Below are 57,671 nucleotides of genomic sequence, written 5' to 3' on the forward strand. Positions count from 1 at the left end.
AGCACCTGCTTGCGGCCGTCGGTGAACACGACCTCCACCCGGTCGACCGTGCCGTACTGGAAGCGGGTCACCAGGCGGGTGCACTCGCCCACGTCCGTCGGCGCGACCCGGCGGCCGATCAGCGCGTTGACCAGCGTCGACTTGCCCGACTTGATGCGGCCCGCCACCGCGACCTGCAGCGGCGCGGACAGCCGGCGCAGCACCTCGCCGAAGCCGGCGGCCGTCGCCGGGGACACCTGCGGGCGCAACCCGGCGCACAGGTCCGCCACGGCCGCCGAGAGCGGGCCGGCGAGCTGCTGGGCCTGGGTCGTCACGCCCGAATCGTGCCACGCGGGGGTGACGTCCCGTTTGTGAACGGCGGTTCGCGGGTATTTCCGCCCTCGACGAGGGAGGTCACGTCATGGAACAGGGCTATGCGGTGTTCCTGCTGCTCGGCGTGGTGCTGGTGCTGATCGACGGCCAGCTCATCTACCGCAGCGGCAAGGGCTACATGAACCGCGCTTACGGCGACCCGGAGGCGGCCAGGTCCATGACCCGCCTCGCCACCGTGCTCTTCCACCTCGTCGTGCTGGGCCTGCTCGCCCTGGTGTCGATCATCAACGTGGACACCGGCGACCCGGTCAAGGACGTCGTGGTGAAGCTCGGTGTCATGCTGCTGGTGCTCGCCTCGGTGCACGCGATCACGATGATGATCCTGGGCCGCATCCGGGACCGGCAGCTCCAGCAGCAGCTGGCCGACGAGATGGCCGAGGAGCACCGGCAGTTCGAGCAGCAGCAGCACCACCGCGTGCCGGTGCAGAACCGCGCCGAGCCGCTGGCGCACCCGACGACCACGTCGCCCGCCGCCACCGCGGCCACCGCGACGCCCACCGCGCCCACCGCGGCGCACCGGCCGCGGGTCGAGCCGGCCGCGCCGACGGCCGCCGAGCAGGTGGACCCGACGCAGGTCAAGACGATCAGGTAGGGGTCGTCGGTCCATCACCCTGGAGGACTAGACCGGGTCAGCCCGTGGCGCGACGCGCCGCGGGCTGTTCCGTACCTAACCTGGTGCCGTGCGGCGGCTGAGCCTGTGGATGCGAGCGCACCCGGTGTTCGGGGACTCCCTGATCGCCGGGCTGCTGTTCGTGATGGACCTGGGCACGATGGTCGCCTCGACGCAGTACGTGCCGCTGGGCGCGATGCTCGTGGTCAGCGTGCTCATGGTCGTGCCGGTGGTGTTCCGGCGCAGGCACGCGCTGTGGTCGAGCTACATCATCCTGTTCGGCGGCGTGGTCCAGCTCTTCACCCACGGCGACGCGGTCGGCGGGGTGCCGGTCCGGGCCTCGGACTTCGCGCTGGCCGTCGCGCTCTACACGGTCGTGGCCTACGCGGGGCGGCGGCAGGGCCTGCTGTACGCGCTGTGGCTCGCCCTCGGCTCGCTCGTCTGGGCGTTCTGGCGGATCGGGCCGGGCCTGGACACCGTGTTCGTGCTGTTCGTCATCGCGGTGATCTTCGGGTTCAGCTGGGCGCTGGGCGAGTTCGTCGGCGCCCGCCGGGCCTACCACTGGGAGCTGGAGCAGCGGCTGCGGCTGCTGGAGACCGAGCGCGACCAGCAGGCGCGGATCGCCGTCGGCGAGGAGCGGTCGCGCATCGCGCGCGAGCTGCACGACGTGGTGGCGCACGCGGTGAGCGTGATGGTGGTGCAGGCCGACGGCGCCGGGTACGCGATCCGCAGCGACCCCGACCTGGCCGAGGCGGCGGTGCGGACCATCGCCGACACCGGCAGGCAGGCGCTGACCGAGCTGCGGCGGCTGCTCGGCGTGCTGCGCTCGGAGGACCGGTCGACGGCCCAGTGGGTGCCGCAGCCGGGCGCGGACGACCTGCGGGAGCTGGCCGAGAACTGCCGGGCCGCCGGGCTGCCGGTGCGCCTGGAGACCTCGGGCGACCTGGCGTCGCTGCCCGCGGGCCTCGGGCTGGGCGTCTACCGGATCGTGCAGGAGGCGCTGACCAACACGCTCAAGCACGCCGGGTCGGGCGCGTCGGCGACGGTGCGCGTGGCCCGGACCGGCGAGCAGGTCAGCGTCGAGGTGGCCGACGACGGGTTCGGCACGCCCCACGACCTGGTGGCCGTGTCCGGCGGGAACGGGCTGATCGGGATGCGCGAGCGGGCCGGCGTGCTGGGCGGCACGCTGGAGGCGGGCCCCAACCCCGGCGGCGGGTGGCGGGTTCGCGCCGTGCTCCCCCTGGTGCCGTCATAGGGTGGGACGGGTGATCCGGGTACTGCTCGTCGACGACCAGGAGCTCATGCGGATGGGCTTCCGGATGGTGCTCGGCGCCCAAGAGGACATCGACGTGGTCGGCGAGGCCGGCGACGGGCTCGACGCCGTGCACCTGGCGGCGTCGCTGAAGCCGGACGTGGTGCTGATGGACGTCCGGATGCCCGTGCTCGACGGGGTCGAGGCGACCAAGCGGATCGCCGAGGCGGGCACCGCGAAGGTGCTCGTGATGACCACGTTCGACCTGGACGAGTACGCGCTGTCGGCGCTGCGCAACGGCGCGTCCGGGTTCCTGCTCAAGGACACCCCGCCGGGCGACCTGGTGTCCGCGCTGCGCGCGGTGGCCAGCGGCGACGCGGTGGTCTCCCCGTCGGTGACCAAGCGGCTGCTGAGCCGGTTCCTCGGCGACGGCGGCGGCGAGCTGCGCGACGCGTCGGTGCTGGAGGTGCTGACCGAGCGCGAGCGCGAGGTGCTGGTGCTGATCGCCAAGGGGCTGTCCAACACCGAGATCGCGCGCAAGCTGTTCCTGTCCGAGGCGACGGTGAAGACGCACGTGGGGCGCATCCTGGCGAAGCTGGACCTGCGCGACCGCGTGCAGGCCGTGGTGCTGGCCTACGAGACGGGGCTGGTCCGACCCGGCGACGTGTGAGCCGGACCGCCCCGCGCGCTCAGCGGTACTTCGCGGCGTCGGCCGCGGTCGGGTCGACGCCCGCCTTGAAGACCTCCTCGTACCAGCGGCCCCAGTCCGGCCGCGAGCCGTCCAGGTCGGTGAAGCCGTACTCGCGCATGAGGGTCCACGACGCGAGCGCCCGGCCGCTGAAGCGGTGCCGGTCCGGGTCGGCCGCCAGCGCCGCGATGCCGCGGCCGAGGTAGTGCGGCGTCTCGGACATGGCGTAGTGCGGCTCCTTGGCGATCGCGTCGCGCCAGGTCGCCTCGGTCACGCCGAAGTGCTCCAGCATCTGCTCCGACCGCAGGAACCCGGGCGTGACCGCGACCGACGTCGCGCCGTGCGGCTCCAGCTCGCGCGCCATCACCGTGCCGAAGCGGCGGATCGCGACCTTGACCGAGTCGTAGGCCAGCGACTCGGCGTAGTGCTCGTCGCTGTCGCCGTCGGTGACCTCGACGAGCAGGCCGCCCGGCTCGCGGATCAGCAGCGGCAGCAGGCGGTGCAGGGTGACCAGGTGCGCCTGCACGCTGTTGCGCCACAGCCGCAGCTGCTTGTCCAGGTCCTGCTCCCAGAACACGCCGAACTGGGTGTCCTGCTCACCGCCCCACACGTCGTCGACCAGGACGTGCAGGCCCCGCCCCTCGGCCTCCACGCGCGCCCGGAACGCGTCCACGTCGGCGGGCTCGGTGAAGTCGCACCGCACCGCGATGCCGCGGCCACCCGCGGCCGTGACCAGCTCCGCGGTCTCCTCGATCGTCTCGTCGCGCCCGATCGGCGACCTGTGCTCGCGCGTCGTGCGGCCGCCGACGAACACCGTCGCGCCCGCCGCGCCCAGCTCGACCGCGATCGCCCGGCCCGCGCCGCGCGTCGCCCCCGTGACCGCGGCGACCTTCCCCTTCAACGGCTGTTCGGCCATCATCTCCCCTTCCACGCGGCCAGCACCGCGTCCACGTCCTCCAGCAGCCGGTCGGCCAGCGCGCCGTCCGGCCGGACCGACCAGTCCATCGCCACCCCGTAGAGCAGGCCGGTGAGCACCCTGGCCGCGCGCTCCGGCGACGGGGCGCGCGGCAGGTCGACCCGGCGGGTCAGCTCCAGCACGGTCCGCCCGGTCGTCTCGTACAGGTCGGCCAGCAGCGCCCGCAGCTCCGGGTCGAGCAGGTCGACGCCGAGCTGCGCCAGGTGGTTCTGCGCCTCGTCCGGGTCGGTCATGCCCTCGAACCACGACAGCAGCGCGGCGCGCAGGCCCGCCACCGGGTCCGCCACGTCGGCCGCCCGCCGCATCCGCTCGGCCTGCTCGGCCGCGGTCTGCCTGGTCAGCGCCCGGAGCAGGCCGCCCTTGGAGCCGAAGCGCTGCCCCACCGTGCCCACCGACACCCCGGCCGCCGCGGCGACCTCGGCGAGCGTGAAGCCCGGCCCCCGACGGCCGATGACCTGCGCCGTCGCGGCGAGCAGGCGCTCGTCGGTGATCGTCCTGGGGCGGGGCACGGGGTTATTGAACCACGGTTCATTAACTGGTGGGGCGGATGGGCCGCGTCACGCCGGGTACGGGCTGCTCGCGCGGGCCGTGCGGAGGGCGCCCGCCCACCAGGCGAGCTGGTCGAGCAGGGTCTTGGCGTAGCCGGGGGCCGCCGGGTCGAGCGGGCGGCCGTCCCGCCAGGCGGTGAAGTAGTTCGGGAAGGCCAGGCCGTCGCGGACGGTCACCGCGTGCAGCTCGGTGAGCACGTTCTCCAGGTGCAGCACCGCGTGCCGGCCGCCCGCCGCGCCGCCGTAGCTGACGAAGGCGACCGGCTTGGCCGCCCACTGGGTGAAGTGCCAGTCGACGGCCGCCTTCAGCGACGCGGGGTAGCTGTGGTTGTACTCGGGCGTGACCAGCACGACCGCGTCCGCGCCCTCCAGCGCCGAGGTCAGCGGCGCCATCCCGGCCGGGCGGGGGTAGTCGTCGCCGGCGTACTTCGGCGACGCCGCGGGCAGGGCCAGCGGGAGGTCCACGTCGGCGAGGTCGACGACCTCGACGTCGAACCCGCCGTGGGCGGCGGCCTGGTCGGCGAACCACGAGGCGACGACCGGGCCGAACCGCCCGTCGCGGACGCTGCCGATGACGATCACGAGCTTGTTGTCCATGACCACCACGTTCGCGCCGTGCCGCGGTCGTGGGGAGGCCGTGCCCAGGATGGCCCCCGCAGGGCCACCCTCACCGGCGGCGGCGCTCCTATGCTCGGGTCGTGGGCACACCGCTGGGGGACTTCATCCGGGCCAGGCGCGACGGCACCCGGCCCGAGGCGCTGGGGCTGCCGGAGCACGGCCGCCGCCGCGCGCCGGGACTGCGGCGCTCGGACCTCGCCGCGCGGGCCGGCATCAGCGTCGAGTACCTGACCCGCATCGAGCAGGGCCGCGACCGCAACCCCTCGCCGGCGGTGCTCAACGCCCTCGCCGACGCGCTGCTCCTCGACCCCGCCGAGCGCGGCCACCTGCGCTACCTCGCGAAGATCACCGGCGGCGAGTGCGCCAACCGCCCGCGGCCCGCGCCGCCCGCGCGGCGGGTGCGGCCGGCCGTCCTGGAGACCCTGCGCCTGCTCGAACCGGGCGTCGCCGCGGTGACCAACCGGCTGGGCGACGTCCTCGCCCGCACCGCGGCCTACGAGTCGGTGCTGGCCGGCACCGGGCTGCTCGACGGCGACGCGCCGAACCTCACCCGCTACGTCTTCACCGACCCGCGCGCCCGGGAGCTGTTCGCCGACTGGGAGGACGTGGCGGACGAGCAGGCGTTCGACCTGTGGCTCGGGCCCGCCGCGGAGAACCACGAGTGGTTCGTGGCGGAGCTGGCGCCCGCCGCGGGCCCCGACCTCACCCGGCGCCTGCACCGGCACGCCGTCCCGCGCCGCGGCGAGCTGCGGCTGCACCACCCCTCCGGGGCCGAGCTGCGGTTCGCGCGCGAAACCCTCGAACTGGCCTCGGACGCGCAGCAGCTCGTCGTGTTCCTGCCCGCGGACGGGGCGACCGCCGAGGCGGTCGACCGGCTCCGCGGCCCGTCCCGCGGCAGGCTCCGGGTCATCTCGTAGCGCGATTTAGCCTGTTCGTGTGACGTGGACACCCCGAATGGTCGCCCTGGACATCGACGGCACGATCACCCCGGTGGGGCGCGAGGACGTGGCGCCCGCGGTGCGCGCGGCGATCCGCCGGGCCGTCGACCGCGGCGCGCACGTGGTGCTCTCCACCGGGCGCAGCCTGATCGGCACCCTGCCCGTGGCCGGGCACCTGGGGCTGACCGGCACGGCGCTGTGCTCCAACGGCGCGGTGTGGTGGGACGCGGCGGCGGGCGAGGTGGTGCGCCGGGTGGTGTTCGACCCCGGGCCCGCGGTGGCGCGGCTGCTCGACCTGCTGCCGGGCGCGGTGTTCGCGACCGAGGTGACCGGGGTGGGGAACCTGTCGCTCGGGCGGTTCCCCGACGGCGACCTGTGGGGCGAGGTGCGGCACGTGACCCGCGGCGAGCTGGTGGCCGCGCCGACGTCGCGGCTGGTCGTGAGGTGGGTCGGGCGGACGCCGGAGGAGCTGCGGCTGCGGCTGCTGGACGTGGCGCTGCCGGGGGTGGCGTGGTCGGTGGACCACACCGAGCCGTGGCTGACGCTGTCGCCGCCCGGGGTGACCAAGGGCGCGGCCCTGGAGGAGCTGCGGCGGGAGCTGGGGGTCTCGCCCCGGGACACCCTGGCCGTCGGGGACGGCGACAACGACGTGGAGATGCTGCGGTGGGCCGCGCACGGCGTGGCCATGGGGCAGGCGCCGGTGACCGTGCGCGAGGCGGCCGACGCGGTGACGTCGACCGTGCTGGAGGACGGGGCGGCGGCGGTGCTGGACCGGTACTTCGCGGCTTAGGCCCGGATGTGGAACTCAGGGGGGCCGGGGGTTCGACTCGGGGGGTCCTGGGGTTCGACACGCGGGGGCTGAAGGGTCGACACGCGGGGGTCGGGGGTTCGACACGCGGGGGTCGGGGCGGCCGGCCACTCAGGGTGGTCGTGGATTACTGCGACCGAGGTAGGGAAGCGGGTAAGACCGAAGTCGGACCCACGAGTCAACTACAGACCGATGCGCGGGCGGCCCCCGGACCGCCAGGGTGTACTGGACAACGGGGGATGCGTCGTCCAGGGGAGAGACCATGATCGAGGCTGTCGGCCTCACCAAGCGCTACGGGAAGACGGTGGCGGTGGACGACTTGTCGTTCACCGTGGCGCCGGGCCGGGTCACCGGGTTCCTCGGGCCCAACGGCGCGGGCAAGTCCACCACCATGCGCATGATCCTCGGCCTCGACCGGCCGAGCGCGGGCCGGGTGCTCATCGACGGCAAGCCCTACGCCAAGCTCGACCGCCCGCTGCGGACCGTCGGCGCCCTGCTGGACGCCAAGTGGGTGCACCCGAACCGGTCCGCCCGCGCCCACCTCCAGTGGCTGGCCAAGTCCAACGGCCTGCCCGACCGCCGGGTGGACGAGGTGCTGGACCTGGTGGGCCTGACCAAGGTCGCCAAGCGCCGCGCGGGCGGGTTCTCGCTGGGCATGTCGCAGCGCCTGGGCATCGCCGCCGCCCTGCTGGGCGACCCGAAGGTGCTGCTGTTCGACGAGCCGGTCAACGGCCTCGACCCCGAGGGCATCCTCTGGATCCGCCAGTTCATGCAGGGCCTGGCCGCCGAGGGCCGCACCGTGCTGGTGTCGAGCCACCTGCTCTCGGAGATGGCGCTGACCGCCCAGGACCTGGTGGTCATCGGGCGCGGCAGGCTCATCTCGCAGAGCAGCACCACCGACTTCGTCGAGCGCGCCACCGAGAACACCGTGCGGGTGCGCAGCCCGCACGCCGACAAGCTGGGCGCGATGCTGCTCGACAAGGGCTTCACCGTGCGCGACGACGCCGACGGCGCGCTCGTCGTGTCCGGCGCCACCAGCGACCAGGTGGGCGACGTGGCGGCGGCGGGCGGCGTGGTGCTGCACGAGCTGAGCCCGCAGCGCGGTTCGCTCGAACAGGCATTCATGCAGCTCACGGGCGACTCCGTCGAGTACCACACCGACCTCGCCGCGACCGGGAAGTGACACCGCGATGACCCTGCTCGCCGTTGAACGGATCAAGCTCTTCTCCACCCGCTCGCCCTGGTGGTGCATGCTCCTGGCCCTCGTGCTGACCACGGGCATCACCGCGATCATCGCGATCAACTGGGACGGCACGCCGATGCCGCTGGTCGCCACGGTGCTGTCCCACACGTTCGGGCTCTACGTGGTCATGGTGATGGCCGCGCTGGCGGTCACCACCGAGTACCGCTTCGGCACGATCAAGTCGACGTTCCAGGCCGTGCCGGACCGCGTCTCGCCGATGGTCGCCAAGGCCGTGGTCGTGGTGCTGCTGTCCACCCTGCTCGGCGAGGCCGTCGCGTTCGGGTCGTGGGGGCTGAGCCGGCTGCTCGCCGAGGACACCTCGCAGCTCGCGCTGAACTCCGCCGACGCGTGGCGGCACGTCGCGGGCGTCGGCCTGGTGTACGGGGCGGGCGCGCTGCTGGCGCTGGGCGTCGGCGCGCTGGTGCGGCAGACCGCGGGCGCGGTGTCGATCATCCTGGTGTTCGCGCTGGTGGTGGAGAGCGTGGTCGGGTTCATCCCGAACATCGGCGACGACATCCAGGAGTGGATGCCGTTCACGGTGGCCTCCAAGTTCATCCTCGGCGGGTCGGAGGGGTCCGGGCCCGACCCGTCGGAGCTGGGCGCGACCGTGGTCGGCGAGCTGAGCCCGTGGGGGTCGTTCGCGTACTTCGCCGGGATCGCGCTGGTCGTCTACGTCCTCTCGCTCGTGGTGGTGAAGCGCCGCGACGCGTGAGGTGGGACGCCGCGCGGCCGCGCTTCGGGGGCCGGACCGCGCGGGGCAGGAGGGGAAGGGGGAGCCCGGGTCGCCTCGCGGGGGAGGCGGCCCGGGCCCGTTCCCGTTCCGGTCGGGGGGTGATCGGGGCAGGATCGGCACGAGGTGGAACGGCCGGGGGATTGGGGGCGGGCCGGCCGCGGTCCCCGGCCGGCCGAGGTGGAGCGGCCTGGGGGACCGGAGGCGGGCCGGCCGCGGTAACCCGATCGGCCGAGGCGGAACGGCCGGGGGATTGAGGGCGGGTCGGCCGCGGTAACCCGGTCGGCCGAGGCGGAGCGGCCGGGGTGGTCGCGGACGGGCCGGCCGCGGTACCCCGGGGTCGGAGGAGCTGGAGATCGGACGGGAGAAGCCGTGATCGAAGCGACCGGGCTCACCAAGCACTACGGCCGGACCGTGGCCGTGGACGACCTGTCGTTCACCGTGGCACCGGGCCGGGTCACCGGCTTCCTCGGGCCCAACGGCGCGGGCAAGTCCACCACCATGCGCATGGTCCTCGGCCTCGACCGGCCCACCAGGGGCCGCGTGACCGTGAAGGGGCAGGACTACCGGTCGCTGCGCCACCCGCTGCGCGTGGTCGGCGCCCTGCTCGACGCCAAGTGGGTGCACCCGAACCGCTCGGCCCGCGCCCACCTGCGCTGGCTGGCCCGGTCGAACGGCATCCCGGCCGCCCGCGTCGACGAGGTGCTGGGCGCGGTCGGGCTCGGCGAGGTCGCCGACCGGCGCGCGGGCACGTTCTCGCTGGGCATGTCGCAGCGCCTGGGCATCGCGGGCGCGCTGCTCGGCGACCCCGAGGTGCTGATGTTCGACGAGCCGGTCAACGGCCTCGACCCCGAGGGCATCCTCTGGATCCGCCAGTTCATGCACCGGCTCGCCGCCGAGGGCCGGACCGTGTTCGTGTCGAGCCACCTGCTGTCGGAGATGTCCCAGACGGCCCAGGACCTCGTCGTGATCGGGCGCGGCAGGCTCATCGCGCAGACGAGCACCGAGCGGTTCATCCGGGAGGCGGCCGAGGACACCGTCCGGGTCCGCTCGCCGCAGGCGGACCGGCTGCGGGCCCTGCTCGACGGCCGGGCCCGGGCCGTGGACGACGCGGCCGACGGCGCGCTCGTCGTGCACGGCGTGGAGGCCGCGGCCATCGGCGAGCTGGCCGCGTCGAACGACATCACCCTCCACGAACTGAGCCCGCAGCTCGGTTCACTCGAACAGGCGTTCATGCAGTTGACGAAGGAATCGGTGGAATACCACGCGGCCGAATAGCGAGCGCGTCTCACGCGGTCGGGTTATTCACCGGCGGTCGACGTGCCAGAAGTCGTCGTCGGGCGGCGGGATTTCGGTCACCACCGGGACGGGCGACCGACGGATTCCGTTCCGCCGGGCCCGCGCGAAGGCGGTCGCGGCGACCAGCAGGACCACCGCGCCGAGCCCGCCCGCGATCGCGACCAGCGGCAGCCGGTCGGGCGGTTCGGAAACGGCGGGCGGTTCCTGCGCGGCCGGCACGGGCGCCGCGGGGGACGTGGGCGGCGGTGGCGGCGGGAGCAGCGGGTTGCGGTCCACCCGCGGCACGTCGGCGGTCAGCGCGGCCACCGGGTCGACCAGGCCGTAGCCCGTCGCGCCGTCCCGGCCGGGTGCCTCCAGGTCGGTGGCCGTGGCGATCAGGCGGTTGACCACGTTGCCCGCGTCGAGGTCCGGGTACCGGGCGCGGACCAGCGCGGCCGCGCCGGAGACCAGCGCCGTCGCCGCGCTGGTGCCGTCGACCTCGGCGTACCCGCTGGCCGAGGCGCTGAGCGGGATGGCGGTGACGATGTCCTCCGCGGGCGCGGCGAGCACGGTCTCCGGCCCGGTGTTGGAGTGCGGCCACGGCGCGTTGCCCCGGACGGTGCCGGAGACGGCGATGACGCCCTTGATGTTGGCGGGCGCGCCCACGTGCTCCACGCCGTCGTTGCCCGTGCCGGCGACCACCACGACGTCGTGGTCGAGGGCGTGGTTGACCGCGCGCAGCAGGTCCGGGGTGAGGGTGGCGACCGAGGTCAGGGACAGGTTGACCACGTCGGCACCCTGGTCGACGGCCCAGGTCACGCCGTCGGCCACGGACGTGGTGGTGAACCGCTCGCCGTCCGCGCCGACCGAGACCGGCAGGACGCGCGCGGCCGGGGCGACGCCCAGCGCGCCGCCGCCGACGCCCCGGCCGCCGATCAGCGCGGCCATCGCGGTGCCGTGGCCGTCGTTGTCCCGCGTGCCGTCGCCGCCGCTCGCCGAGCCGAACCCGGCGCCCGGCAGCAGGGCGCCGGCGAGGTCGGGCCGCGTGGCGTCCACGCCCGAGTCGACGACCGCGACCACCACCCCCTCGCCGCGCGTGATGGCGTGCGCGGCGGGCACCCCGAGCGCGTCGAGGTGCCACTGCTGCTCCCGGATCGTCTGCGCGCGTCCGGTGCCCGTGGTGGCGGCCGAGAACGCCACCAACGCGATCACGACCGGAACGGCTCTTCGCAACACGCAATTCCCCCTGTGGCCGAGGTCACAAATATTCCATGTCACTCATGTTTCACACTTGCACATTCCGGCAACCGGAGTAAGACGTTCGTTAAGACGTCGTGAACTCCGGCACAGGGCCATGACAAATCGTTCTGCACCCGGTCAGATGGAAAGCAACGAATCGTGAGGTGGGTGTCCGGCCCGCACGCGAATTCGTGCCCCCCGTCAAGGAACCCCCCGGAGGTGAACCCGTGACGGTGCTTGATCCGGACCTGAACGCCGACTCCACGGCTGCTGGGTCGAAGGAACTGCCACGGCAACGCGACCACGCCCTCCGCGTCGAACCGATGCTGGCGCTGGAATGGTCGCACGCGATCGAACCCGCGGGAGGCGTCGGCGTCGCCGACTCACCCGCCCAGAGCCGTCGAGCCTGGATCCACCGGGCCGACGAGCAGCAGGTGCTCGCGCTGTTCCGCGCGGTCGGACCCGATGCCCCGGCACCCTGGTGGTTGCGGGCCCTCGACCGCGGCAAGATCGCCTCGCGCGCGGCGGCGTTCGCCGTCGAGGACGAGGTGACCCGACTGCTGGCCAACCGGCCGGGCTGGGTGTTCGTGCCCTGGGCCACCGAGGGCGAGGTCGGGTACTGGGAGTTCGTGCCGTCCGAGAGCGGCGTGTACGGGCCCGCCGAGCCGACCACCGTGCAGTTCACCGACCGGCACCCCGGTTTCGTGGACCTGCTCCCGGCGCACCGCGGCCCCGGCCGGCGCCAACCGATCGAGTTCACCCCGGGCGAGCTGCGCGAGCAGATCGAGGACCTGGAGAACATCGCTTAACGCCCCACCATAGGCTGTACGCCCGTGACGTCCAGCCACCAGCGACCGCCCCACCACCGAACCGTCGTGAGCTACGTGCAGCGCGGGGAGCGGATGACGGTGGGGCAGCAGCGCGCATGGGACCGCCACTGGGAGCGTTGGGGCCGCGAGGTCAAAGCGCTCCCGGCCGGTCCCGTGCACTTCGCCGACTGGTTCGGCCGCGAGGCGCCGGTGGTGCTGGAGATCGGTTCCGGGATGGGCGAGACCACCTCCCAGCTGGTGGCCGCCGCGCCCGAGGTCAACTACGTGGCCGTCGAGGTCTACAAGCCCGGCCTGGCCCAGCTCATGATGCGCGCCGAAGCCCTCGGGGCGGAGAACCTGCGGGTGCTGCGCGGCGACGCCGTCGACCTGCTCACCGACCACGTCGAGCCCGGCGCGCTGGACGCGGTGCGGATCTTCTTCCCCGACCCGTGGCCCAAGAAGAAGCACCACAAGCGGCGGCTGGTGCAGCCGGGGTTCGTGCGCCTGCTCGCCACCCGCCTGCGGCCCGGCGGCACGCTGCACCTGGCCACCGACTGGGAGCAGTACGCGGAGCAGATGCTGGAGGTCTGCTCGGCCGAGCCGCTGCTGCGCAACCGGTTCGACGGGTGGGCGCCGCGCCCGGACTGGCGGCCGGTCACCAAGTTCGAGCAGCGGGCCGTCGAGGAGGACCGGGTCAGTCACGACCTGATGTTCGAGCGCGTGGAACTCACCTGACCGTGTACTAAAGGTGCCGGATCGGGGAGACGACGAGTCGACTCCGCGTGGTTTCGTCACTCGTTGGTGCGATCTTTGTTGATCACCCGACGTGCCCCGTCCGGCAGTGACGGGTGACGTCCCCCCGCAACTACGGTTGCCGCCCGTGACCTCAACGGACGACGAAACCACGACGTTCGACCTGGACGGCGCGGAGTCCTTCCTCCGCATGTTCCACATCGCCCACCCCGAGGCGGGCCCGGTCGGGCCGCGCCTGGCGCAGGTCCGCGACGAGGTCGCCGCGACCGGCACCTACCGCCACACCGCCGACGAGCTGTCCTACGGCGCGCGGATCGCGCTGCGCGACAGCGGCTGGTGCACCAGCGGCGTGCCGTGGCGGCGGCTCAAGGTCCGCGACCTGCGCGGGCTGCGCAACGCCGCCGCCGTGGCCGGCGAGTGCGCCGAGCACCTGCGGCTGGCCTGCCACGACGGCGGCATCCGCCCCCTGGTCACGGTGTTCGCCCCGGACACCCCGACCGCGCCCGGCCCGTGCGTCTGGAACGAGCAGCTGGTCCGGTACGCGGGCTACGCCGACGGCCTCGGCGACCGCCGCTACACCGCGTTCACCGAGGCCGTGCGGGGCATGGGCTGGCGGCCACCGGCCGAACCCGGCCGCTTCGACGTGCTGCCGCTGGTCGTGGAGACCGCGCACGAGGGCGCGCAGCTGTTCACCGTGCCGCCGGAGGTGGTGCGCGAGGTGCGCCTGGAGCACCCCGACCTGCCCTGGTTCGGCGACCTCGGCCTGCGGTGGCACGCCGTGCCGGTGATCAGCAACATGCGGCTGTGCGTCGGCGGTGTCACCTACCCCGCCGCGCCGTTCAACTCCTGGTTCGTCGGCTCCGAGATCGGCACCCGCAGCCTGGCCGACGAGCACGCCTGCGGCGCGGCCCGCGAGGTCGCCGAGGCGCTGGGCCTGGACACGACCACCGAGCGCTCGCTGTGGCGCGACCGGGCCGCGGTGGAGCTGAACCGGGCCGTGCTGCACTCGTTCGACCTGGCGCGGGTGACCATCACCGACCACCACTCCGAGTCGCGGCACCGGCTGTCGTGGCTGCGCTCGCGCCAGCGACCCGCCGGCAACCGACCGGCGTTCCGGCTCGACCCGGCGGCGGCCCGCCGGGCCCGCGCGGGCGGACCCGCGCGCTTCACCCCCCACCCCGCGGAGACGACCCGACCGCAGTCCCCCGGGCGCCTGGCCGAACTGCTCCGCCGGCGCGCGGAGGGCTGAGCGACCCCCTGCTACCGCTGCGAGTCGATCAACACGCCCGACAGCGCCATCAGCACCAGCACCAGCAGGCCCACCACGGCACCCGCCCAGGTGGCGACCACTCCGAACATGACGTCCTCCGTTCCCCGACTGCTCCTCCAGGGTCACCCCGGGTTTCGTCATCCGACATCGGCCACTGGTGTGTTTCCGCAGGCGTTCGGATCAGCCCGACGGCCGATGGGGCGCCCGACCGGGGGTGGACGCGGGATACGACCGGAGGACCTACCGTGACGGGTCGTGGAGAGCACTCACCTCGGGTGGCGCGCACTGGCCCGCCGCCAGTGGCCCCTGACCTGCGCCCTGCTCTTCTTCCTCGGCGGCGAGCTGTTCAGCGAGCGGGGCGGCTGGTGGCAGCTGTTCGGCGCCGCGGTGGTGTGCGCGCTGGCCGTGCTCTCGCCCCGGCGGCCCTTCGACGCGGCGCTGGCGGCCGCGACCGCGCTGGTGGTGACCTCGGTGCTGCTGCGGCTCACCGACGCCGACCCGGCCGTCCCCGCGGTCGCCGGGCTGGTGATCTCCGAGGCCGCCGCCGTGATGGCGATCATCGCGGTCGTGGTGCGGCAGGCGGCCCCCTGGCGGGCCGCGGTCGGGGTGGTGGTGCTGCTGGCGGCGTCCGCGTCGACGCACGCGCTGCGGCCGGACTACTGGCTGCGCGAGTGGGCGCAGTACGCGCCCGAGGTGTGGCAGCAGCTGGTCGGCGGCGGGGTGCTGCTGGCGCTGTCGCTGGGCACCGGCCTGTACTTCCGGGCCCGCGACCGCGAGCGGGCGACCGCGGTGCGGGCCGAGGTCGCGGCGGCGCAGCACGCCGAGCGGATGGCGCTGGCGCGCGAGCTGCACGACGTGGTGGCGCACTACGTGACCGGGATCGTGGTGCACGCGCAGGCGGCGCAGGCCGTGCCCGCCGCCGCGCAGGAGGTGCTGCCGATCATCGTGCACAGCGGCAACGAGGCGCTGACCGCGATGCGCAGGCTGGTCGGGACGCTGCGCGGCACCGAGGCCGATGCCCCGGCCGCGACCAGCGACCTGGCCGACGACGTGCGCGGGGTGGTGGCGGGGTCCGACCAGCCGGTGCGGCTGCACCTGGACCTGCCGGTGTCCGTGCCGCCGTCGCTGGGCCGCTCGGTGCTGCGGCTGGTGCAGGAGTCGCTGACCAACAGCCGCAAGCACGCCGAGGGCGTGTCCCGGGTGGACGTGTCGGTGACCGTGTCCGACGGGCAGGTGCGCGTGGTGGTGGCCGACGACGGGCGGGAGCGCCGGTCGGCGCCCGTCGGCGGGTCCGGCGGCTACGGCCTGGTGGGCATGCGGGAGCGGGTCGAGCTGCTGGGCGGCCGGTTCGCGGCGGGCCCGCGTGCCGGCGGTGGCTGGGAGGTGCGGGCCGAGCTGCCGGTCGGCGGGTGAGCCGGGTTCAGCCCCGCGTCTCCGGCAGCTCCGCGGGCAGCGGGTAGGTGAACGCCTTCGACGCGTCCTCCAGGGCCAGGTGGCGGCTGGTGACGGCGGGGCGGCGCTGGGCCGGGATGCCCGGGCGGTAGTCGCCGAGCCAGGAGGTGACGTCGCCGGTGAGGCGGGCGTTCTCCGCGCGCAGGGCCGCGACCTCGGCTTCCAGCTCTGCCGTGCGCGCCAGGTGGCGCTCCTCGGCCTCCCGGTGCACCCGGACGACGGACCAGAGCAGTTCGTAGGCGCTCTGCTCGTGCTTGGGCCGGCTCGGCTGCTTCGGCGCGTCCGGGGTGGTCACCCGCAGCTCGACCACCCGGGGCTGGGGGGCGGCCGGGTCGGGGTGGGGCTCGGACCGGGCCTCGGCCGGTTCGGGCCGGGGTCGGGCCGGTCGGGCCGGAGCCGGTTGGGGCGCGGGTGTGCCGGCCGCGGGTGTCGCGGCGGCGGGTGTCGCGGCGGCGGGTGTGCCGGCCGCGCGTGCCCCGGCCGCAGTCGTCCCGGCCGCAAGTGCCCCAGCCGTGGGTGTCCCGGCTGCGGCGGTCCCGGCCGCAGGTTTCCCGGCCGCGAGTGCCCCGGCCGCAGACACCCCAGCCACAGACACCCCAGCCACAGGCACCCCGGCTGCGGCGGTCCCGGCCGGGACCGCTTCGAGCTGGATCGGGTCCGGCTTGGCCAGCCGGTGCCGCCGCGCCCACTCCGGGCCGCCGATCAGCGCGGTCGTCACCTCGGCCGCCCCGGACCCGATCCAGTCCGGGCACCGCAGCCGCACGCCGTCGGGCACGGGCTCCCCGGTGGCGCGGCAGTGCAGGTAGCGGGCGGTCGCCAGCACCTCGGGCACGTCCCGCGGGTCCACCGCGGCCTCGACCAGGTCGGCGATCCGGTCCCACGGCGGCCGGCAGTCCGACCGCGCCGCGACCCCGATCCAGCGGGCCACCTCGGCGCGCACCGAGCCGAGCGACCGGCCGTGGGCCCAGTGCCGCGGGTCGGCCGCCGCGCGCTTGAGCACCCGCCGGTACGCCGTGCTCAGCCTGCCGTGCCCGTCCACGAGGTGGACCAGCAGGTACAGGGCGAGCCTGCGGCGCTCGCGGGACAGGTGGGGGTCGGTGAAGTCGGCCTCCGACCGCAGCACCGCCACCGCCCGCTGACCTCGTCGGTTCGTGTTGCCACCAGCCACAGTCGCTCCTCCCGGACCAGTACGGCCACCCGCTCCGGCAGGCTACGACCGGTTCGGCCGGGAACAAGGCCCGAGCGCGTCAAACCAACTTTTCGGGTTACGGGTCGGCGTGTCACCCGGTCGTGTGCGGCAGGATCGGGACCATGTCGTTGCGCCTGCACGCCCCCGTGGTCCTGCCCTGCGATCCCGCCTGCTCCGTCCTGCGCGACGCCGTGGTCGACGTCGTCGACGGCCGGGTCGCGCACGTCGGCCCGCGCGCCGACGCGCCCGCGTTCGACGGCGAGGTCCGCGAGCTGACCGGCATCCTGCTGCCCGGCCTGGTCAACACCCACGCGCACAGCCCGATGGTGCTGCTGCGCGGCATGGGCGGCGACCTGCCGCTGCTGCGCTGGCTGCGCGAGGCGATGTGGCCGGCCGAGGCGAGGATGAAGCCGGAGGACATCCGGGTCGGCATGCTGCTCGGCGCGGTGGAGATGCTGCGCAACGGCGTCACCACCAGCGCCGAGATGTACTTCCACGGCGAGCAGCTGGCCGACGCCGTGCTCGCGGCCGGGTCGCGGGTGCTGTTCGGCGCGGCGATCATGGACCTGCCGGGCCTGCCCTGGCGGCCGATGGCCGAGGAGATCACCCGGTGGATCGACGCGGACGGGCTGCGGATCGGGCCGCACGAGCGGGTCGAGCTGAGCTACGGGCCGCACTCGGCGTACACCCTGGCGCCGGAGGCGCTGGCCGAGGTGGCGGGGCTGGCGCGGGACCGCGGCGCGCTGCTCCAGGTGCACGTGGCCGAGTCGGCGGAGGAGGACGTGGCGCAGCGCGAGGCGCACGGCTCCGTGCCGCGGATGCTGGAGCGGTTCGGGGTGCTCGGTGGGCGCGTGCTGTCGGCGCACTCGGTGCACCTGTCACCGGAGGACGTCGCGATCTACGCCCGGCACGGCGTGGGCGTGGCGCACTGCCCCGGGTCGAACACGAAGCTGGCGTCGGGGATCGCGCCGGTCAAGTCCTACCTGGACGCGGGCGTGAAGGTCGGGCTGGGCACGGACGGGCCGGCGTCCAACGACGACCTGGACCTGTTCGAGGAGGCCCGGCTGGCGGCGCTGCTGGCGCGGGTGACGTCGCTGGACGCGACCGCGATGCGGGCGGCCGACGCGCTGCTGCTGGCCACGCGCGGTGGGGCGGCGGCGCTGGGCCGGGACGACCTGGGCGCGCTGGAGCCGGGGCGGTGGGGCGACGTGGTGCACGTGGACGTGGACGACCCGGCGTTCGCCACAGGGCTGGACGCGCCCGACGAGCAGGTGCTGGCGAACCTCGTGTGGGCGTCCGGGACGCGGCGGGTCAAGGACGTGTGGGTCGCGGGCGAGCAGGTCGTGGCCGACGGTGAGACGACGCGGGTGGACCGGCGCGAGGCGCAGGCCGGGGTGCGCGAGGTGGCCGCCCGGCTGCGGTAGGCGGGAGGGGCGCGCGGCGCTCCCGGTGCCCCGCACCGGTGACCGGTCGTCCGCCCCCGTTCAGCGGGGGCGGGGCCGGACCACGACCTCGGTGTAGTGGGCGTCGTCGCTCGCGGTGACGGCGGTGGCGACGGCCCGCGCGACGGAGTCCGCGTGCAGGTAGAGGTTCGGCTCGTACTCGCCGGACTCCTGCGCGCGGACCTCGCGCTGCATGTCGGTGTCGACGCGTCCGGGGTGGACCGAGGTGACGCGGAGGTCGTCCTCCTCGGCGCGCAGGGCGTCGGCGAAGGCGCGGAGGGCGAACTTGCTGGCGGCGTAGACGCCCCAACCGGGGTTGGCGCGCAGGCCGGCACCGGAGTTGACCAGCACGACGTGACCGCGGCTCGCCCGCAGCAGCGGGAGGGTGAGGCGGGTCAGCTCGGCGACGGCGACGACGTTGACGTCGAGGGTGCGGCGCCAGGTGTCGGCGGTGGTTTCGGCGAGGGGGCCCAGCTCGGCGATGCCGGCGCTGTGCACGAGGACGTCGAGCCGGTCCAGTTCGGACACGGCGGCGGCGAGCGCGTCCGGGTCGGTCAGCTCGACCGGCCAGGGCGTGGCGGCGGGCAGGGCCCCGGCCACCTCGGCGAGCGCGGTCCCGTCCCGGCCGCCCAGCAGGAGGTCGTGCGTGGGGGCGAGGGCACGGGCGGTGGCCGCGCCGATGCCGCGCGACGCACCGGTGATCAGGGCGACGGGTCGGGTCATGCGAGGACCTTAACCGGCGGTTTCACCGCGCCCCACCGGAGGACGGCGCGAGTCGAACCTTCCGGACCCTCGTGTCGAACCTCCGCGACCCCCGAGTTCTGCGTTCGGGTCCACCTTGGAGGGCCGCGGGCGTCCGGCTCGCGGGCCCGAGTGTGGAACTCGGGGGGTCTGGGCGTTCGACACGAGGGTGCTGGAGGTTCGACTCGCGGGTCGGGGTGGGTGGAGGGCCCGGCTGTCGCGCGGGCCCTCCTCCTGGGTCAGCCGCAGATGCGGCCCTTGTCCTTCTTCCAGGCGGCGACGACGGCCGGGCGCGGCTGGGTGGCGCCGCCGTCGGGCCAGTGGGAGAGGGGGTTGTCGGCCGAGGCGCCGTCGATCTCGCCCGGGTGCTGGACCGAGACCAGGACGAAGTCGTCCTCGACCACCGGGCCGCAGGTCTCCGCGCCCCTGGGCACGGTGAGGAACTGCTTGACCCGGCCCCGGTAGCGGCCCTCGACCGGGACGGCGAACAGGCCGTCGTTGGAGCCCAGGGCGTTGCCGTCGGTGGAGATCCACAGGTTGCCGCGGCTGTCGAACGCCACGTTGTCCGGGCACGAGATCGACGAGACCTGCGACTTGTCGTAGCCGCCGAAGTACGTGTCGGCCGTGTTGGGGTCGCCGCAGACCAGCAGCAGCCGCCACGAGAACGTGGTGGCGGTGTTGTCGCGGTGGTCCTCCAGCTCCAGCACGTGGCCGTGCCGGTTGTTCGGGCGCGGGTTGGGCTCGGTGGGGCCCTCCTTGCCCGCCTTGCCGCGGTCGGTGTTGTTGGTGAGCGCGGCGTACACGCGGCGGTTGCGCGGGTTCGGCTCGACGTCCTCGGGGCGGTCCATCTTCGTCGGGCTCACCGCGTCGGCGGCGAGGCGGGTGAAGACGTAGACCTCCTCGGCGGTGAAGCCGGGCACGAACGAGCGGTCGCCCGACGCCAGCGGGATCCACTCGCCGCGGCCGTCGAACTCGCCGTCGGCGGGGAGCCTGCCGGTGCCGTCGACCTCGGCGGCCGGACTGTCGCCGGTGAACTTCGCGACGTACAGGGTGCCCTTGTCGAGCAGCTTCTTGTTGTGCTCGCGGGCGTAGCGGCTGTTGCCCGGCTTGTACTTCTCGTCGGAGACGAACTTGTACATGTAGTCGAAGCGCTCGTCGTCGCCCATGTACGCGACCACGCGGCCGTCGCGGGCGATGATCACGTTCGCGCCCTCGTGCTTGAAGCGGCCGAGCGCGGTGTGCTTGACCGGCGTGGAGGTCGGGTCGAGCGGGTCGACCTCGACGACCCAGCCGAACCGGTTGACCTCGTTGGGCTCCCGGGCCACGTCGAAGCGCTCGTCGAACTTCTCCCAGCGCCGCTGGGAGGCGCCGCCGGACAGGCCGTAGCGGGACAGGCGCTGCTTGGCCGTCGCGTCGGTGACGGTGCCCGCGTTGGCGAAGTACTGGTTGAAGTTCTCCTCGCCGGACAGGATCGTGCCCCACGGGGTCACGCCGCCGGCGCAGTTGTTCATCGTGCCGAGCACGAGCGTGCCGGTCGGGTCGGCGGAGGTCTTGAGCAGGGCGGAGCCGGCGGCCGGGCCGGTGAGCCGGAACTCGGACTTCAGCGTGATGCGCCGGTTGTACTGGCGGTCGACCTTGGCCACGAGCCTGCCGCTGCGGCGGTCGCGCTCGACCAGCACGACCGACATGCCGTGCGCGGCCCACGCGATCTCGACCTGCTCGCGGGTGGTGGTGTCCGCGGTCCAGCCCTTGAACATGGCGGACTCGGTCGTGTACTCGTGGTTGCTCACCATGAGCCAGCGGTCGCCGTGGCCGAGCGGGACCAGGCCGCAGAAGTCGTTGTTGAAGCCGAACTGCTTCGCCTGCGCGGCCGCGGTCTGCCGGTCGAAGTCGAACGCGGGCGCGCCGGGCACCACCGGGTCGCCCCAGCGGATGACCACGCCCTGCTCGTAGCCGTCGGGGACGACGACGCGGTCCTCGGTGTTGGGGGTGACGGCGGTGAAGTTCAGGCCGTCCTTGCGCCGGCCGCCACCGAGGTCGACGTCGACGTCCACGTCGCGGTGGGGCGCCGCCGCGGCCGTGCCCGCGCCGACCAGGCCCGCGCCCGCACCCGCCACGGCCAGCACCGCGCCCGCCTTGAGCAGGCCGCGGCGGCGCACGACCTCGCCGACGACGTCACCGAAGTAGGTGTTGCCGGACGTGTTGGGCGCCTCGTGGGCGCACGCGTCGCCGCAGCGGAACTTGCAGGTGACCGCCGACCGCCCGAGGGGGTGGTTGGGCAGCAGGGGCAGCAGGCGCCGGCCCCGATCGGTGGATGAGGACACGCGGACCTCCGAGATCGCTCAGTGGGAACTGGGCGAACCTAGGAGCGCAAGTCCTCATCCAGCGGACTTCGAGGTGAACGGCGGGCGAACACCTCGTGGTACCACCGACCGGGACCGGCTGGTCACCGCACGTGTCACTCCCCGATGCGCCGCCCGGGCCGCCACACCGCGACCACCGACGGCCGGGGCTGGGAGTCCCCGCCGTCCGGCCAGTGCGACACGGGGTTGTCGGCCGACGCGCCGTCGACCTCGCCGGGGTGCTGCACGCACACCGTGACCACCCGCTCGCCGATCACCGGCCCGCACGTCTCCGCGCCGACCGGGACGGTGAGGAACGCCTTGAGGTGGCCGCGCTCGCGCCCGGACACCGGCACCGCGTACAGGCCGTCGTTGGCGCCCAGCGCGGCACCGGAGTCGCTGGCGATCCAGAGGTTGCCGTGCCGGTCGAACGCCACGTTGTCCGGGCTGGAGATCGGGGACACCCGCGACTTGTCGTAGCCCGCGAAGTACGTGTCGGGCGACGCCGGGTCGCCGCACACCAGCAGGAGGTCCCAGGAGAACGTCGACGACAGCGCGTCGCCGCCGCGCTCGGTCAGCTCCAGGACCTGGCCGTGCTTGTTCCCCACCCGCGGGTTCGGCTCGGTGGCGCCCTCCCTGCCCTCCTTGCCGCGGTCGACGTTGTTGCTCAGCGCGCAGTAGACGACGCCGGTGTGCGGGTGGGTCTGGATGTCCTCGGGGCGGTCCATCTTGGTCGCGCCGACCCGGTCGGCGGCGAGGCGGGTGAAGACGTAGACCTCCTCGGCGGTCATGCCGGGCACGAACGACCGCCCGCCGGACGCCAGCGGCACCCACTCGCCGCGGCCGTCGAAGCGGCCGTCGGACGGGAGCCTGCCGGAGCCGTCGATCTCCTCCGCCGGGCTGTCGCCGGTGAAGCGGGCCACGGAGAGGGTGCCCTCGTCGAGCAGGGTCATGTTGTGGCGGCGGGCGGACCGGCTGCTCCCCTGGCGCACCTTCTTGTCGGAGACGAACTTGTAGATGTACTCGAAGCGCTCGTCGTCACCCGAGTAGGCGACCACGCGGCCGTCGCGGGCGATGCGGACGTTGGCGCACTCGTGCTTGAAGCGGCCGAGCGCGGTGTGCTTGACCGGCGTGGAGGTCGGGTCGTGCGGGTCGACCTCGACGACCCAGCCGAACCGGTTGACCTCGTGGGGCTCGCGGGCGAGGTCGAAGCGCGGGTCGAACCGCTCCCACTTGCGCTCGGTGGCCGTCTTGGTGACGCCGTAGCGGGCCAGGCGGGGTTCGGCCGGGTCGGGGTTGGCGAAGTACTGGTTGAAGTTCTCCTCGCCGGACAGGATCGTGCCCCACGGGGTCACGCCGCCCGCGCAGTTGTTCAGCGTGCCGAGCACGAGCGTGCCGGTCGGGTCGGCGGTCGTCCTGAGCAGGGCGGACCCCGCGGCCGGGCCGGTGAGCCGGAACGGCGTGGTCGCGGTGATCCGGCGGTTGAGCGGGGAGAAGCGCGGGGTGAGCCGCCCGTCGCGCCCCTGCTCGACCCGCAGCACGGACAGGCCGTGCGCGGCCCAGGCGATCTCGACCTGCTCGCGGGTCGGGTGCTCCGGGTCGTAGCCGCGGAACATGAACGGCTCGCCGGTGTACTCGTGGTTGGTCACCAGCAGCTGCGCCCGGCCGGCGGGGTCGAGGGGCAGCAGGGCCGCGAAGTCGCAGTTGTAGCCGAACTGGCGGGCCTGCGCGGCGGCGGTCTGGTGGTCGAAGTCGAACGCCGGGGCGTCCGGGAACAGCGGGTCGCCCCACCGGATCACGACGGCCTGGTGGTAGCCCTCCGGGACGACGACCCGGTCCAGGGTGTTGGGCGCGACGGGGGTGAAGTCCAGGCCGGCGGTGACGGCGCCGTCGGCGGTGGGGGTTCCGGCGGGTTCGGCCGCGGCGGTGCCGGTGGCCGTCGCGGTGGCGGCGGCCGCGACGACGACACCCGCCCTGATGGCCGCGCGCCGGTTGACCAGTTCACCGAAGTAGGGGTTGGCCGAGGTGTTGGGCACCTCGTGGAAGCACGCGTCACCGCAGCGGTAGCGGCAGGTGACGCGTGCTCGACCGGCGGGGTGGTTGGGCAGCAGGGGTAAGGGCCTCACTCGAACGCCTCCTGCGGTCTCGATTGGCGATCAACCGACCGTAGTTCAACGCTCACCCTTTGTTAACCGGCGATTTCCTCGCCGACCAGCACCGCGGTCGCGGGCACCGCGTGCGAGCGGGAGCGCCCGACGGCCAGCAGGACCGCGGCCAGCACGCAGGCGATCGCGGCGACCACGAACGGCTGCGGCAGGTGGCCGACGAACGTCGCGGCGAGGGCGCCGCCGAGCCAGCGCAGGAAGTTGTAGCCCGCGCTCGCCACCGGGCGCGGCGCCGGGCTGACGCTCATCGCGGTGCTGGTGAACAGGGTGTTGAGCAGGCCGGAGACGACGCCGGAGACGATCACCGCGACGACCAGCAGCGGCTTGCTCGGCACGGCCATGACCAGCATCAGGACCGCGTAGCCGAGCACCGCGACCACGGTGGTCCGGCGGTCGCCGAAGCGGTCGGCCAGGCGCGGCGCGAGCCAGACGCTGGAGACCGCGACGCACACGCCCCAGCCGAAGAAGACCAGGCCGATCCGCACCGCGCCCCAGCCGAGCACGAACGGCGACCAGGCCAGGACGGCGAAGAACGCGGCCGTGTAGAGGGCGGAGCCCAGGGCGGTGCGCAGCAGGCCGGGGTGGCGCAGCGCGCGCAGCGGGTCGAGCAGGCGGACGCTGTGCGCCGGCTTGTCGTTGGCCAGGAAGACCGAGCAGAGCACGAAGGCGACGGCCATCAGCGCGGCGGTGCCCAGGAACGGGCCGCGCCAGGAGAAGCTGCCGAGCAGGGCGCCCAGCAGCGGGCCGACGCTCAGGCCGAGCCCGAGGGCGGCCTCGTAGAGCAGGATCGCGCCCTTCTGGCCGCCGGTGGCCGCGCCGACGATGACGCTCAGGGCGGTGGCGATGAAGAAGGCGTTGCCCAGGCCCCAGACGGCGCGCAGGCCGACGAGCTGGCCGATGCTTCCGGCCAGCGCGCACAGCAGCGTGGCCACGACGATCAGGGCGAGGCCGCCGACCAGGGTGCGCTTGGCGCCGAAGCGGGCCGAGGCGACGCCGGTGAACAGCATGGCCACGACCTGGACGCCCAGGTAGGAGGAGAACAGCAGGGTGACCTGCGACGGTGTGGCGTGCAGGCCCTCCGCGATGGACAGCAGGATGGGGTCGACCAGGCCGATGCCCATGAACGCGATGACCGCGGCGAAGGCCGTGACCCACACCTGACGGGGTTGGTCGGAGAATTTCACTTAGCTACCCTAACATTATTTGCTTAGCGTAGCGAAGTAAGTGCGCTCACACTACGGTCCGTGGGGTGGATGCAGTGGTGTTCGACCTCGACGGCGTGCTGGTGGACTCCGAGACGATGTGGGACGAGGTGCGCCAAGCCTTCGCCGCCGCGCACGGCGGCACCTGGACGCCCGCCGCGACCAGGGCGATGCAGGGCATGAGCACCCCCGAGTGGGCGGCCTACCTGGTGCGGGAGGTGGGCGTCCGGCTGTCGCCGGAGGACGCGGCGGCGGGCGTGATCGCCGAGATGGACCGCCGCTACGCCGAGGGGCCGCCGGTGCTGCCCGACGCGGTGCGGGTGGTCCGCGCGGTGGCCGACCGGTGGCCGGTGGCCATCGCCAGCTCGTCGCCGCCGGTGCTGATCCGGTCGTTCCTGCGCGCGACGGACCTGGCCGGGGTGGTGCCGGTGGCGATCTCCAGCGAGGAGGCGGGCGCGGGCAAGCCCGCGCCGGACGTGTACCTGCTGGCCGCGTCCCGGCTGGGGGTGGCGGCGGACCGGTGCGCCGCGGTGGAGGACTCGACCAACGGGCTGCGCTCGGCCCTCGCGGCGGGGATGGCGGTGTACGCGGTGCCGAACCCGCACTTCCCGCCGGACCCGGCGGTGCTGGCGGAGGTCACCGTGCTGCCCGGGCTGGCCGACCTGCCGACCGCGCTGTCGGCGGCCCACCGGGGCACCGCCTAGCGTCTGCGGTCATGGGACGACGGGTTGCGGTGGTCACCGGGGCGGCGCGGGGGATCGGGCGCCAGGTGGCCGAGGTGCTGCGCGGTGACGGGTTCGAGGTGGTCGGGTTCGACCTGCGGGAGACGCCCGGCGGGGTGGTGGGCGACGTGTCGTCGCCCGCGGACGTGGCGCGGGTCGCCGAGGCGGTCGCGGACGGGGTCGACGTGCTGGTCAACAACGCCGGCATCTCGGCCATCGGGGCGTTCGAGGACACCTCCCTGGAGCAGTGGCAGCGGGTGCTGGCGGTCAACCTGACCGGGCCCTTCCTGCTCACGCGGGCACTCGGGCGGCTGATGCTGGCGCGCGGCGGCGGGTCGGTGGTCAACATCGCCTCCGTCGCGGGGCTCCGGGGCGTGGCGGACCGGGCCGCGTACAACACCACCAAGCACGGGCTGATCGGGATGACGCGGACGCTCGCCGTCGAGTGGGGCGGGCGCGGGGTGCGGGTCAACGCGGTGTGCCCGGGGTGGGTCAAGACCGAGATGGACGTGGCCGACCAGGCGGGCGGGCACTACTCCGACGACGACATCACCGAGCACGTCCCCATGGGGCGGTTCGCCTCGCCGGACGACATCGCGCAGGCGGTGGCGTTCCTCGCCGACCCGGCGCGCAGCGGGTTCGTCAACGGGGTCGCCCTGCCGGTGGACGGCGGGTGGACCGCGGACGGGTCGTGGCGCTCGCTCCGGCTGGGCAAGCGGTGAGCCGGGTGAGAAGCGTCACAGGGATGTCCTGACGGGCCGCCGACCGCGTCTTCACCTGGCGAACGGGCGATCGAGGTCCAGGGGGACGGGTGGGCACGGGGGATCGGCGGGGGATCGCGGTCCTGGTGGCGCTGACGACGGCGGTCGCGCCGGTCGGGTGCTCGTCGAGCGGGTCGCGGAAGCCGAAGGGCGGGTCGACGACGGCCAAGTCGACCACGAAGAAGGGCACGACCACCGAGAAGGCCCCCGACGGGGAGTGCGACGACCTCGTGGTCACCACCGAGGGCGCCGCGCCGGGCGGCCTGCGGCTCGTGCTCACCAACGCGGGCACCGGGCCCTGCACGATCGGCGGCTTCCCCGGCGTGCGCCTCGACGGCGCCGACGGCGCCACCCGGGAGGCCCGGCGGGAGGGCGGGCCTCCCGAGGTGGTCGAGCTCCGGGCCGGCGGCCGGGCCGTGGCGGCGCTGACCTTCGCGCCCGGGGGCTGGGAGGTGCGGTCACTGGTGGTCGCGCCGCCCGGCGACGACGCGAGCCCGGCGCTGCCGTGGCCGGGCGGCCCGGTCGCGGAGGCGGGCGGGGTCACCGTCGGCCCGCTGACCGCGGGCTGACGCGGGTGGTGGCCCCACCGGGGTGGGGCCACCGGTTCAGCGCTCGACGTCGCCGCGGATGAACGCCTCCACCGCGTCGCGGGCCTCCGAGTCGGAGTACTGCTCCGGCGGGGACTTCATGAAGTAGGAGGACGCCGACAGGATCGGGCCGCCGATCCCCCGGTCCAGGGCGATCTTCGCCGCGCGCACCGCGTCGATGATGATGCCCGCGGAGTTGGGCGAGTCCCAGACCTCCAGCTTGTACTCCAGGTTCAGCGGCACGTCGCCGAACGCCCGGCCCTCCAGCCGCACGTAGGCCCACTTGCGGTCGTCGAGCCACGCCACGTAGTCCGACGGGCCGATGTGGACGTTGCGCTTGCCCAGGTCGCGGTCGACCTGGGAGGTCACGGCCTGCGTCTTGGAGACCTTCTTGGACTCCAGCCGCTCCAGTTCCTTCATGTTCAGGAAGTCCATGTTGCCGCCCACGTTGAGCTGCATGGTGCGGTCGAGCTGGACGCCCCGGTCCTCGAACAGCTTGGCCAGCACGCGGTGGGTGATGGTGGCGCCCACCTGCGACTTGATGTCGTCGCCGACGATCGGCACGCCGGCCGCGCGGAACTTCTCCGCCCACTCCGGGTCGGAGGCGATGAACACCGGCAGCGCGTTGACGAACGCCACGCCCGCGTCGATGGCGGCCTGCGCGTAGAAGCGGTCGGCCGCCTCCGAGCCCACCGGCAGGTACGAGACGAGCACGTCGGCCCCTGCGTCGCGCAGCGCCTGCGCCACGTCCACCGGCTGCTCGTCGGACTCCTCGATGGTCTCCCGGTAGAACCGGCCCAGGCCGTCGAGGGTGTGACCGCGCTGCACGGTCACGCCGAGCGGCGGCACGTCGGCGATCTTGATCGTGTTGTTCTCGCTGGCGCCGATGGCCTCGGACAGGTCGGTGCCGACCTTCTTGGCGTCGACGTCGAAAGCGGCCACGAACTCGATGTCGCGCACGTGGTAGTCGCCGAACTGGACGTGCATCAGACCGGGCACCCGCGTGGCCGGGTCGGCATCGCGGTAGTAGTGGACACCCTGCACCAGCGACGCCGCGCAGTTGCCGACCCCGACAATGGCCACTCGAACGGTGCGGCGGTTGTCGCCCATGCCGAGTCCTCCTTCTCGTTCTGCTTGAGTCATTCGTCCCGCTCGCGCTGTTCGGCCTGCTCGTGGGCGATCAGCTCGTTCAACCACCGCACCTCGCGCTCGGTGCTCTCCAGCCCGAGCCGGTGCAGCTCCCGGGTGTACCGGTCGATCCGCTCACCGGTCGCCGATAACGAGGCGCGCAGCCCCTCCCGGCGCTCCTCGACCCGCCTGCGGCGGCCTTCGAGGATGCGCATCCTCACGTCGGCGGGCGTGCGGGAGAAGAACGCCAGGTGGACGCCGAACGAGTCGTCGTCCCAGGTCTGTGGGCCGGCGTCGGCCAGCAGTTCGGCGAACCTCTCCTTGCCCTCCGCGGTGAGCTTGTAGACCTTGCGGGCCCGGCGCCCCCAGCGAGCCGAGTCCTCCTGGGGCACTTCCTCGACGATGAGCCCACCGCGTTGCAACTTGCGCAGCGTGGGGTACAGCGTCCCGTAGGAGAACGCGCGGAACGCCCCCAGCAGCTCGATCAAGCGCTTGCGCAGCTCGTAGCCGTGCATGGGCGCTTCGTGCAGCAGACCGAGGATCGCGAACTCCAGCACTTCAGCACCTCCGCTCGGTGAGCGCCGATGGGTGGACCCACTATATCGGTGCGATACATCCCGCCGCGCTCCGAGAGTGTCGCGTGGCCCACAGTCCGCCACGATCGGCGGGCACTGCCCCGAACAGCCCATCGAAGGGGTTGGGCCGCCACGTACTCTGGTCGGGTGCTGACCCAACGCCAGGTCGTGGACTACGCCCTGCAGCGCCGTGCGCTGCTGGCGGAGGTCTACGCGGGTCGAGTGGGCACGATGGAGGTGTGCGACGCCGGCCCGTACCTGCTGCGAGCTGCGAAGTTCCACGGCCAACCGAGCGACGTGACCTGCCCGGTGTGCCGCAGGGAACCCCTCACCCACGTGTCCTGGGTCTACGGCGACGAGCTCAAGCACGCGGCCGGGTCCGCGCGCACCGCCGAGGAGCTGACGCGCATGGCGACCCTCTTCGAGGAGTTCACCGTGTACGTAGTCGAGGTTTGCCGGACATGCAGTTGGAACCACCTGGTGCAGTCATACGTCCTGGGAACGCGCGGCCTGGACAGCCACAAGCCGCGCAGGAGGACCGCGGCGGAGTGAACCAGCCCCGCCCGCGGGCGCCGTTCCACCCGGGAACGACGGCGTACGACCACCGAACCGCGTGCGTCCGCACGCCGGTCTGGGAGGCCATTTCGTGAACGACCAGCACGACGAGAGGCATCGCGGCGGGGAGCCGCAGTGGCCGACCGGTGAGGACCCGGACGGCGGCGCGCACCCCGGCCGCCGCGGTGCCGGTGACCAGCCGGAGCGCCCGAGCACCCCGCCCGGCGGTTTCGCCCGCACCCCCGCGGACGGACCCGGCCCGAGACACGGCACGCCACCCGGCGGGACCCCCCGCCCGCCCACCGGCACCCCGCCGGGCGGCACCCCGCGCGGGGGCCCGCAGCCACCGCCGCGCCGCCCCAACGGCCCCGGTGGTGCCGGCGCCCAGGGCGGCTTCGGCGGTCCGAACGGTCCCGGCGGCCAGAGCGGTCCCAACGTCCCGGGCGGCCCGAACGTCCCGGGTGGCCAGGGCGGCTTCGGTGGTCCCGGCGGTCGCCCCGGCGCGCCGGACGGCCGCGCGGCCGCGGGCAGCGTGCCCGGCGGCCCGCCCCAGCGCCCGAACACGCCCCCCGGCGGCGTCCGCCGCCCCGGCGGCCCGGGCGGTCCCGTGCCGCCGCCCGGCGGCCGTCCCCCCGCGGGCGGTCCCGGCGGTCCCCGCCGACCCGGCGGCCCCGGCCCGGAGCGCCGCCCCGGCGAGGAGCCGACGGACCTGCTGCCGCCGGTGCACCAGAGCACGCCCCGCGAGCCCGAGCTGCTCACGCACCGCGAGGACGAGGTCGAGCTCGAACCGTTCTACGAGGACGACGAGTACGACTACGAGCTGACCGAGGAGGAGGCCCGTGCCGTGCGCCGGAAGAAGATCTGGCGCCGCGTCCGCCGGACCAGCTACATCACCCTCGGCCTGATGCTGCTCGCCCCGGTCGTCGCCTTCGCCATCGCCTACCAGGTGGTGGAGGTGCCCAACCCGGACGAGGTGGCCAACGACCAGGCGAAGACCATCACGATCCTGTACGCCGACGGCAGCGAGATGGCCAAGATCACGCCCAAGGGCGAGAACCGGACCATGGTCAAGTACGAGGACCTGCCGGACTCGATCAAGAAGGCCGTCTTCGCCGCCGAGGACCCGACGTTCGAGACCAACGTCGGCTTCGACATGCGGGCCATCGCCCGCGCCGCGTGGTACCAGGCGACCGGCCGCGACTCCGGCGGCTCGGGCCTGACCCAGCAGTACGTGAAGAAGGCGACCGACAAGGACGCCGGGACGCTGACCCGGAAGTTCAACGAGATGGTCGCGGCCTACAAGATGTCGAAGCAGCAGGACAAGGACGACATCCTCACCGCGTACCTGAACACCATCTACTTCGGTCGCGGCGCGTACGGCATCAAGACCGCGGCCAAGGCGTACTTCGACATCGACGACCTCAAGCAGGTCACGCCGTCGCAGGCGGCACTGCTCGCGGGCATGATCCAGAACCCGGGCCGCTCCGAGGAGCCCGCGTACACCCAGGAGCGCTGGGAGTACGTGATGGGCCAGCTGCTCCGCTTCAACTGGATCGACCAGGCGTACAAGGACGCCGAGCAGTTCCCCGCCATGGCCCCGCTGCAGGAGGAGTCCGACCTCTCCCCGACCCGCTTCCACATCAAGCAGCAGGTGCTGCGGGAGATGGAGAAGATGGAGTGGGGCATGGAGAAGGCGCAGACCCTCGGCGTCACCGTGCACACCACCATCGACCCGAAGATGCAGCAGGCGGCCGAGGACGCCGTGGCCGAGGTGATGCAGGGCCAGCGCGAGGAGCTGCGGACCTCGATGTCGGCCATCGACCCGGCCACCGGCGCGGTCAAGGCGTACTGGGGCGGCAACACCACCGGCCTGGACTACCAGACCGGCACGCTGCAGGAACCCGGCTCGTCGTTCAAGCCGTTCGACTTCGTCGCGGCGCTGAAGGAGGGCCAGGGCGCGGGTGAGGTCTACGACGGCAGCTCGCCGCGCGAGTTCCCCGGCCGCGGCAAGGACAACCCGGTGCGCAACTCGCCGGGCGTGGCCTGCGCCGTGCCCAAGCAGTGCAGCGTCCGCGAGGCCATGGTCAAGTCGGTCAACACCGTCTTCTTCGACATGGCCATCAAGCTCGGCACCGGCAAGGTCGCCCAGGCCGCCTTCGACGCGGGCATCCCGCCGGTGGTGGAGGTCAACGGCGAGCAGAAGAAGCTGCTGGTCTCCGAGACCGAGGGCGCGCCGGACGGCAACATCTCCATCGGTGGTGGCCAGACCCTGGTCCGGCCGTTCGACATCACCTCGGCGTACGCGACGTTCGCCGCGCGGGGCGTCTACCACGAGCCGTTCTTCATCGCCAAGATCACCGACGGGTCCGGCGCCGCGGTCGCCACGCACATCGACAACACCCGGTCGGCGTTCGACCCGGACCCGAAGAAGAGCCAGGACATCGCGGACAACGTCACCGACGTGCTCAAGGCCATCCCGACGTCCAGCAAGATCCCGTGCGCGGACCGCGAGTGCGCCGGCAAGACCGGTACGCACGAGCTCCACGGCACGGTGAAGAACGCCAAGGCGTGGATGGCCGGCTACACGCCGACCCTCGCCGCCGCGGTGTGGCTGGGCACGGACTCCGGCAACCAGCCGCTGCTGACCCCGACGGGCGGGGACATCTACGGCTCGGGCGTGCCCGGTCAGATCTGGAAGAGGTTCATGGACCGGGCGCTCGCGGGCACGCCGGCGGAGAAGTTCCCGAAGCCGAACCCCATCGGCAGGCTGGACCCGCCCAAGCCCACGACCACCGCTCCGCCCACCACGACCACGGACAAGCAGGACGAGGACCGGGACCGCGACCGGAACAACACCACGACCACGCAGGCCCCGCCGACCACGACCACGCAGGCCCCGCCGACCCGGCCGACCCGGCCGTGCGGCATCGTGGGCTGCCCGAGCACGACGAGCACGACCGACGAGCCCGACCCCGAGCCGAACCGCAACGGCGCACCGCCGGTCGGCGGCTAGCCGCGCCACCGCGTTGAGGAGGGCCCGACGCCCAGGCGTCGGGCCCTCTCGCGTTCCCGGAAGCGGTGGACCTCACAACCACCGTCCGCCGGTGCCCGTAGCATCGCTGCCCGTGGCCAGCCCTTCGCAGCACACGCAGGCGAACGCCGACGACACCGACTCCCTCGGTCCCGAGGAGCGGGTCAATCCGACGTGGACCGAGCCGCTCGTCCGCGGGGCGAGCCGGGTCCTCGGCGGGCCGGTCGGCAGGCACGCCCAGGTCGGGCGGCAGTGGTTCTGGACGCCGCTGCGGGTGGTGCTGCTGTTCGCGGTCGTGACGCTGGCGCTGGCGTGGTTCCAGAAGTCGCCGTGCATCCAGCAGTACGTCGACGACAACGGCGTGGTGCAGCTGGACTGGCGGGGCAGCAGGCAGTTCGTCGCCATGTGCTACTCCGACACCGTGCCGCTCTACACGGCCGAGCGGTTGGACAAGCCGGGCACCTTCCCCTACCGGACCTCGTGGGTCGACGACGAGGGCAAGCCGACCGCGCACGTCCGGTACATGGAGTACCCGGTGCTGACCGGCATGTTCATGCTGCTCAACGCCCGGATGGCGCAGGGCTGGTCGGTGATCGCGGAGTCGGGCTGGCTGCCGAACCCGATGACCGTGATCGTGTACTTCGACATCACCGCGATCTGGCTGGCGCTGGCGTGGCTGGTGACCGCGTACGCGGTGGCGCAGCTGGCCAGGCGGCGGCCGTACGACGCGGTGCTGGTGGCGGTGTCGCCGCTGGTGGTGGTGCACGCGTTCACCAACTTCGACACGCTCGCCACGGCGTTCGCCACGGCAGCGATGCTGGCGTGGGCGCGCAGGCGGCCGGTACTGGCGGGCGTGCTGCTGGGGCTGGGCGGCGCGGCGAAGCTGTACCCGCTGTTCCTGCTGGGACCGCTGCTGCTGCTGTGCCTGCGGTCGGCCCGGCTGCGGGCGTTCCTCACCACGCTGGCCGCGACGCTGGTCACGTGGGCGGCGGTGAACGCGCCGATCGCGCTGAACTACCCGGCGGGCTGGCGGGAGTTCTTCCGGCTCAACACCGAGCGCGGCGTGGACCCGGACTCGCTGTACAACGTGGTCGCGCAGTGGACCGGGTGGCGGGGCTTCGACCCGGGGCTGACCCAGGGCCAGGTGCCGGAGGTGCTGAACACGGTCAGCGCGGTGCTGTTCCTGGTGTGCTGCGCGGCCGTCGGGTACGTGGCCCTGTCGGCGCCGCGGCGGCCGCGGTTCGCGCAGCTGGGGTTCCTGGTGGTGGCGGCCTTCCTGCTGACGAACAAGGTGTGGAGCCCGCAGTACTCGCTGTGGCTGGTGCCGCTGGCCGTGCTCGCGCTGCCGCGCTGGCGGCCGCTGCTGGCGTGGATGGCGGTGGACGCGCTGGTGTGGGTGCCGCGGATGTTCTTCTACCTGGGGCCGGAGAACAAGGGGCTGCCGATCGACTGGTTCCTGGGCGCGGTGGTGGTGCGCGACGTCGCGGTGCTGGTGCTGTGCGCGATGGTGGTGCGGGAGATCTACCGGCCGGAGCGGGACCTGGTGCGGCTGGCCGGGGACGACGACCCGACCGGCGGCTTCTTCGACGGGGCGCCGGACCGGTTCGTGCTGCGCCGGGGCGCGCGGCGGGAGCCGGAGCCGGTGGCCGCCGGGGTGGGGTGAGGGCGGCGGGTTGCCGGGTCGTGGTGGGCCGCTGAGCAGGGCGGGGCCGAGCGCCACCCCGGTCCGACTCGGGCCGGGGTCGGACCGCGCCGCCCCCGTCAGTCGGCGTCGGGCGCGGGCTGGGCGGGCGTGGGCTGGGCGGGCGCGGGCGCGGCCTGGGCCGGTGCGGTGCGGGCGGGGGCGCGGCGGGTGAGCCGGCGGTCGGCGAAGGTCACCCGGGACCGCAGGAACACCAGGAACAGCGCCACCAGCAGGGCCGCGCGGCCCCACACCCCGATCACCACGGCCTGCGCCGAGAACCCGTCGTAGATGCCCGACGGCTGGCCGAACTCGATGGCGTAGTACCAGCGGAAGATGCCGACGCCCATCGCCAGGTCCGCCACGAAGTAGGCCGCCACCCAGCCCCAGTTCACCCGCAGCAGCACGAACATCGGCACCAGCCACAGCGTGTACTGCGGCGAGTGCACCTTGTGCAGCAGCAGGAACCCGCACAGCATGGCCGCCGACACCGGCACCCACGGGTAGGTGCCCTCGCTGCGGTAGCGCCGCCAGCCGAGCCAGCAGGCCAGCGCGAACGAGGCCAGGATGCCGACCGGCGACAGCACCGACACCACCGACTGCATGGTCGCGTCGGGCATGAACGGCCGCATCGACCAGTACCAGATCGAGTTGGTGGTGATGTCGACCCGCCGCAGGCCCTGGAACTCGAACGACGCCTTCCAGCCCTCCGGCCCGGCCACCGCGAACGGCAGGTTGATCACCACGACGGTGAGCACCGACGCGAGCGCCACCCGCGCCGCGCCCACCAGGTCGAACCGCCTGCCCGCCGGCAGCTCCCGGCCGCCCGGACCGCCGGTCAGCACGTACAGGCACAGCGGCAGCACGAAGATCGCCGGGTAGATCTTGAACGCGAACCCGATGCCGAGCAGCACCGACGCGACCACCGCGCGGTCGACCAGCGGCCGCTCGCGCCTGCCCCAGCCGCGGTGCACCGCGTACACCGCGGCCACGGCGAAGAACACGACCGGCAGGTCCCAGTTGTGGAAGGCGTAGAGCACCACGGGCGGTCCGAGCGCCCAGATCAGCGCCCGCCACCGGCTGAGCTTGCCCAGCAGCCAGCCCGTGGCCAGGCCGAACGGCGCCATCAGCAGCGCCGAGAACAGCAGGAACGCCGCGTCGGTGTGCGCGAAGAACGCGCCCATCCAGATCAGCAGGCCGGTGAGCACCGGGTACTCGACCACGCCGCCGACCAGCACGCCCTTGCTGTTGATGCTGCCGTGCACGTACGGGAACACGTGCCGGTCGACGTCGCGCCCGATCCACAGGTGCTGGATGTCGGAGTAGCAGACCTCGGCCTTGTTGCGCTGCTCGTAGTCCGGCGCGCTGCGGCCCCACTGGTCGAACTCCGGGCCGGTGCAGCGGTCCTTGTTGAGGAAGCCGACGAACAGCGTCGCACCGCACAGGAGGACGACGGCCGCGAGCGCGGCCCGGCCGAACCGCGGGAACCGCGTCCCGGTCCCGGCGCGCCCGGCCGCGGCCGCCACCTCCCGCGTGGTGCTCATCGGGCCAGGTGCTCGCGGAGGAAGGCGATGTCGGCGGCCTGCCCCTCGTCGGGGGTCTCGACCACCACGGGCGCGCCGGCGGCGGCGACCACCGCCACGAGCTGGTCGGGGTCGATGGTGCCGGAGGCGATGTTGGCGTGCCGGTCGCGGGCGGAGCCGAACGGGTCGCGCGAGCTGTTGAGGTGCACCAGGTCGATCCGGCCGGTGATGGCCCGGACCCGGTCGACGATGCCGACCAGGTCCTCGCCGGAGGCGAACGCGTGGCAGGTGTCCAGGCAGAACCCGGCGCCGAACTCGCCGACCGCGTCCCACAGCCGGGCCAGCATGTCGAAGGTGCGGGCCATGGCGTTGTCGCCGCCCGCGGTGTTCTCGATCAGGACCGGGGTGGCGAACCCGCCCTTCTCGGCCTGCCGCTCGAACATCTTGCGCCAGTTGGCCACGCCCTCCAGCGGGTCGTCGCCGCCGGTGACGTGGCCGCCGTGCACGACCAGCCCCTTGGCGCCGACCTTGGCGGCGGCCTCGGCGTGCTGGAGCACGAGCTTGCGGGACGGGATGCGGATCTTGTTGTTCAGCGAGGCCACGTTCGCCACGTAGGGCGCGTGGACGAAGACGTCCAGGTCGGAGCCCAGCAGGTCGTCGGCCCGGGGGTGCGCCGCGGGCGCCTTCCACCCCTGGGGGTCGGCCAGGAAGAACTGGACGACCTCGGCACCCCGCTCGGCGGCGGCGCCGAGCGGGTCGTCGTCGCGGACGTGGGCCCCGATGCGCATAACTGTGCAGGGTAGTCGGGACCTGCAACGCCACGAGCGCCGCCGGCGATGTGGAATTGGTGGGCCGGAGGGGGTGGTTCGCGTCACCATCAGGACCTACGCTCGTTACTTGCAAGTAGGAAACGGTGTGCGGCACGTCAGGAGGCCAGACATGCGGACCCGGCTCACCCGGCTGCTGGGCGCGGCCGCCGCAGTGGTCGCGGTCGGCACGACGGGCCTGGCCACCGGGTCCGGGACGGCCGCCGCCGCGGCGCCCGTGGTCGTGGGCACCTGCGCGGCCACCGTGCGGGGCGAGCCCGGCACGCCGCTGGCGCTGGGCACCGGCGCGGTGCTCGACCCGCTGGTCAACCTGGTCCGGGCGGTGCCGCTGCTGGGCCCGCCGCTGGCCGAGCCGTTCAAGCAGGCGTTCGCCGCGCTGCCGCCCATCCCGATCGGCTCGATCCCGGTCGGTGGGGGCGTCATCACCGGCGGCGAGATCGCGAACCGGGTCAACGCGGAGCTGGTCAAGCTGCCGCTGCTCGGCCCGGTCATCACCACGCTCACCGGTTCCGTGCAGGCCGAGCTGGCCAAGGTGTGCTCGGTCACCGTGCAGGCGGTCAACAACGTCGCCACCACGGTCCAGGACGGGTCCAAGGCGCTCGCGGACGCCTCGCAGCAGGCCGTGGGCCAGGTCGTGCCGACCCTGCCCGGCGCCAAGCCCGCCCCCACCCCCGCCCCCGGCACGCCGCCGCAGACCGGCCGGCCGGGCGGCGGCGTCCCCGGCACCGGCGACCCGGGCACCGCGCCCGGCAGGCAGAGCCCGTTCACCCCGGTCGGCGGCGTCGGCGCGCTCGACCTGCCGCTGTACGGGGCGAACCCGTGGGGCGGCAACTTCGGCCGCGTGCCGCTGTTCAACTACGGCTCCCTGCCGTTCGCCGTGCCCGGCCGGTACGCGCCCTCCCCCGGTGTGCGCTACGGCGGCGGCGTGAGCGGCTACCGGCCCGGCTACGAGCTGCCCACCACCGGTGACGTGGACGGCGTGCAGACCGCCGGGCACGCGCAGGCGCTGCCGGGCGTCGGCCGGATGGGCGGCGGGGTGGCGGCCCCGGTGCTGCTGGCGGTGCTGATGCTGGCCTGCGTCACGGGCGCGCTCGTGCGGACCTGGGTGCTGCGCCGAGCGGTGGCCTGAGCCGCCCCGGCGCCCTTGTTGGCCCCTGCCCGGCCCCGCCCGGGACTGGCAGCGTGGCCCGGGTCGGCATCTCCGCGACCCCCGGAGGACCCCCGTTGACCAGACGAGCACCCGCCGCGCTGTCCGCCCTCACCCTCGCCGCCGCCCTGACCTGGGCGGGGACCGCCACCGCGGCCGCCGGGACCGCGCCGCTCGACCCCGACACGCCGGTCTCCGCCGACGGCCGCACCGGCCCGCGGGTCCGGGACACCCCGCCGTCGGCCTCCGGCATCCAGGGCTCGGGGCGCGGCATCCAGGGCTCGGGGCGCCACAGCGCGGGTTTCGCGGGCACCGGCGACCTCGCCGACGCCGCCGGCGTCCGACCGGTCACCGGCACCGGGCCGCGCACCACGGCCCCCGACGACCTCTCCGCCCGGTCGATCATCCCGCCGGACGAGCGCGTCCAGGTCACCGACACCACGGCCTACCCCGCGCGGGCCACCGTCTACTTCACCTACACCAAGCCGGGCGGCGCGACGAGCTGGTGCACCGGCTGGCTGTACGCGGCCAACGCGGTCGCCACCGCGGGCCACTGCGTGCACTCCGGCGGCAGCGGCGGGGCGTGGAACACCGGCTTCACCGTCTACCCGGGCCGCAACGGCGCGTCGTCGCCGTACGGCAGCTGCGGGGTGAGCAGCACCTTCAGCGTCGTCGGCTGGACCCAGAACGCGAACCCCGAGTACGACTACGCGGGCTTCAAGCTCGGCTGCACGATCGGCAACACCACCGGGTGGTACGGCATGAGCTGGACCACGGCGTCGCTGGACGGCACCGCGGTCGGCAGCGCCGGCTACCCGCAGGACAGGGCGAGCGCCACCCAGTGGTCCACCACCAGCACCGTCAGCGCCTCCTACGAGCGCCAGCTCGCCTACCACCTGGACACCGTCGGCGGCCAGAGCGGTTCGGTGGTGCACACCTCCGGGTGCGGGACGTACTGCGGGGTGGCCGTGCACGCGTACGGCCACGGGGACCACAACCGGGGCACCCGGATCACCGAGGCGGTGTTCGCCAACTACGCGGACTGGAAGCTCTGAGCGGCGCCGGCGGGCCCGCGGGGGACACCTCCGGGGGCCTGTTACCCTGGACGGGTTGCTGACGCGACGACCCTCCTGCCACGGAGAGCCCGTGGCCGCCGAGTCCACAGGAGGTGAGTGGTCTACATGCGTCATTACGAAGTGATGGTCATCCTCGACCCCAGTCTCGACGAGCGCACGATCGCGCCGTCCCTCGACACGTTCCTCAACGTCATCCGCACGTCGGGCGGCAACGTGGAGAAGGTCGACGTCTGGGGCAAGCGCCGGTTGAGCTTCGAGATCAACAAGCAGGCCGAGGGCATCTACGCCGTGCTCGACCTGACCTCGACGCCCGAGGCGGTCAAGGAGCTGGACCGCCAGCTCGGCCTCCAGGAGACGGTGCTGCGGACCAAGGTCCTGCGCCGCGAGCCCGCCAAGGCTGCCAAGGCCACCGCCAAGGCCACCGCCAAGGCTTAGGAGCTCCCCGGACCATGGCAGGCGAGACGACGATCACGGTGGTCGGGAACCTGACCGCCGACCCCGAACTGCGCTTCACCCAGTCCGGTGCCGCGGTGGCGAGCTTCACGGTCGCCTCCACGCCCCGGACCTTCGACCGCCAGAGCGGCGAGTGGAAGGACGGCGAGGCGCTGTTCCTGCGGTGCAACGTGTGGCGGCAGGTCGCGGAGAACGTGGCCGAGTCGCTCACCCGCGGTTCGCGCGTGCTGGTGACCGGGCGGCTTCGGCAGCGTTCCTTCGAGACGAAGGAAGGCGAGAAGCGCACGGTCATCGAGCTGGAGGTCGACGAGATCGGCCCCTCCCTGCGCTACGCGACCGCGAAGGTCAACAAGGTGAGCCGGGGTGACGGCGGCGGCGGCTTCGGCGGCGGCCCGTCCCGCGGCGGCAGCGGCGGCGGCGCACCGGCCGACGACCCGTGGGGCTCCGCGCCCCCGGCCGGCTCCGGTGGCTTCGCCGACGAGCCCCCCTTCTAGACCGGCACCGGACCACTCCCACTCTTCACGCGTCACCCAGGAGTTCACACATGGCCAAGCCGCCTGTGCGCAAGCCCAAGAAGAAGGTCTGCGCGTTCTGCAAGGACCGCAACGCCAACCTGATCGACTACAAGGACACCACCCTGCTCCGGAAGTACATCTCGGACCGGGGCAAGATCCGCGCCCGCCGGGTCACCGGCAACTGCAGCCAGCACCAGCGCGACGTCGCGGTCGCCGTCAAGAACGCCCGCGAGATGGCGCTGCTGCCCTACACCTCGACCGCTCGCTGAGAAGGGGGACGGCACAGTGAAGCTCATCCTCACCGCTGACGTGACCGGCCTCGGCGGCCCCGGCGACATCGTCGAGGTCAAGGACGGCTACGGCCGCAACTACCTGCTGCCCCGCGGCCTGGCGATCCTCGCCACCAAGGGCGCGGCCAAGCAGGTCGAGGTCATCCGCCGGGCCCAGGAGACGCGCCGCGTGCGCGACCTGGACCACGCCAAGGAGCTCAAGGCGTCCCTGGAGGGCCTGGGCGCCGTCACGCTGAAGGCGAAGGCCGCGTCCGGCTCGAAGAAGCTGTTCGGCTCGGTCACCTCGGCCGACGTCGTGTCGGCCGTGCGCGCCGCCGGCGGCCCCGTGCTGGACAAGCGGTCCGTCGAGCTGTCGGGCCACATCAAGACCGTGGGCAAGCACTCGGTGAACGTCCGGCTCCACCCGGAGGTCACCGTCTCGCTGCCCGTCGAGGTCTCCGCGGCGGGCTGACCCGCGCACCTCGCACGCGAGAGGGCGCCGTTCGACCGGACACCCGGTCGGGCGGCGCCTTCCCGCGTCCGGCTGTGGACAACTCCCCCGACACCCCGTCCGCGACACGCCGAAGGAGCCGTTTCGCGCGACACGCCGACGGTGTGACGCAGGACTTTTCCACAAAGTTATCCACAGCCTCTGAGCTGCTGAAACTTCTGTCACGAACCGAGTTGTACCCAAGTTGTCCACAGGTTTCCCCAGCCCTGTGGTCAGGTCGGCGCGACCATCCCCAGGCTGTCCACCCGGTTGTCCACAGGTGCGTTTGCCTGCGCCATCCGGGGGGCTCTAGCGTCGCGGAATCCCTGGCGTGGTGCCCGGAAATTGTCGGTCCCACGGGGTAGAACATCCTGCACGGCACAGATTGGGGTGAGTGCGCGGTGGCGCTGGTGGACGACCGGGGGATGGCCGAGCCCGGCTTCGAACGACAGCCGCCGCAGGACCTCGCCGCCGAGCAGTCGGTGCTGGGCGGCATGCTGCTGAGCAAGGACGCGATCGCGGACGTGGTCGAGGTCCTGGCGCCCAACGACTTCTACCGCCCGGCGCACCAGGCGGTGTACGACTGCATCCTCGACCTCTACGGCCGGGGCGAGCCCGCCGACCCGATCACGGTGTCCGCGGAGCTGGAGCGGCGGGGCGAGCTGCTGCGCGTCGGCGGCGCGCCGTACCTGCACACCCTCATCGCCACCGTCCCCACCGCGGCGAACGCCTCCTACTACGCCGAGATCGTGGCGGAGAAGGCCGTGCTGCGGCGCCTGGTGGAGGCGGGCACCCGGATCGTGCAGCTGGGCTACAACGGCGCCGAGGGCGCCGACGTGGACGAGGTCGTCGACCGCGCCCAGGCGGCGATCTACGAGGTGACCGAGCGCCGCACCACCGAGGACTACGTGGCGCTGGAGGACCTGCTCCAGCCGACCATGGACGAGATCGACGCGATCGCCTCGCGCGGCGGGCAGTCGCTCGGCATCCCCACGGGCTTCGCCGACCTCGACGAGCTGACCAACGGCCTGCACCCCGGCCAGATGATCATCGTCGCGGCCCGCCCCGGCGTGGGCAAGGCGCTGGCGCTCGACACCCCGCTGCCCACGCCCACCGGGTGGACGACCATGGGCGAGGTGGCCGTGGGCGACCGGCTGCTCGACGCGGGCGGCAGGCCGACGACCGTGGTGGCGGCGACCGGGGTGATGCGCGGCAGGCCGTGCTACGAGGTCGAGTTCTCCGACGGCTCGGTGCTGGTGGCCGACGCCGAGCACCAGTGGGCGACCGTGACCTCCCGGGGGGCGGCCGGCGTGCGCACCACGCGCGAGGTCGCCGCCACCCTGCGCCGGGGGACGGCCCCCGACCACGCGGTGACCAACGCCGCGCCGCTCGACCTGCCGGTGGCGGACCTGCCGCTCGGCCCGTACACCCTGGGCTCGTGGCTGGGCGACGGGCACCCCGCCACCACCGAGCCCGAGGTGGTCTGGCACGTCGAGGCCGAGGGCCACGAGCCGCGCGGCGGTGCGGTCCCGGGCGTCCTCCGGGACCTCGGCGTGCTCGACGACCGGCACATCCCCGCCGACTACCTCCGCGCGTCCGCCGAGCAGCGGCGGGCGCTGCTGGCCGGGCTGCTCGACACCGGCGGCACCGTCACCGACGACGGCTCCGTGCGGTTCGCGGTCGCCGACGCGCGCCTGGCCGAGGACGTCCGCGAGCTGGTCGTGAGCCTGGGCCACCACTGCTCGACCGCCACCGAGCGGGCCGGGGACGGCTCCCGCACCGCGCACGTGCTCACCTTCGGCACCGAGGACGACGTGTTCCGCCTGGAGCACAAGCGGCTGCTGCACAAGGAGCGGCGCGGCGCCCGGACCGGCTCGCGGTTCATCGTCGACGTGCGGCCGGTCCCGAGCGTGCCGGTGCGCTGCGTGGAGGTCGACAACGCCGACCACCTCTACCTCGCCGGCCGGTCGATGATCCCGACCCACAACTCCACCCTGGGCCTGGACTTCGCCCGCTCCTGCTCGGTCAAGCACGGCCTGACCAGCGCGATCTTCTCGCTGGAGATGTCGCGCACGGAGATCGTGATGCGCATGCTCTCCGCCGAGGCCCGCATCCGGCTCGGCGACATGCGCAGCGGCCGGATGAGCGACGACGACTGGACCCGGCTGGCCCGGCGGATGAGCGAGATCAGCGAGGCGCCGCTGTTCGTCGACGACTCGCCGAACCTGACCATGATGGAGATCCGGGCCAAGGCGCGCCGGCTCAAGCAGCGCCACGACCTGCGGCTGCTGGTGGTGGACTACCTCCAGCTGATGTCGTCGGGCAAGCGCAGCGAGTCGCGGCAGCAGGAGGTCTCGGAGTTCTCCCGGAACCTGAAGCTGATCGCGAAGGAGCTGGAGATCCCGGTGATCGCGATCAGCCAGCTGAACCGCGGTCCGGAGCAGCGCACCGACAAGCGGCCGCAGCTGTCCGACCTGCGCGAGTCCGGCTCGCTGGAGCAGGACGCGGACATGGTGATCCTGATCAACCGCCCGGACGCGTGGGAGCGGGACGACCCGCGGGCGGGCGAGGCCGACCTGATCCTGGCCAAGCACCGCGCCGGCCCCACGGCGACCATCACCGTGGCCCACCAGCTGCACTACAGCCGCTTCGCCGACCTGGCCCAGGGCTGAGCGCGCGGGGCTTGACCGGCGGCTGAGCACGGGGCTTGACCGGCGTCGCGGGCGGCGGGCGGTGTCCTGGGCGGTGCCGAGTGGCCGCCGCGGTGCCGAGTGGCCGCCGCGGTGCCGCGCGGCTGCTGCGGTGCCGGGCGGCCGCCGCGGTGCCGAGCGGTTCTCCGGGCGGTGCCGCGCGGCCGCCGCGGTTCCCGAGCGGTGCCCCGGGTGCTGCCGCACCGGCTGCCGCGGGTGGTGGGACGTCCGCGGGTCGTCACCGGCGCGGACCCGCACCGGAAGTGGGAGGAGGCGGCCCGCCCCCCTGTCCAGCCCCCCTGGTCTTGCCGGGCCGCCTCGATGACGAGTGTGCTCCGCCGAGCCTGCAAACCCTTTGCGGAGTTCTGCAATCCCCTGGTCAGAGCCCTGCGGACAAGTGCGCGCCGCGGTTTCGGCGCCGGGGCCCGGAGCTTACGATCAAGGGATGCCACCCGACGCGGCGCGGCGGAGCGACCGTTCGAGGCGGGCGATCCTCGCGGCCGCGCTGGAGTTGGTCGAGGCGCTCGGGTACTCCCGGTTGACCATTGAAGCAGTCGCGGGGCACGCGCGGGTGGGCAAGCAGACCATCTACCGGTGGTGGCCGTCGAAGGGGCCGCTGCTGTTCGAGGCGTTCGTGGAGCTCGGGCCGGCGCAGCGGGACCCCGTGCACACCGGTGACCTGGTCGTCGACCTGAAGGCGGAGCTGCGGGCCGCGGTGGAGGAGCTGGGCGAGCGGCGGTTCGACCAGGTGTGCCGGGCGCTGCTGCACGAGTCGCGCACGGACCTGGTCACGCTGATGCTGACGCCGCGCCGGGTTGGCGTCGAGGGGCTGTTGCAGGTCGCGCGGCGGTCGGGCGGGTTGCGGCCGGACGTGGACGTCGCGGTGGCGGCCGAGCTGCTGCTCGGGCCGGTGTACCAGCGGTGGCTGCTGCGGACCGCGCCGCTGACCGCGGGGTACGCCGACGCGGTGGTCGACCTGGTGCTGCCGGCGCTGCGCTCCCGGTAGGGTGCGCCGGTGGCCGAGTACGCCGTGGTCGACGTGGAGACGACGGGGTTCGCCGCGCGCGGCTCCGACCGCGTCGTGGAGGTGGCGGTCGTGCAGCTCGACCCGGGCGGCCGGATCACCGGCGAGTGGTGCACGCTGGTCAACCCCGGGCGGGACCTCGGGCCGCAGCACGTGCACCGCATCCGGGCGGCCGACGCGCGGCGGGCGCCGTCGTTCGCGGCGGTGGCGGGCGCGCTGGCGGACCGGCTGGCCGGCCGGGTGGTCGTCGCGCACAACCTCGCGTTCGACGCGCGCTTCCTGTCCGCCGAGTTCCACCGCGCCGGGGTGCCGGTCGAGGTCACCGGCCTGTGCACGATGCGGCTGGCGGACCGGTTCCTGCCGCACCGGACCGCGCGCTCGCTCGCCGCCTGCTGCGCGGCGGCCGGGGTGGTCCTGGACTCGGCGCACTCCGCGCTGCACGACGCCCGCGCCACGGCCCGGTTGTTCGGCCACTACCTGCGGTCGGGGGAGCTGACCGGGACGCCGTTCCCGGCGCTCGGGCTCCCGGCCGGTGCGGTCGAGGTGCGGCGCGGGGTCGCGGGGGCGGTGCGGCGCACCGAGGCGGTGCCGCTGGCGCGGGGTGACGTGGTGGTGTTCACCGGGCAGATGAGCGCGCCGCGCGAGGTGTGGGTGGACCGGGCGTGCGGGGCGGGGCTGGTGAGCCAGGGGTACGTGACCCGGTCGACGCGGGTGGTGGTCGCGGCCGACCCGGACACGCTGTCGGGCAAGGCCCGGCGGGCGCGGGCCTACCGGGTGCCGATCGTGTCGGAGGACGACTTCGCGGGGATGCTGGCCCGGCTCGACGCGGCTCCGGGAGCGCCGGTGCCCTCGGTGACCCCGGTGCCCTCGGTGACCCAGGATCACCGGACCGGGTGGCGCCGGGGCTGTTGAAAACCCCGCGTCCCGCCGGGAGGCTCGTTCCCGACAGGACCTGCGGCGGCGGAGGGTCCCATGGGTGCGGTGCGGACCACGGAGTCCCGAGCGGTGTGGGACGAGTTCGTGTCGGGCTTGCCGGTCGGGTTGGCGCTGCTGGACGAGCACGGCTCGGTGCTCGCGGCGAACCCGCCCGCGCGGCCCCTGCTCGACGATGGCCACGGCGACGGCCACGACGACTCCGGCGCGCCGCTGCCCAGCCGGGCGGAACTGGCGGCGCAGGCACTGCGGACCGGCGCGCCGCTGGTGGTGCCCGTGGTGCTGCCGCGGGCGCGGGTGTGGGCCGAGTACCACCCGGTGAACGGGCGGGTGCTGGTGCTGCTGCGACCGGTGCGGTCGGACGCCCCGCACAGCTCCGGGTTCGTCGACGCGCTGACCGGCCTGCCCAACCGCGCGCTGCTGCTGGACCGGCTGGACCAGGCGCTGGTGCGGGCCCGGACGCACGGCACCCTGGCGACGCTGGTGCTGGTGGACGTGCGGGGGATGGCGGCGGTGAACGCGGCGCACGGGTTCGAGCGGGGTGACGGGCTGCTGGCGGTGCTGGCCGGGCGGCTGCGGCGCGGGTTGCGCGCGGACCACACGGTCGCCCGGTACGGCGGTGGCTCGTTCGCGGTGGTGGCCGAGCACCCGGGCGGTACCGGTGAGGCGGTGGCGGCGCGGGTGCGCGAGCTGGCCGGGCGGGCGGTGAGCCTGGGCGGGACGCCCGTGCGGCCGGGGGTGCGGGTGTGCTGGGTGACCGGTGACGGGGACGTGCCGGTGCCCGAGGTGGTCGCGGAGGCGGAGCGGCGCCTGCGGCGCTGAGGTGACGCGCGGTGGGCGCCGGCCGGCGGCGGCGAAGCGCGACACGCGGCCGGGCCCCCGGCACCGAAGTGCCGGGGGCCCGGTTGGGGGGTGTGCAGCTCAGGTGTGACTCAGGTGCGGCTCAGGCCGGGCTCGGTACCCGGTTTCAGATCCGGGGCAGCTGCGCGGTCTGCTCCAGGGCGCCGAACATGGACACCGCGTCCAGGCCGGCCAGGGCCGGGGTCCGCAGCTGGTCCGGGTTCGACACCTGCTGGTTGGCGACCATGCCCTGCAGCGGCGCGGTGTTCATGCCGCTCGCCGACGGGGGCGCGGTGCGCGGCTGGGCGACGCCCGGGACCGGCAGCACGAACGGCAGCGCGGCCGGGACGGTCAGCAGGGTTGGCACACCCTGCTCGGTCACCACGTTGAGCTGCTGGGTGAGGTCGGGCAGCTGACGGGTCGCGTCGAGGTCACCCGTCGGCAGGGTGCCGGAGAACGAGCGCTCGCCCTCGTCGGCGGCCAGCAGGTCGTAGGTGGTGCGGGCCAGGTACGCCGAGCCGGGCATCCGCTTGGCGGACACCTTCCGGACGTCGTCGCGGACGTGCGGCAGCACGTCGGTCGGCATCTCGACCACCGGCTCCGGCATCAGGGGCAGCTGGGAGCTGGACAGGTCGGATCGCGGCGCCTCCGCCTTGCGCAGGTCGGTCTTCGGCAGGCCGGTCCTGGTCAGGCCGGTCTTGGTCAGGCCGGTCTTCGGCAGACCGGTCTTGGGCAGGCCGGCCCTGTGCAGGTCGGCCTTGGGCAGCTCGGTCGTGGGCATGTCGGAAGCACCCAGCTTCGGCTTGCGCGCCCGCACGGGCGGCAGCTCGTCGCGCACCTCCGAGCCGGTCCGCCACGCGCTCTTGCCCACGGGCGCGGCCTTCGGCGCCGACGGCAGGTCCACGCGCCGCGTGATGGGCAGGTCGCGCAGCTCGGCCAGGCCGGGGGGCGCGGCGAGCGGCGACTTGGACTTCGGGAACCAGCGCAGCAGGTCCAGGTTGGGCAGCTCGTCGATGCGCATCAGGCGGTCGACGCCCATCGGGAGCACGATGCCCCGGTTCGGCTCGGCCTCGTCGTCCTCGCCGGTCAGCAGCCTGCTGCGGTCCGAGGTGGTGGTGGTCGCGATGCCCGCGACCTCCACCGGGACGCCGAACATGCGGGCGAAGCCCTCGAAGGGCAGCTCCAGGTCGCGCGCGGTGAACGGGCCGGTGCCGGTGGTCGTGGTGTCGCCGCCGGACGTGCTGTTCGAGTCGCTGGCGGTCTTGGCGTCCGCCAGGCCCGCCGCGGTGACGGCGTCGCCGTGCAGCGCCGGTGCGACGCCGACCGGCGTGGTGAGCAGGTTGCCCGACCACGAGCTGTCCTCGGCCGAGGTCAGGTGCCTGCCGCCGGCCAGCAGGCCGGCCTGGTTGTCCGCCTGCGAGTAGCCGTTGCCGCCCGCGGTGATCGCGTCGCCGAACACCTGGAGCGGCAGGGTGGACTGGGAGCCGAGGCCGTTGCCGGACAGCGAGGCGGAGTCGCCGGAGGTGTACACGTCGCCCCCGGAGAAGGAGCCGAACTCGTTGCGGCTGTCGGACTCGACGTTGCTGACCGCGCCGATCGCGCTGCCGAACGCCTGCGGCGAGGACGCCTCGGGCAGCGACAGCACGTTGCCGGACATGGAGCCCTGGTCGCCGGTCGTGACGGCCGCGCCGCCCGAGCGGGAGGTCAGGCTGCTGGTGGTGTCCGACGAGCCGTTGCCGACGCCGACGATCGAGTCGCCGAAGACCTGAGCGGGGTTGGAGGTCGGCACGTGCACGATGTTGCCGGACGCCGAACCGTGCTTGCCGTTGGCCTGCGGCGGGTTGCCCAGGTCGATGCGGGTGTCGCTGTCGGTCTCGGAGTTCGGGTTGGCGACGGCGCCGCCGGCGTTGCCGAACACCTGGCCGCCCAGGGCGGTGGGTGCGGAGACGACGTTGCTGGAGACGGTGCCGTTGTCGTCGACGCTGTTGGCCACGCGGCCCGAGCTGACCGACTTGTTCTCGGTGGTGCGGCCGGACGTGCTGCCCACGGCGCCGAGGTTGTTGCCGAACGCCTCGGCGGGCACGCCCACCGGCAGCTGGCCGATGTTGCCCGAGCCGACGCCGTTGTTGCCGGTGGTGCCGTTGTAGCCGCCGGCGTCCACCAGCACGTCGTTGCCGCACTGGCTGTCGGCGATGCCGCCCGCGGTGGTGCCGTTGCCGCACAGGTCGATCGCGCCCGCCGGGGGCGTGTTGGCCGAGTTGGCCGACAGCACCGAGCGGTCGCCGTTGGTGAACGTGTCGCCGCCCGCGATGGCGGTGACGGCGTTGTCGTGCTCGGTCGAGGTGTTGCCCACGCCCGAGGTCGAGTTGCCCGAGCCGGACACCGGCAGCGCCACCGGGGTGTCGGCGTAGTTGCCCGCCAGCACCGAGTCCTGGCCGTCGGTCACGCTGTTGCCGCCCGCGCGGGCGTCGTTGGCGACCGCGCCCGCGACGTTCGCGTTGCCCACGGCGCCCAGGGCGTTGTCGTCGCCGGAGACCGGACCGGCCAGCGACGGCTGGGCCGTGTTGCCCGCCAGGGTGCCGTCGACGCCCGAGGTGCGCGACCACATGGGGATGCCGTCCCGGTCGGGGTTGGCGTCGCCCGCGTAGGCGGAGGAGCTGTCGTTGCCGTAGGCGTCCGCGTTGCCGACGGCGCCGATGCCGTTGCCGCTCACCCCGACGATCGGGGCCAGCGGCACGCCCAGGACGTTGCCGCCGCCGCTGCTGCGGTCGCCGTCGGTGCGCAGCGAACCGGGCGCGGCGGCGTGGTTGTCCGACTCGGAGCTGGTGTGCGAGTTGCCGCCGGCGGCGACCGCGTTGCCGGTCACCTGGACCGGGGCGGCGCCCTGGACCGCGGCGATGTTGCCGGACAGCGAACCGTGGGAGCCCGAGGTCTCCAGGTCGCCGCCGGCGGTGGCGCGCTGCCGGGCGGTGGTGTGGCTCTCGGCGTTGGCCAGTGCGGCCACGGCGTTGCCGGTGACCTGCGGCGAGACCGCGGTGGCGGCGCGGGCCGCGTTGCCGGCCAGCGAGCCGTAGGAGCCGTCGGTCCGGACGTCGCCGGTGCTCTCCACCGACTGGCTGCAGTCGGCCTCGGTGTAGGCGTTGCCGCCCGCGCCGACCGCGTTGCCGCAGGCGCTGACCGGCATCACCACGTCGGCGCCGACGGTGTTGCCGCGGGTCAGGCCCGTGCCGTTGGCGGCGTCCAGGCTGTCCTGGCCGCCGCGGACCAGCGGGTTGGCCGGGGCGGCGACGCGGCCGGCGGCCGTGTCGGACAGGCCCGGGGTGCCCACCTCGCTGTGGACCTCCGGCAGGTCGTGGCTGCCCACCGGGGTGCCCAGGTTGTTGTGGTCGACGTCGACCGGGACCCGCACCCTCGCGTCGAGCGGGCTGGGCCGCGCGTCGGGGTTGACGTCCTCCTGGGCTGAAGCGATGCCCGTGCCGAGCATCAGCAAACCACCCGTGACAAGTGCGGTCTGGAGACCGCGCTTGGCCCAGGTTTGCATGGGTTCTCCTTCTTCCAGTGTCCCTTGCGGGAGGTGAGGGGTGGCCGGACGCGCGAACGCGTCGGAGGCGACGGCCACCCGGATCAGGGGGTGGTGAAGGCGCGGTGGCGATCCCAAGGACCGGGCGCGCAGGATGAGTGCGCGAGCGGTCGATGACCGGGCCGGCTCGTCAGCGAGCCGGCGCCGGACCGCGCGCGTCGGTCAGTCGGGGGTGATGCCGGGCTGCTTGCCGGGCATCACGACGGTCCGCACGGTGGCGGGGAACAGAGCCCGGGCCACGGCGGTGTCGGAGGTGTGGGCGGACGCGGTCGCGTACGGACCGCTGCCGCCACCCTGGGAACCGGACGCGTCGCCACCGCAGGTGCAGTGGGCCGGCGCGCCGAGCGGGGGCGCGAACGGCATCAACGGCAGTCCGGACGGGTCACCGGGCAGGGTCGACCCCTGGTCGGCGACGGGCGCGGTGGTCGCGCCGGTCGCCAGGTCGAGCCACAGCCTGCTGAGCTTGCCGAACACCCCGTGCACCACCGGGGTGCCGGCGGTGACCGGCACGGCGGCGGTGGTGGCCGGGGTGGTCTCGGTGGCGTGCTGCGCCGGGGTGCCGCCGACCGCGTCGTCGGTGGTCACCTGCTTCGGCGCGCGCGGCTGGAACCAGGTGCCCACGTGCTCGACGGTGTCGCGGATCTCCTCCGCGACGCGGCCGAGGTCGGGCCGCTGGGGCTCCTGCACGCGCGGTGAGCGCAGCGCGGCGTCCAGCTCGCGCACGGCCCCGCCCACGTCGGTGGAGCCGAGGGGCGACGCGCCGATCGGCTCCCGGCCGACCCGGCCCTGCCCGATCGGCGCCACGACCTCGCGCAGCGAATCGCGCGAGCCCTCCGCGGCGTGCCCGACGACCACCTCGTGGTCGACCGGGGCCGCCGCGGCCGCCGGGGCCGCGGTCAGCGCCCAGGCGGCGGCGGTGCCGGCGAGGGTGCCGCCGACGACCAGCAGGGCGCGGGAGAGCAGCCGCCGAACGCGGCCCGCCCCCGTTCCCGCTCGCTGGTCAACGGCCGACATCGCTGGTTCCTCCACCACAGGCGCTGGGATTTCGTCGGCGACGTGATCAAGCCGACGCCCGAAGACTGCCAGGGATCGAGCCGGGTTCGCACTCCTTCGCCGCCGGGTTCGCCGGATCGTGTGAAGAACACGGCGTGTGGCCGGGGGTGACCACGGGTAGTCAGGTGCGCTTGAGCACGCGGGCCGCGCCGGCCGCCGCGGTGGAGGCCAGGATCCAGCCCACCGCGATCAGCGCGCTGGAGATCCACTGGGACGCACCGCTGAACCGCCACTTGCCGTCCTGGCCGAGGTCCACGATCGGGACCAGCAGGTCCACCGCCAGCAGCCACGCGTTCCAGGACGGCGACTCGTCGTCGTTGAGCTTGGGCATCTCGTGGCCGAGGAACCACAGCGCCCCCAGCAGCCAGAACCCGGTCAGCCAGGCGATCGCCAGCCACGGCCGGTAGCCGTAGCCGACCGTCCAGTGCTGGAGGAAGCCCCACACCCGGCCCGCCACGCCCAGCTCGGCGAAGCGCCTGCGCTGCTTCTCCACCTGCACGAGCTGGGCCAGCTCCTCCTCGCCGCCGTCCCGGTACACGGCCGCCAGCTGCTCGTACGGCCCGGGCGCGAAGTCCGGCTGCACCTCGCGCAGCCAGCGCAGCCGGGTGCGCACGTCGACCTGCGGCGCGGAGGTGATCGAGCGGAAGGTGAAGTCCTCCACCTCCACCCCGCCGGTGGCCGCCCACAGGCCGGGCCCGTCGAACACCGCCGTGGCCGCGCACCGGGTGAGCAGCACCCGGCCGACCGGCGCCTGCCCGGCGTCGAGCCGCAGCACGAGCTGCTGCACGGTCAGCCCGTAGGCGTTGAGCGCGATGCCGCTGCCGGGGCCGCCCAGCCGCGCGCCCGCGAACGTGGCCATCTTGCCGACCTCGGCCAGCCGGACGCGCACGCCGCCCGCGGCGGTGAAGCCGTGGCTGCACAGCAGGTCCTTGCCGACGGTGGCCACCCGGGCGTCCAGGGACGGCTTGACCGTGCCGTCGGGCCGGCCGCGCGGCGCGAGCAGGGTCGCGCCGGAGCAGTCGAGGGTGGAGCCGATCTCCGCGTTCTGGAGCCGCAGCGAGCCGTGCGCGCGCAGGTTGCGCAGGAACAGCGTGCCGCCGACGCGCAGCCGGTCGGCGAACAGGACGTCGATGCCGGGGCCGTGCAGTTGTACGCCGGACAGGGACGCGCTGCCCCGCACGTGCGCGTCCACCAGGCGCACCTGCCCGTGGACGCGCAGGGCGGTGTCGCGGGCGCCGCCGCCGCGGAAGCCGCCGTTGACCGCGCCGCGCGCTTCGAGGTCGCCGCGGACCTGGATGCCGTCGGCGTGCAGGGCGACCGGGATGCGCTGGACCTCGCCGGCGGGCTCGGCGGGCTCGGGCCCGGTGGCGTCGGTCAGCTCCTCCACCACCTCGCGGCTGCCGATCTCCGCGCCGGACAGCCGCAGGTAGCCGCCGATGTCGGCGTTGGGCAGGCGGACCGTGCCGGAGGAGGTGAAGCCGTCGTCGAGCTCCACGTTGCCCTCGACCCGGATGCGGTCGGCGACCAGGGCGGCGGACTCGTCGGCGGTGCCGCGCGGGATGACCAGCACGGGCCGGTCGGTCACGTTGGCGTGCAGCCGGGCGCCGGAGAACACGACGTTGCCGCCGACCCGGGCGCCGTCGAGCAGGATGCGGCCCTCGGCGGCGAACCGGCCGCCCTCGGCGTCGCAGAACAGGTTGCCCGCGATGGTCACGCCGGTGGCGTCCAGGGCGTTCTGCCCGGCGTTGACCAGCCGCGCGCCGCCCAGGTGCACGCTGCCGCCGACGTTGGCGCCGCGCAGCCGGACCTCGCCGGTGGCGCGCAGGGCGATCGCCTGGAGGGAGCCGGACAGGCGGATGCGGGCGGCGAGCAGGGCGTGGTCGTCCCCGCCGTGCAGCACGGCGCCGGCCAGCCGCAGCGTGCCCTCCACCGTCGCGTCGGTCAGGTCCACCGCGTCGTCGCTGGTGAAGCCCGCCTCCAGGACCAGGTCGCTGCCCACCCGCAGGTTGCGGCCGAGCAGGCCGGGCACCCGGCAGCCGCGCATCCGCAGGCCGACCAGGCGGGCCATGCGCAGGTCCGGCTTCTCCTCGAAGGTGCAGTTCTCCAGGTCGACGACGTGGTCGACGCGCAGGCCCTCCAGCGCGAACCGGCCCACCACGTGCGCGCCGACCAGCCGCAGCGCGGCACCGCGCAGCCCGTCCGGGGGCAGGTCCGCCAGCAGGGACGACAGCAGCCCGCCGGGCACGGTGCGCCCCCGCCGGGGCGCGGTCGGGTCGAACCGCACCCGCCTGCCCGCGGCGAACGCCTCCCGCACGGTCCGCTCGACGTCCTCGCCCGAATCCGGCACACCCGGATCCGATCACCCGGGACGCGGCCGCCGCCAGGTTTTCGTGGTTTCCGTCGCACGGCGCTCGTCGTCGCACGCGGGCGTGCCGGCGGGGATAACGTGATCGCGTGACGGGGAACGGGTGGGAGAGCAAGAGGGTGCCCCGGCTGCTGCGCGTGAGCGCGGCGCTGAGCTGGCGGTTCGTGGCGGTGGTCGCCGCCCTGTACGTGGTGGCCACGGTGGTCGGGTACCTGGCCACGATCGTCATCCCGGTCGGGGTGGCGCTGCTGCTGGCGGCGCTGCTGTCGCCGGCGGTGTCCCAGCTCAACCGGGCGCGCGTGCCGCGCGGCCTGGCCACGGGCCTGGTGCTGGTCGGCGGGATAGCGGTGGTCGGCGGCGTGCTCACCTTCGTGATCACGGAGTTCTCCAAGGGCCTGCCGGACCTCCAGGACCAGGTCAGCGCGAGCCTGGACACGATCCGGGACTGGCTGCGCGACGGTCCGCTGCACCTGAGCGACGTGCAGTTGCAGGAGTACCTGGACCGCGTGGTGGCCGAGCTGCAGGAGAACCAGGCCGAGATCACCTCGGGCGCGCTGACCACGGCCGCGACCGTCGGCGAGATCCTGACCGGCCTGCTGCTGGCGCTGTTCACGCTCATCTTCTTCCTGCACGACGGCGACGGGATCTGGCGGTTCCTGATCCGGGTCGTGCCCGCCGACGTGCGCGACCGGGCGGACGTGGCCGGGCGGCGCGGGTTCGCCTCGCTGGTGTCCTACGTGCGGGCGACCGCGCTGGTGGCGGTGGTGGACGCGGTCGGCGTGGGCATCGGCCTGTGGCTGGTGGACGTGCCGCTGGTGGTGCCGCTGTCGGCGCTGGTGTTCCTCGGCGCGTTCATCCCGATCATCGGCGCGGTGGTCACCGGCGCGGTGGCGGTGCTGGTCGCGCTGGTGGCCAACGGGCCGGTGGCGGCGCTGATCATCCTGGCCGTGCTGATCGGCGTGATGCAGCTGGAGAGCCACGTGCTCCAGCCGCTGCTGCTGGGTCGCGCGGTGAAGCTGCACCCGCTGGCGGTGGTGCTGGCGATCACCGCCGGGTTGGTGGTCGGGGGGATCTCGGGCGCGCTGCTGTCCGTGCCGCTGCTGGCGGTGCTGAACTCGGGCATCCGGTCGCTGCTGTCGGAGTCGGACCGGGCCGTGGAGCCGCGCGACGTGGACGTGCACGAGCCGCAGGAGAGCGGCGCGGTGGACACGGCGGGTGAGCGGGTGGAGGACATCGGCGGCGGCGAGGCGCCCGACGCCGGGCACAGCGGGCGGCAGGTCTAGGCGGGCGGGCCGGCGGCCCCGACCCGACCCGCCTACCCGCTCGGCCCTAGGCCATCTCGACCAGGTTGCGGCCGTAGCCCTTGGCGGCCAGCAGGGCGGCGTCGGCGGCGACCAGCAGGTCGGGCAGCTCGTACCCGAAGCGCTGGGTGGTGGCCACGCCGATGCTCACGGTCAGGCCGGTGAGCAGGTGCTCCTGGCCGTGCGTGTCGACCGTCGGCACGGCCAGGGCGGCCACGGCGTGCCGGATGCGCTGGGCGACCGAGCGGGCCACGGCGGGCTCGGCGTCGGGCAGCAGCACCACGAACTCCTCGCCGCCGAAGCGGCCCACCAGGTCGCCGCTGCGCACGGTGCCGGTCAGCAGCAGGGCCACCGCGCTCAGCGCCGAGTCGCCCGCCAGGTGCCCGACCTCGTCGTTGACCCGCTTGAAGTGGTCGAGGTCGAGCAGCATCACGGCCATCGGCCGGTCGCGGACGCGGGCCTTGGCCAGCTCCGAGCGCGCCCGGCCGTCCCAGTGCACCGCGTTGGCCAGGCCGGTCTTGGCGTCGCGCTGCGCCGACCGGCGCCACTGCGGCAGCTGGGCGGCGCGTTCGAGCAGGGCCAGCGGCGGGCCGGCCAGCAGGGCGTGCACCGCGTCGGTGACGGCGGCGCAGCCCATCAGGCCGCCGATGCTGACCGCGACCACGCCCAGGACCACGTCGATCGGCTCGCCGACGACCTCCTCGCCGGGCGCGCCGGGGCTGCGCAGCTTCAGGCCGACCGAGATCAGGCCCGCGCGGACCACCAGCAGCACGGTCGCGCCCAGGACCAGCGCGCCCAGGTGCAGGTCGGGCTGCTCCCAGCCGATGGCGTACCGGGCGGCGAACACCGCCAGCGCGCTCGCGGACAGGGTGAACACCCAGCGGTGCGATTCGGGGCGCTGCGCCAGCACGCCGTGCAGGGCCGGGCCGAACAGCAGCAGGACCAGCAGGTTGCACGGCAGCGCCAGCACGCCCGCGGCCAGGTAGCACAGGTGCGCGGCCCACGGGTTGCGCTCGGTCTCGCCCATCCGGTGGCTGTGGATGGAGCTGCCGATGATGACCGCGCCGGCGGTGGCCGCGATGGCGGCGAACCGGCCGATCTCACCGGGCTGCGGCTGCGGCGACGACGCGATCACGTGCACCACGAGCGCGAGCGCGCAGGCGTCGACGAACAACCAGTAGGCCAGGGCGGAGCGCCGCAGCGTCCACAGTGGCCAGTGGCGCACGGCAGCCCTCCCTCACCACAGGAGCCGACGGGCGCGATCACACCCAGTGACCCCAGTGAGCTTTTCATATATGTCATCTGTGGAACAGACCGCCACCTGGGGGTTAGCTGCGCCACTCGGGCACGGCAAGATTGGGGGTGAAGGGAGCACACCGTGCACACGAAGCCATCCGACCAGGGGACCCCGGCGGACGAGGACCCGGTCGCCCACCTCTGGCGGGGAACGGTCGCGCTACGCATAGTGACGTTCCTGTTCGCCGTGGGCGTCACCGCGCGGCACCACGCCGACTACCAGCGGCCCTGGCTGGCGTGGTCGGCGGTCGCGGTGATGTTCGCCTGGTCGCTGTTCACCATCCGCGCCTACGGCCGCGAGGACGGCCGGCGGCCGTGGGTGGTGGTGGCCGACGTGGTGCTGGTGTGCGGGCTGATGTCGACCTCGCAGCTGATCCTGACCGACCAGCAGTTCGTGCTGGACGTCCCGCTGATCACCACCATCTGGGCGTCCGGCCCGGTGGTGGCCGCGGCCGCGCTGGGCGGGCAGGCGGCGGGCTCGCTGTCGGGGTTCGCGGTCGGCCTGACCACCTACCTCAACCGCGGCGCGGTCAACGTGGACGTGGTGCGAGACGTGGTGCTGCTGACCGGGGCGGGCTTCGTGATCGGCATGGCCTCGGCCACCGCGCGCCGCTCGGCGGTGCGGCTGGCGCAGGCGCTGCGCGCCGAGGCGGCCACGGCCGAGCGCGAGCGGCTGGCCCGCAGCATCCACGACGGCGTGCTCCAGGTGCTCGCCCGGGTCCGCAAGCGCGGCTCGGAGCTGGGCGGCGAGGCGGCCGAGCTGGCGCGGCTGGCCGGCGAGCAGGAGGTCGCGCTGAGGTCCCTGGTGGCCGCCGCGCCCGGCGAGTCCACCCCGGGCGGCGAGGCCGACCTGCGGCCCGCCCTCCAGCTGCTGGCCACCCCGACCGTGCAGGTGTCGACCCCGGCCACCAGGGTGATGCTGCCCGCGGCCACCGCGTCCGAGCTGGCCGCGGTGGTCCGCGAGGCGCTGTCCAACGTGGACAAGCACGCCGGTCCGGGCGCGAAGGCGTGGGTGCTGGTGGAGGACCTGGGCGAGGAGGTCGTGGTGAGCGTGCGCGACGACGGCCCCGGCATCCCGGAGGGGCGGCTGGCCTCGGCGGAGGCGGAGGGCCGGCTGGGCGTGGCCAAGTCGATCAGGGGTCGGGTGGAGGCGCTGCGTGGGACCCTGGAGCTCCAGACGGGGCCGGGGGAGGGCACCGAGTGGGAGGTGCGGGTTCACCGATGAGCGTGTCCGTGATGGTGGTGGACGACCACCCCATGTGGCGGGACGGGGTCGCGCGGGACCTGGCCGAGCGCGGCTTCGAGGTCGTGGCGACGGCGGGCGACGCCGCGTCGGCGGTGCGCATCGCCCGCGCCGTGCGCCCCGACGTGGTGCTGATGGACCTGAACCTGGGCGAGTCGACCGGCGTGGAGGCGACCACGCTGATCACCGGGTCCCTGTCGGCCACCAGGGTGCTGGTGCTGTCGGCCAGCGGCGAGCACAGCGACGTGCTGGAGGCGGTGAAGGCGGGCGCGTCGGGCTACCTGGTCAAGTCGGCGTCGGCCGAGGAGCTGGTGGACGCGGTGAACCGGACCGCGGCGGGCGACGCGGTGTTCACGCCGGGCCTGGCCGGGCTGGTGCTCGGCGAGTACCGGCGGATGGCCGCGACGCCGGACCAGGGGGACAAGCCGCAGCTGACCGAGCGGGAGACCGAGGTGCTGCGGCTGGTGGCCAAGGGGCTGACCGCCCGGCAGATCGCCAACCGGCTGGTCATCTCGCACCGCACCGTGGAGAACCACGTGCAGTCCACGCTGCGCAAGCTCCAGCTGCACAACCGCGTCGAGCTGGCGCGGTACGCGATCGAGCACGGGCTCGACGTCGAACCGGAGGGCTGACCATGACCGAACCCGCCGAGGCCGGCCCCGGGGGCGTCCCCGCCCAGGCCGACCCGAAGGACTTCCGCGTCTCGGACGCGGAGCGCGAGCACGTGGTGAACCTGCTGCAGAAGGCCATCGGCCGCGGGCTGATCACGCTCGACGAGTTCACCGAGCGGACCGACACGGCGCTGGCCGCCAAGACCAGGGCCCAGCTCAACGCGGTGCTGCTGGACCTGCCGGGGATCGTGCACCGGGACCGGGCCGCCGCGCCGGTGGAGCGGAGCGAGCTGAAGACGACCATGTCGTCGGTCACCCGCAAGGGCCACTGGACCGTGCCGCAGCGGCTGGTGGTGCGCAACCGGATGGGGTCGGCCGACCTGGACTTCCGCGAGGCCGCCATCCCGCACGCCGTGGTCGACATCGAGCTGGACGTGACGGCCGGGTCGGTGAAGCTGGTGCTGCCCGACAACGCGACGGTGAACGCGGAGGGCGTGGAGCTGGCCGCGGGCACGCTGAAGGACAAGGTGGGCATCGGGGTGGACGGGCGGCCGCACTTCGTGGTCCACGGGTACGTGCGCGCGGGCACCCTGGAGATCAAGAAGAAGAAGCCCCGCTGGTTCAAGCACGCGTGACGCCGGCCCGCCCGGCGTGCGGGACGCCGCCGCCCGGCCGAGGATCGGGTCATGCGCTGCCTCGTCACCGGAGCGACCGGGTACCTCGGCGGGCG

The 57,671-nt window shown here is 74.0% G+C and carries 52 protein-coding genes (2 of these 52 only partly in view); 34 read left to right on the top strand and 18 right to left on the bottom strand.

Features of this window, described 5'->3' with window-relative positions:
• A protein-coding gene (locus tag EKG83_RS46205) for a dynamin family protein (protein ID WP_033428254.1) crosses the window boundary here: on the bottom strand, positions 1-314 show its start. Its footprint begins 1,204 nt before the window's first position; 314 of the gene's 1,518 nt are visible here — the first part of the coding sequence; the start codon lies at positions 312-314; its stop codon lies off the left edge, out of view.
• 86 nt (positions 315-400) lie between these two features.
• Here EKG83_RS46205 and EKG83_RS46210 point away from each other — a divergent pair, with 86 nt between their 5' ends.
• The 3 genes from EKG83_RS46210 (at position 401) to EKG83_RS46220 (ending at position 2,904) form a co-directional block, all read left to right on the top strand.
• The gene (locus EKG83_RS46210) at positions 401-964 is read left to right on the top strand and encodes a hypothetical protein (RefSeq protein ID WP_153278837.1); all 564 of its coding nucleotides are present in this window, start codon (positions 401-403) and stop codon (positions 962-964) included.
• Positions 965-1,073: 109 nt separating this feature from the next.
• Positions 1,074-2,237: a sensor histidine kinase gene (locus tag EKG83_RS46215; RefSeq protein ID WP_153279027.1), complete on the top strand. Its 1,164-nt coding sequence runs from the start codon at positions 1,074-1,076 to the stop codon at positions 2,235-2,237.
• A 10-nt stretch (positions 2,238-2,247) separates the two neighbouring features.
• Entirely contained in the window at positions 2,248-2,904 is a 657-nt protein-coding gene (locus tag EKG83_RS46220) for a response regulator (RefSeq protein WP_033428701.1), read from the top strand.
• A 19-nt stretch (positions 2,905-2,923) separates the two neighbouring features.
• Here the strand turns inward: EKG83_RS46220 and EKG83_RS46225 are convergent, their stop codons facing one another.
• From EKG83_RS46225 to EKG83_RS46235, 3 genes are read right to left on the bottom strand one after another with little or no spacing between them, the layout of a single operon-like run.
• Positions 2,924-3,838, bottom strand: a complete 915-nt coding sequence (locus EKG83_RS46225) for an SDR family oxidoreductase (protein ID WP_194283101.1) — start codon at positions 3,836-3,838, stop codon at positions 2,924-2,926.
• Entirely contained in the window at positions 3,838-4,407 is a 570-nt protein-coding gene (locus tag EKG83_RS46230; RefSeq protein ID WP_033428252.1) for a TetR/AcrR family transcriptional regulator, read from the bottom strand. Before EKG83_RS46230 ends, EKG83_RS46225 begins: the two co-directional genes overlap by 1 nt.
• Positions 4,408-4,455: 48 nt before the next feature.
• A complete protein-coding gene (locus EKG83_RS46235; RefSeq protein WP_051764718.1) occupies positions 4,456-5,043 on the bottom strand; it encodes an NADPH-dependent FMN reductase in 588 nt (195 codons plus the stop codon).
• Between the two features lie 101 nt (positions 5,044-5,144).
• On the opposite strand from EKG83_RS46235, the gene EKG83_RS46240 reads away from it, so the two are divergent.
• The 5 genes from EKG83_RS46240 to EKG83_RS46260 all read left to right on the top strand — a co-directional run bounded on the left by EKG83_RS46240 (position 5,145) and on the right by EKG83_RS46260 (position 10,061).
• The gene (locus EKG83_RS46240) at positions 5,145-5,981 is read left to right on the top strand and encodes a helix-turn-helix domain-containing protein (RefSeq protein ID WP_033428250.1); all 837 of its coding nucleotides are present in this window, start codon (positions 5,145-5,147) and stop codon (positions 5,979-5,981) included.
• A gap of 19 nt (positions 5,982-6,000) precedes the next feature.
• Positions 6,001-6,792 (top strand): HAD family hydrolase, encoded by a 792-nt coding sequence (locus EKG83_RS46245; protein WP_228122454.1) that lies wholly within the window; start codon positions 6,001-6,003, stop codon positions 6,790-6,792.
• Positions 6,793-7,072: 280 nt separating this feature from the next.
• Complete coding sequence (locus EKG83_RS46250; protein WP_033428248.1) at positions 7,073-7,993, top strand: ABC transporter ATP-binding protein; 921 nt, start codon at positions 7,073-7,075, stop codon at positions 7,991-7,993.
• A 7-nt stretch (positions 7,994-8,000) separates the two neighbouring features.
• Positions 8,001-8,765: an ABC transporter permease gene (locus EKG83_RS46255; RefSeq protein WP_033428247.1), complete on the top strand. Its 765-nt coding sequence runs from the start codon at positions 8,001-8,003 to the stop codon at positions 8,763-8,765.
• Positions 8,766-9,155: 390 nt separating this feature from the next.
• Positions 9,156-10,061, top strand: a complete 906-nt coding sequence (locus EKG83_RS46260; protein WP_033428246.1) for an ABC transporter ATP-binding protein — start codon at positions 9,156-9,158, stop codon at positions 10,059-10,061.
• Between the two features lie 27 nt (positions 10,062-10,088).
• Here the strand turns inward: EKG83_RS46260 and EKG83_RS46265 are convergent, their stop codons facing one another.
• The gene (locus EKG83_RS46265) at positions 10,089-11,273 is read right to left on the bottom strand and encodes a S8 family serine peptidase (RefSeq protein WP_228122455.1); all 1,185 of its coding nucleotides are present in this window, start codon (positions 11,271-11,273) and stop codon (positions 10,089-10,091) included.
• Between the two features lie 254 nt (positions 11,274-11,527).
• Between EKG83_RS46265 and EKG83_RS46270 the strand changes: the two genes are divergently transcribed.
• The 4 genes from EKG83_RS46270 to EKG83_RS46285 all read left to right on the top strand — a co-directional run bounded on the left by EKG83_RS46270 (position 11,528) and on the right by EKG83_RS46285 (position 15,545).
• Entirely contained in the window at positions 11,528-12,109 is a 582-nt protein-coding gene (locus EKG83_RS46270) for a hypothetical protein (protein WP_084716020.1), read from the top strand.
• Positions 12,110-12,202: 93 nt separating this feature from the next.
• Entirely contained in the window at positions 12,203-12,844 is a 642-nt protein-coding gene (gene trmB / locus EKG83_RS46275) for a tRNA (guanosine(46)-N7)-methyltransferase TrmB (protein WP_228122996.1), read from the top strand.
• A 145-nt stretch (positions 12,845-12,989) separates the two neighbouring features.
• On the top strand, positions 12,990-14,111 hold the full coding sequence (locus EKG83_RS46280; RefSeq protein WP_063741249.1) for a nitric oxide synthase oxygenase: 1,122 nt from the start codon (positions 12,990-12,992) through the stop codon (positions 14,109-14,111).
• 276 nt (positions 14,112-14,387) lie between these two features.
• Positions 14,388-15,545, top strand: coding sequence for a sensor histidine kinase (locus EKG83_RS46285; protein WP_033428243.1), 1,158 nt, complete (start codon positions 14,388-14,390; stop codon positions 15,543-15,545).
• Between the two features lie 7 nt (positions 15,546-15,552).
• Here the strand turns inward: EKG83_RS46285 and EKG83_RS46290 are convergent, their stop codons facing one another.
• Entirely contained in the window at positions 15,553-16,752 is a 1,200-nt protein-coding gene (locus EKG83_RS46290) for a hypothetical protein (RefSeq protein WP_153278839.1), read from the bottom strand.
• Positions 16,753-16,895: 143 nt separating this feature from the next.
• On the opposite strand from EKG83_RS46290, the gene EKG83_RS46295 reads away from it, so the two are divergent.
• A complete protein-coding gene (locus EKG83_RS46295; RefSeq protein ID WP_033428241.1) occupies positions 16,896-18,197 on the top strand; it encodes an amidohydrolase family protein in 1,302 nt (433 codons plus the stop codon).
• A gap of 60 nt (positions 18,198-18,257) precedes the next feature.
• Here EKG83_RS46295 and EKG83_RS46300 read toward each other — a convergent pair whose 3' ends face one another.
• The 4 genes from EKG83_RS46300 to EKG83_RS46315 form a co-directional block, all read right to left on the bottom strand.
• On the bottom strand, positions 18,258-18,938 hold the full coding sequence (locus tag EKG83_RS46300) for an SDR family oxidoreductase (RefSeq protein WP_033428240.1): 681 nt from the start codon (positions 18,936-18,938) through the stop codon (positions 18,258-18,260).
• A 257-nt stretch (positions 18,939-19,195) separates the two neighbouring features.
• The gene (locus EKG83_RS46305) at positions 19,196-21,280 is read right to left on the bottom strand and encodes a PhoX family protein (RefSeq protein WP_033428239.1); all 2,085 of its coding nucleotides are present in this window, start codon (positions 21,278-21,280) and stop codon (positions 19,196-19,198) included.
• Positions 21,281-21,414: 134 nt separating this feature from the next.
• Complete coding sequence (locus tag EKG83_RS46310; RefSeq protein WP_033428238.1) at positions 21,415-23,424, bottom strand: PhoX family protein; 2,010 nt, start codon at positions 23,422-23,424, stop codon at positions 21,415-21,417.
• A gap of 62 nt (positions 23,425-23,486) precedes the next feature.
• On the bottom strand, positions 23,487-24,647 hold the full coding sequence (locus EKG83_RS46315) for an MFS transporter (protein ID WP_033428237.1): 1,161 nt from the start codon (positions 24,645-24,647) through the stop codon (positions 23,487-23,489).
• 65 nt (positions 24,648-24,712) lie between these two features.
• Here EKG83_RS46315 and EKG83_RS46320 point away from each other — a divergent pair, with 65 nt between their 5' ends.
• The 3 genes from EKG83_RS46320 (at position 24,713) to EKG83_RS46330 (ending at position 26,717) form a co-directional block, all read left to right on the top strand.
• Positions 24,713-25,369: an HAD family hydrolase gene (locus tag EKG83_RS46320; RefSeq protein ID WP_033428236.1), complete on the top strand. Its 657-nt coding sequence runs from the start codon at positions 24,713-24,715 to the stop codon at positions 25,367-25,369.
• 11 nt (positions 25,370-25,380) lie between these two features.
• The gene (locus EKG83_RS46325; protein WP_033428235.1) at positions 25,381-26,109 is read left to right on the top strand and encodes an SDR family NAD(P)-dependent oxidoreductase; all 729 of its coding nucleotides are present in this window, start codon (positions 25,381-25,383) and stop codon (positions 26,107-26,109) included.
• Positions 26,110-26,198: 89 nt separating this feature from the next.
• Positions 26,199-26,717 carry a DUF4232 domain-containing protein gene (locus EKG83_RS46330; RefSeq protein WP_033428234.1) on the top strand — a complete coding sequence of 173 codons (519 nt, stop codon included), beginning with the start codon at positions 26,199-26,201 and terminating at the stop codon, positions 26,715-26,717.
• A 36-nt stretch (positions 26,718-26,753) separates the two neighbouring features.
• On the opposite strand, the gene EKG83_RS46335 is transcribed toward EKG83_RS46330, so the two are convergent.
• Both EKG83_RS46335 and EKG83_RS46340 read right to left on the bottom strand, forming a co-directional pair.
• Entirely contained in the window at positions 26,754-27,845 is a 1,092-nt protein-coding gene (locus tag EKG83_RS46335) for an inositol-3-phosphate synthase (RefSeq protein WP_033428233.1), read from the bottom strand.
• A 29-nt stretch (positions 27,846-27,874) separates the two neighbouring features.
• A complete protein-coding gene (locus tag EKG83_RS46340) occupies positions 27,875-28,420 on the bottom strand; it encodes a PadR family transcriptional regulator (protein ID WP_033428232.1) in 546 nt (181 codons plus the stop codon).
• A 165-nt stretch (positions 28,421-28,585) separates the two neighbouring features.
• Here EKG83_RS46340 and EKG83_RS46345 point away from each other — a divergent pair, with 165 nt between their 5' ends.
• The 3 genes from EKG83_RS46345 (at position 28,586) to EKG83_RS46355 (ending at position 33,687) form a co-directional block, all read left to right on the top strand.
• Entirely contained in the window at positions 28,586-28,990 is a 405-nt protein-coding gene (locus EKG83_RS46345) for a DUF5318 domain-containing protein (protein WP_170191764.1), read from the top strand.
• A gap of 94 nt (positions 28,991-29,084) precedes the next feature.
• Positions 29,085-32,006, top strand: coding sequence for a transglycosylase domain-containing protein (locus tag EKG83_RS46350; protein ID WP_228122456.1), 2,922 nt, complete (start codon positions 29,085-29,087; stop codon positions 32,004-32,006).
• Positions 32,007-32,118: 112 nt separating this feature from the next.
• A complete protein-coding gene (locus tag EKG83_RS46355) occupies positions 32,119-33,687 on the top strand; it encodes a glycosyltransferase family 87 protein (RefSeq protein ID WP_033428231.1) in 1,569 nt (522 codons plus the stop codon).
• A 98-nt stretch (positions 33,688-33,785) separates the two neighbouring features.
• Here the strand turns inward: EKG83_RS46355 and EKG83_RS46360 are convergent, their stop codons facing one another.
• Positions 33,786-35,249, bottom strand: a complete 1,464-nt coding sequence (locus tag EKG83_RS46360) for a glycosyltransferase family 87 protein (RefSeq protein WP_051764584.1) — start codon at positions 35,247-35,249, stop codon at positions 33,786-33,788.
• On the bottom strand, positions 35,246-36,016 hold the full coding sequence (locus EKG83_RS46365; RefSeq protein ID WP_033428230.1) for a deoxyribonuclease IV: 771 nt from the start codon (positions 36,014-36,016) through the stop codon (positions 35,246-35,248). Before EKG83_RS46365 ends, EKG83_RS46360 begins: the two co-directional genes overlap by 4 nt.
• A 151-nt stretch (positions 36,017-36,167) precedes the next feature.
• Here EKG83_RS46365 and EKG83_RS46370 point away from each other — a divergent pair, with 151 nt between their 5' ends.
• The 10 genes from EKG83_RS46370 (at position 36,168) to EKG83_RS46415 (ending at position 45,474) form a co-directional block, all read left to right on the top strand.
• The gene (locus EKG83_RS46370; protein WP_033428229.1) at positions 36,168-37,184 is read left to right on the top strand and encodes a hypothetical protein; all 1,017 of its coding nucleotides are present in this window, start codon (positions 36,168-36,170) and stop codon (positions 37,182-37,184) included.
• A gap of 95 nt (positions 37,185-37,279) precedes the next feature.
• Complete coding sequence (locus tag EKG83_RS46375; RefSeq protein WP_051764582.1) at positions 37,280-38,257, top strand: trypsin-like serine peptidase; 978 nt, start codon at positions 37,280-37,282, stop codon at positions 38,255-38,257.
• Positions 38,258-38,383: 126 nt separating this feature from the next.
• Positions 38,384-38,713, top strand: a complete 330-nt coding sequence (gene rpsF / locus EKG83_RS46380) for a 30S ribosomal protein S6 (RefSeq protein ID WP_084716066.1) — start codon at positions 38,384-38,386, stop codon at positions 38,711-38,713.
• Between the two features lie 14 nt (positions 38,714-38,727).
• The gene (locus EKG83_RS46385; RefSeq protein ID WP_033428227.1) at positions 38,728-39,225 is read left to right on the top strand and encodes a single-stranded DNA-binding protein; all 498 of its coding nucleotides are present in this window, start codon (positions 38,728-38,730) and stop codon (positions 39,223-39,225) included.
• Positions 39,226-39,275: 50 nt separating this feature from the next.
• Positions 39,276-39,515 (top strand): 30S ribosomal protein S18, encoded by a 240-nt coding sequence (gene rpsR, locus EKG83_RS46390; RefSeq protein WP_033428226.1) that lies wholly within the window; start codon positions 39,276-39,278, stop codon positions 39,513-39,515.
• Positions 39,516-39,531: 16 nt separating this feature from the next.
• Entirely contained in the window at positions 39,532-39,987 is a 456-nt protein-coding gene (gene rplI / locus EKG83_RS46395; RefSeq protein ID WP_033428225.1) for a 50S ribosomal protein L9, read from the top strand.
• A gap of 419 nt (positions 39,988-40,406) precedes the next feature.
• Entirely contained in the window at positions 40,407-42,677 is a 2,271-nt protein-coding gene (dnaB, locus tag EKG83_RS46400) for a replicative DNA helicase (protein WP_033428224.1), read from the top strand.
• 463 nt (positions 42,678-43,140) lie between these two features.
• Positions 43,141-43,701 (top strand): TetR/AcrR family transcriptional regulator, encoded by a 561-nt coding sequence (locus tag EKG83_RS46405; RefSeq protein ID WP_033428223.1) that lies wholly within the window; start codon positions 43,141-43,143, stop codon positions 43,699-43,701.
• Positions 43,702-43,710: 9 nt separating this feature from the next.
• Positions 43,711-44,631, top strand: a complete 921-nt coding sequence (locus tag EKG83_RS46410; protein WP_051764581.1) for an exonuclease domain-containing protein — start codon at positions 43,711-43,713, stop codon at positions 44,629-44,631.
• A 60-nt stretch (positions 44,632-44,691) separates the two neighbouring features.
• The gene (locus tag EKG83_RS46415; protein WP_033428222.1) at positions 44,692-45,474 is read left to right on the top strand and encodes a GGDEF domain-containing protein; all 783 of its coding nucleotides are present in this window, start codon (positions 44,692-44,694) and stop codon (positions 45,472-45,474) included.
• Between the two features lie 145 nt (positions 45,475-45,619).
• Here EKG83_RS46415 and EKG83_RS46420 read toward each other — a convergent pair whose 3' ends face one another.
• The 3 genes from EKG83_RS46420 to EKG83_RS46430 all read right to left on the bottom strand — a co-directional run bounded on the left by EKG83_RS46420 (position 45,620) and on the right by EKG83_RS46430 (position 52,472).
• Entirely contained in the window at positions 45,620-49,033 is a 3,414-nt protein-coding gene (locus EKG83_RS46420) for a beta strand repeat-containing protein (protein ID WP_153278840.1), read from the bottom strand.
• Between the two features lie 201 nt (positions 49,034-49,234).
• On the bottom strand, positions 49,235-50,086 hold the full coding sequence (locus EKG83_RS46425; protein WP_033428220.1) for a hypothetical protein: 852 nt from the start codon (positions 50,084-50,086) through the stop codon (positions 49,235-49,237).
• A gap of 160 nt (positions 50,087-50,246) precedes the next feature.
• A complete protein-coding gene (locus EKG83_RS46430) occupies positions 50,247-52,472 on the bottom strand; it encodes a translocation/assembly module TamB domain-containing protein (protein WP_051764580.1) in 2,226 nt (741 codons plus the stop codon).
• A gap of 107 nt (positions 52,473-52,579) precedes the next feature.
• On the opposite strand from EKG83_RS46430, the gene EKG83_RS46435 reads away from it, so the two are divergent.
• Positions 52,580-53,773: an AI-2E family transporter gene (locus tag EKG83_RS46435; RefSeq protein ID WP_033428219.1), complete on the top strand. Its 1,194-nt coding sequence runs from the start codon at positions 52,580-52,582 to the stop codon at positions 53,771-53,773.
• 46 nt (positions 53,774-53,819) lie between these two features.
• On the opposite strand, the gene EKG83_RS46440 is transcribed toward EKG83_RS46435, so the two are convergent.
• Positions 53,820-55,016 carry a GGDEF domain-containing protein gene (locus tag EKG83_RS46440; RefSeq protein WP_033428218.1) on the bottom strand — a complete coding sequence of 399 codons (1,197 nt, stop codon included), beginning with the start codon at positions 55,014-55,016 and terminating at the stop codon, positions 53,820-53,822.
• 153 nt (positions 55,017-55,169) lie between these two features.
• On the opposite strand from EKG83_RS46440, the gene macS reads away from it, so the two are divergent.
• The 4 genes in view from macS to EKG83_RS46460 are tightly spaced (at most 51 nt apart) and all read left to right on the top strand, a layout consistent with a single transcriptional unit that may run on beyond the window.
• Positions 55,170-56,312 (top strand): MacS family sensor histidine kinase, encoded by a 1,143-nt coding sequence (gene macS / locus EKG83_RS46445; RefSeq protein ID WP_033428217.1) that lies wholly within the window; start codon positions 55,170-55,172, stop codon positions 56,310-56,312.
• Complete coding sequence (locus EKG83_RS46450) at positions 56,309-56,962, top strand: response regulator (protein WP_033428216.1); 654 nt, start codon at positions 56,309-56,311, stop codon at positions 56,960-56,962. The genes macS and EKG83_RS46450 overlap by 4 nt, the downstream gene beginning before the upstream one ends.
• 2 nt (positions 56,963-56,964) lie before the next feature.
• Positions 56,965-57,576 (top strand): DUF1707 SHOCT-like domain-containing protein, encoded by a 612-nt coding sequence (locus EKG83_RS46455; protein WP_033428215.1) that lies wholly within the window; start codon positions 56,965-56,967, stop codon positions 57,574-57,576.
• Between the two features lie 51 nt (positions 57,577-57,627).
• A protein-coding gene (locus tag EKG83_RS46460) for an SDR family oxidoreductase (protein ID WP_033428214.1) crosses the window boundary here: on the top strand, positions 57,628-57,671 show its 5' end (the start). The gene runs 1,429 nt beyond the window's last position; the window shows 44 of its 1,473 coding nt (coding positions 1-44); it begins with the start codon at positions 57,628-57,630; its stop codon lies off the right edge, out of view.

The organism is Saccharothrix syringae (genome assembly GCF_009498035.1).
GTDB classification, from domain to species: domain Bacteria; phylum Actinomycetota; class Actinomycetes; order Mycobacteriales; family Pseudonocardiaceae; genus Actinosynnema; species Actinosynnema syringae.

Coding starts and splice junctions, on each gene's coding strand:
- trmB (WP_228122996.1), top strand. CDS start 12,203: ATGACGGTGGGGCAGCAGCGCGCATGGGACCGCCACTGGGAGCGTTGG.
- EKG83_RS46255 (WP_033428247.1), top strand. CDS start 8,001: ATGACCCTGCTCGCCGTTGAACGGATCAAGCTCTTCTCCACCCGCTCG.
- EKG83_RS46425 (WP_033428220.1), bottom strand. CDS start 50,086: ATGTCGGCCGTTGACCAGCGAGCGGGAACGGGGGCGGGCCGCGTTCGG.
- EKG83_RS46210 (WP_153278837.1), top strand. CDS start 401: ATGGAACAGGGCTATGCGGTGTTCCTGCTGCTCGGCGTGGTGCTGGTG.
- EKG83_RS46325 (WP_033428235.1), top strand. CDS start 25,381: ATGGGACGACGGGTTGCGGTGGTCACCGGGGCGGCGCGGGGGATCGGG.
- EKG83_RS46235 (WP_051764718.1), bottom strand. CDS start 5,043: ATGGACAACAAGCTCGTGATCGTCATCGGCAGCGTCCGCGACGGGCGG.
- EKG83_RS46415 (WP_033428222.1), top strand. CDS start 44,692: ATGGGTGCGGTGCGGACCACGGAGTCCCGAGCGGTGTGGGACGAGTTC.
- EKG83_RS46420 (WP_153278840.1), bottom strand. CDS start 49,033: ATGCAAACCTGGGCCAAGCGCGGTCTCCAGACCGCACTTGTCACGGGT.
- EKG83_RS46300 (WP_033428240.1), bottom strand. CDS start 18,938: ATGACCCGACCCGTCGCCCTGATCACCGGTGCGTCGCGCGGCATCGGC.
- EKG83_RS46405 (WP_033428223.1), top strand. CDS start 43,141: ATGCCACCCGACGCGGCGCGGCGGAGCGACCGTTCGAGGCGGGCGATC.
- EKG83_RS46250 (WP_033428248.1), top strand. CDS start 7,073: ATGATCGAGGCTGTCGGCCTCACCAAGCGCTACGGGAAGACGGTGGCG.
- EKG83_RS46215 (WP_153279027.1), top strand. CDS start 1,074: ATGCGAGCGCACCCGGTGTTCGGGGACTCCCTGATCGCCGGGCTGCTG.
- EKG83_RS46225 (WP_194283101.1), bottom strand. CDS start 3,838: ATGGCCGAACAGCCGTTGAAGGGGAAGGTCGCCGCGGTCACGGGGGCG.
- EKG83_RS46450 (WP_033428216.1), top strand. CDS start 56,309: ATGAGCGTGTCCGTGATGGTGGTGGACGACCACCCCATGTGGCGGGAC.
- EKG83_RS46370 (WP_033428229.1), top strand. CDS start 36,168: ATGCGGACCCGGCTCACCCGGCTGCTGGGCGCGGCCGCCGCAGTGGTC.
- EKG83_RS46365 (WP_033428230.1), bottom strand. CDS start 36,016: ATGCGCATCGGGGCCCACGTCCGCGACGACGACCCGCTCGGCGCCGCC.
- EKG83_RS46385 (WP_033428227.1), top strand. CDS start 38,728: ATGGCAGGCGAGACGACGATCACGGTGGTCGGGAACCTGACCGCCGAC.
- EKG83_RS46455 (WP_033428215.1), top strand. CDS start 56,965: ATGACCGAACCCGCCGAGGCCGGCCCCGGGGGCGTCCCCGCCCAGGCC.
- rpsF (WP_084716066.1), top strand. CDS start 38,384: ATGCGTCATTACGAAGTGATGGTCATCCTCGACCCCAGTCTCGACGAG.
- EKG83_RS46295 (WP_033428241.1), top strand. CDS start 16,896: ATGTCGTTGCGCCTGCACGCCCCCGTGGTCCTGCCCTGCGATCCCGCC.
- EKG83_RS46335 (WP_033428233.1), bottom strand. CDS start 27,845: ATGGGCGACAACCGCCGCACCGTTCGAGTGGCCATTGTCGGGGTCGGC.
- EKG83_RS46360 (WP_051764584.1), bottom strand. CDS start 35,249: ATGAGCACCACGCGGGAGGTGGCGGCCGCGGCCGGGCGCGCCGGGACC.
- rpsR (WP_033428226.1), top strand. CDS start 39,276: ATGGCCAAGCCGCCTGTGCGCAAGCCCAAGAAGAAGGTCTGCGCGTTC.